51 protein-coding genes, 1 tRNA gene, 1 pseudogene and 1 riboswitch (1 of these 54 only partly in view) are annotated in these 56,573 nt (G+C 63.6%); of the genes and pseudogenes, 31 read left to right on the forward strand and 22 right to left on the reverse strand.

Annotation, left to right across the window (positions count from 1 at the left end):
* The 3 genes in view from DES43_RS01635 to DES43_RS01645 are tightly spaced (at most 31 nt apart) and all read left to right on the forward strand, a layout consistent with a single transcriptional unit that may run on beyond the window.
* Window positions 1-762: the 3' portion of a carbohydrate ABC transporter permease gene (locus tag DES43_RS01635; protein ID WP_035026421.1), read on the forward strand. It extends 78 nt beyond the left edge of the window; the window shows 762 of its 840 coding nt (coding positions 79-840); its start codon lies off the left edge, out of view; its stop codon occupies window positions 760-762.
* Window positions 759-1,820, forward strand: coding sequence for a Gfo/Idh/MocA family protein (locus DES43_RS01640; protein WP_035026418.1), 1,062 nt, complete (start codon window positions 759-761; stop codon window positions 1,818-1,820). Before DES43_RS01635 ends, DES43_RS01640 begins: the two co-directional genes overlap by 4 nt.
* Window positions 1,821-1,851: 31 nt before the next feature.
* Window positions 1,852-2,847: an ABC transporter ATP-binding protein gene (locus tag DES43_RS01645; RefSeq protein ID WP_035026415.1), complete on the forward strand. Its 996-nt coding sequence runs from the start codon at window positions 1,852-1,854 to the stop codon at window positions 2,845-2,847.
* Between the two features lie 56 nt (window positions 2,848-2,903).
* On the opposite strand, the gene DES43_RS01650 is transcribed toward DES43_RS01645, so the two are convergent.
* On the reverse strand, window positions 2,904-3,728 hold the full coding sequence (locus DES43_RS01650) for a ferredoxin--NADP reductase (protein ID WP_035026414.1): 825 nt from the start codon (window positions 3,726-3,728) through the stop codon (window positions 2,904-2,906).
* 449 nt (window positions 3,729-4,177) lie between these two features.
* On the opposite strand from DES43_RS01650, the gene DES43_RS01655 reads away from it, so the two are divergent.
* From DES43_RS01655 to DES43_RS01665, 3 genes are all read left to right on the forward strand, one after another.
* Window positions 4,178-4,432: an acyl carrier protein gene (locus DES43_RS01655; protein WP_035026411.1), complete on the forward strand. Its 255-nt coding sequence runs from the start codon at window positions 4,178-4,180 to the stop codon at window positions 4,430-4,432.
* An 11-nt stretch (window positions 4,433-4,443) separates the two neighbouring features.
* Window positions 4,444-5,652, forward strand: coding sequence for a beta-ketoacyl-[acyl-carrier-protein] synthase family protein (locus DES43_RS01660; protein WP_035026408.1), 1,209 nt, complete (start codon window positions 4,444-4,446; stop codon window positions 5,650-5,652).
* Window positions 5,653-5,738: 86 nt separating this feature from the next.
* A complete protein-coding gene (locus DES43_RS01665; RefSeq protein WP_035026403.1) occupies window positions 5,739-6,443 on the forward strand; it encodes a glutathione S-transferase family protein in 705 nt (234 codons plus the stop codon).
* A gap of 13 nt (window positions 6,444-6,456) precedes the next feature.
* On the opposite strand, the gene DES43_RS01670 is transcribed toward DES43_RS01665, so the two are convergent.
* Both DES43_RS01670 and DES43_RS01675 read right to left on the reverse strand, forming a co-directional pair.
* Window positions 6,457-7,083, reverse strand: coding sequence for a nucleoside triphosphate hydrolase (locus DES43_RS01670; protein ID WP_035026400.1), 627 nt, complete (start codon window positions 7,081-7,083; stop codon window positions 6,457-6,459).
* 37 nt (window positions 7,084-7,120) lie between these two features.
* Entirely contained in the window at window positions 7,121-8,233 is a 1,113-nt protein-coding gene (locus tag DES43_RS01675; protein ID WP_035026399.1) for a hypothetical protein, read from the reverse strand.
* A 167-nt stretch (window positions 8,234-8,400) separates the two neighbouring features.
* Between DES43_RS01675 and DES43_RS01680 the strand changes: the two genes are divergently transcribed.
* Complete coding sequence (locus DES43_RS01680) at window positions 8,401-9,273, forward strand: D-alanyl-D-alanine carboxypeptidase family protein (protein ID WP_245264691.1); 873 nt, start codon at window positions 8,401-8,403, stop codon at window positions 9,271-9,273.
* 32 nt (window positions 9,274-9,305) lie between these two features.
* On the opposite strand, the gene phoU is transcribed toward DES43_RS01680, so the two are convergent.
* A complete protein-coding gene (phoU, locus tag DES43_RS01685) occupies window positions 9,306-10,022 on the reverse strand; it encodes a phosphate signaling complex protein PhoU (protein ID WP_035026391.1) in 717 nt (238 codons plus the stop codon).
* A gap of 129 nt (window positions 10,023-10,151) precedes the next feature.
* Complete coding sequence (locus DES43_RS01690) at window positions 10,152-11,414, reverse strand: sensor histidine kinase (RefSeq protein WP_035026581.1); 1,263 nt, start codon at window positions 11,412-11,414, stop codon at window positions 10,152-10,154.
* A 75-nt stretch (window positions 11,415-11,489) separates the two neighbouring features.
* On the opposite strand from DES43_RS01690, the gene ppk2 reads away from it, so the two are divergent.
* The gene (gene ppk2 / locus DES43_RS01695) at window positions 11,490-12,392 is read left to right on the forward strand and encodes a polyphosphate kinase 2 (RefSeq protein ID WP_035026387.1); all 903 of its coding nucleotides are present in this window, start codon (window positions 11,490-11,492) and stop codon (window positions 12,390-12,392) included.
* On the opposite strand, the gene DES43_RS01700 is transcribed toward ppk2, so the two are convergent.
* Together DES43_RS01700 and DES43_RS01705 are read right to left on the reverse strand one after the other, a co-directional pair.
* Window positions 12,358-14,382, reverse strand: a complete 2,025-nt coding sequence (locus tag DES43_RS01700) for a glycosyltransferase family 2 protein (protein WP_133674779.1) — start codon at window positions 14,380-14,382, stop codon at window positions 12,358-12,360. The two genes, ppk2 and DES43_RS01700, sit on opposite strands and share 35 nt — an antisense overlap.
* Before the next feature lie 385 nt (window positions 14,383-14,767).
* Complete coding sequence (locus DES43_RS01705) at window positions 14,768-15,283, reverse strand: GcrA family cell cycle regulator (RefSeq protein WP_035026385.1); 516 nt, start codon at window positions 15,281-15,283, stop codon at window positions 14,768-14,770.
* A gap of 358 nt (window positions 15,284-15,641) precedes the next feature.
* Here DES43_RS01705 and DES43_RS01710 point away from each other — a divergent pair, with 358 nt between their 5' ends.
* The 3 genes from DES43_RS01710 to DES43_RS01720 all read left to right on the forward strand — a co-directional run bounded on the left by DES43_RS01710 (window position 15,642) and on the right by DES43_RS01720 (window position 18,903).
* Complete coding sequence (locus DES43_RS01710; RefSeq protein ID WP_035026380.1) at window positions 15,642-16,844, forward strand: aspartate aminotransferase family protein; 1,203 nt, start codon at window positions 15,642-15,644, stop codon at window positions 16,842-16,844.
* A 13-nt stretch (window positions 16,845-16,857) separates the two neighbouring features.
* Window positions 16,858-17,781, forward strand: a complete 924-nt coding sequence (gene argF, locus DES43_RS01715) for an ornithine carbamoyltransferase (RefSeq protein WP_035026374.1) — start codon at window positions 16,858-16,860, stop codon at window positions 17,779-17,781.
* A 102-nt stretch (window positions 17,782-17,883) separates the two neighbouring features.
* Window positions 17,884-18,903, forward strand: coding sequence for an Hsp33 family molecular chaperone (locus tag DES43_RS01720; protein ID WP_035026371.1), 1,020 nt, complete (start codon window positions 17,884-17,886; stop codon window positions 18,901-18,903).
* Between the two features lie 54 nt (window positions 18,904-18,957).
* On the opposite strand, the gene apaG is transcribed toward DES43_RS01720, so the two are convergent.
* Both apaG and DES43_RS01730 read right to left on the reverse strand, forming a co-directional pair.
* Window positions 18,958-19,350: a Co2+/Mg2+ efflux protein ApaG gene (apaG, locus tag DES43_RS01725; protein WP_035026370.1), complete on the reverse strand. Its 393-nt coding sequence runs from the start codon at window positions 19,348-19,350 to the stop codon at window positions 18,958-18,960.
* 163 nt (window positions 19,351-19,513) lie between these two features.
* The gene (locus DES43_RS01730; RefSeq protein ID WP_035026366.1) at window positions 19,514-20,716 is read right to left on the reverse strand and encodes an O-succinylhomoserine sulfhydrylase; all 1,203 of its coding nucleotides are present in this window, start codon (window positions 20,714-20,716) and stop codon (window positions 19,514-19,516) included.
* A 56-nt stretch (window positions 20,717-20,772) separates the two neighbouring features.
* Window positions 20,773-20,850: riboswitch (SAM riboswitch) on the reverse strand.
* An 89-nt stretch (window positions 20,851-20,939) separates the two neighbouring features.
* Here DES43_RS01730 and DES43_RS01735 point away from each other — a divergent pair.
* The 5 genes from DES43_RS01735 (at window position 20,940) to DES43_RS01750 (ending at window position 24,583) form a co-directional block, all read left to right on the forward strand.
* Window positions 20,940-22,034 carry a 2'-deoxycytidine 5'-triphosphate deaminase gene (locus DES43_RS01735; RefSeq protein WP_035026365.1) on the forward strand — a complete coding sequence of 365 codons (1,095 nt, stop codon included), beginning with the start codon at window positions 20,940-20,942 and terminating at the stop codon, window positions 22,032-22,034.
* A gap of 118 nt (window positions 22,035-22,152) precedes the next feature.
* Window positions 22,153-22,929: an ABC transporter substrate-binding protein gene (locus tag DES43_RS01740; protein ID WP_035026363.1), complete on the forward strand. Its 777-nt coding sequence runs from the start codon at window positions 22,153-22,155 to the stop codon at window positions 22,927-22,929.
* Window positions 22,930-23,320: 391 nt separating this feature from the next.
* Window positions 23,321-23,641, forward strand: coding sequence for a YMGG-like glycine zipper-containing protein (locus tag DES43_RS01745; RefSeq protein WP_035026362.1), 321 nt, complete (start codon window positions 23,321-23,323; stop codon window positions 23,639-23,641).
* A gap of 525 nt (window positions 23,642-24,166) precedes the next feature.
* Window positions 24,167-24,289, forward strand: a complete 123-nt coding sequence (locus DES43_RS23145; RefSeq protein ID WP_280960260.1) for a hypothetical protein — start codon at window positions 24,167-24,169, stop codon at window positions 24,287-24,289.
* A 45-nt stretch (window positions 24,290-24,334) separates the two neighbouring features.
* On the forward strand, window positions 24,335-24,583 hold the full coding sequence (locus tag DES43_RS01750) for an LLM class flavin-dependent oxidoreductase (RefSeq protein WP_051520533.1): 249 nt from the start codon (window positions 24,335-24,337) through the stop codon (window positions 24,581-24,583).
* Window positions 24,584-24,595: 12 nt separating this feature from the next.
* Here the strand turns inward: DES43_RS01750 and DES43_RS01755 are convergent, their stop codons facing one another.
* From DES43_RS01755 to DES43_RS01780, 6 genes are all read right to left on the reverse strand, one after another.
* Window positions 24,596-25,615: an ABC transporter ATP-binding protein gene (locus tag DES43_RS01755; protein ID WP_035026361.1), complete on the reverse strand. Its 1,020-nt coding sequence runs from the start codon at window positions 25,613-25,615 to the stop codon at window positions 24,596-24,598.
* An 11-nt stretch (window positions 25,616-25,626) separates the two neighbouring features.
* Window positions 25,627-26,421 carry a carbohydrate ABC transporter permease gene (locus DES43_RS01760; protein ID WP_425352080.1) on the reverse strand — a complete coding sequence of 265 codons (795 nt, stop codon included), beginning with the start codon at window positions 26,419-26,421 and terminating at the stop codon, window positions 25,627-25,629.
* 47 nt (window positions 26,422-26,468) lie between these two features.
* Window positions 26,469-27,341: a carbohydrate ABC transporter permease gene (locus DES43_RS01765; RefSeq protein ID WP_035026360.1), complete on the reverse strand. Its 873-nt coding sequence runs from the start codon at window positions 27,339-27,341 to the stop codon at window positions 26,469-26,471.
* 104 nt (window positions 27,342-27,445) lie between these two features.
* The gene (locus tag DES43_RS01770; protein WP_084496477.1) at window positions 27,446-28,774 is read right to left on the reverse strand and encodes an ABC transporter substrate-binding protein; all 1,329 of its coding nucleotides are present in this window, start codon (window positions 28,772-28,774) and stop codon (window positions 27,446-27,448) included.
* Between the two features lie 104 nt (window positions 28,775-28,878).
* A complete protein-coding gene (locus DES43_RS01775) occupies window positions 28,879-30,309 on the reverse strand; it encodes an amidase (protein WP_035026358.1) in 1,431 nt (476 codons plus the stop codon).
* Between the two features lie 4 nt (window positions 30,310-30,313).
* A complete protein-coding gene (locus DES43_RS01780; protein ID WP_051520531.1) occupies window positions 30,314-30,868 on the reverse strand; it encodes a gluconokinase in 555 nt (184 codons plus the stop codon).
* A 127-nt stretch (window positions 30,869-30,995) separates the two neighbouring features.
* Here DES43_RS01780 and gntR point away from each other — a divergent pair, with 127 nt between their 5' ends.
* Window positions 30,996-32,015, forward strand: coding sequence for an HTH-type transcriptional regulator GntR (gene gntR, locus DES43_RS01785; RefSeq protein WP_035026571.1), 1,020 nt, complete (start codon window positions 30,996-30,998; stop codon window positions 32,013-32,015).
* A gap of 181 nt (window positions 32,016-32,196) precedes the next feature.
* Here the strand turns inward: gntR and DES43_RS01790 are convergent.
* A tRNA-Gly gene (locus tag DES43_RS01790) sits at window positions 32,197-32,270 on the reverse strand.
* A gap of 123 nt (window positions 32,271-32,393) precedes the next feature.
* Between DES43_RS01790 and DES43_RS01795 the strand changes: the two genes are divergently transcribed.
* Window positions 32,394-32,687 (forward strand): DUF6460 domain-containing protein, encoded by a 294-nt coding sequence (locus tag DES43_RS01795; protein WP_198027498.1) that lies wholly within the window; start codon window positions 32,394-32,396, stop codon window positions 32,685-32,687.
* Window positions 32,688-32,950: 263 nt separating this feature from the next.
* Window positions 32,951-34,240: an MATE family efflux transporter gene (locus DES43_RS01800; RefSeq protein ID WP_084496476.1), complete on the forward strand. Its 1,290-nt coding sequence runs from the start codon at window positions 32,951-32,953 to the stop codon at window positions 34,238-34,240.
* Window positions 34,241-34,273: 33 nt separating this feature from the next.
* Here the strand turns inward: DES43_RS01800 and DES43_RS01805 are convergent, their stop codons facing one another.
* Both DES43_RS01805 and DES43_RS01810 read right to left on the reverse strand, forming a co-directional pair.
* A complete protein-coding gene (locus DES43_RS01805) occupies window positions 34,274-35,350 on the reverse strand; it encodes a quinone-dependent dihydroorotate dehydrogenase (protein ID WP_035026354.1) in 1,077 nt (358 codons plus the stop codon).
* Window positions 35,347-35,745, reverse strand: coding sequence for a DUF952 domain-containing protein (locus tag DES43_RS01810; RefSeq protein WP_245264690.1), 399 nt, complete (start codon window positions 35,743-35,745; stop codon window positions 35,347-35,349). The genes DES43_RS01805 and DES43_RS01810 overlap by 4 nt, the downstream gene beginning before the upstream one ends.
* Before the next feature lie 113 nt (window positions 35,746-35,858).
* Between DES43_RS01810 and DES43_RS01815 the strand changes: the two genes are divergently transcribed.
* Window positions 35,859-36,308 (forward strand): hypothetical protein, encoded by a 450-nt coding sequence (locus tag DES43_RS01815; RefSeq protein ID WP_245264689.1) that lies wholly within the window; start codon window positions 35,859-35,861, stop codon window positions 36,306-36,308.
* 98 nt (window positions 36,309-36,406) lie between these two features.
* On the forward strand, window positions 36,407-37,063 hold the full coding sequence (locus DES43_RS01820) for a response regulator transcription factor (protein WP_035026353.1): 657 nt from the start codon (window positions 36,407-36,409) through the stop codon (window positions 37,061-37,063).
* Between the two features lie 82 nt (window positions 37,064-37,145).
* Here DES43_RS01820 and DES43_RS01825 read toward each other — a convergent pair whose 3' ends face one another.
* Window positions 37,146-40,634, reverse strand: coding sequence for a hybrid sensor histidine kinase/response regulator (locus tag DES43_RS01825; RefSeq protein ID WP_133674780.1), 3,489 nt, complete (start codon window positions 40,632-40,634; stop codon window positions 37,146-37,148).
* A gap of 296 nt (window positions 40,635-40,930) precedes the next feature.
* Here DES43_RS01825 and mscL point away from each other — a divergent pair, with 296 nt between their 5' ends.
* Window positions 40,931-41,353, forward strand: coding sequence for a large conductance mechanosensitive channel protein MscL (mscL, locus tag DES43_RS01830; RefSeq protein WP_035026348.1), 423 nt, complete (start codon window positions 40,931-40,933; stop codon window positions 41,351-41,353).
* A gap of 59 nt (window positions 41,354-41,412) precedes the next feature.
* Here mscL and DES43_RS01835 read toward each other — a convergent pair whose 3' ends face one another.
* Window positions 41,413-42,639 (reverse strand): NAD(P)/FAD-dependent oxidoreductase, encoded by a 1,227-nt coding sequence (locus tag DES43_RS01835; protein WP_035026345.1) that lies wholly within the window; start codon window positions 42,637-42,639, stop codon window positions 41,413-41,415.
* Window positions 42,640-43,187: 548 nt separating this feature from the next.
* Between DES43_RS01835 and DES43_RS01840 the strand changes: the two genes are divergently transcribed.
* From DES43_RS01840 to DES43_RS01865, 6 genes are all read left to right on the forward strand, one after another.
* Window positions 43,188-44,462 (forward strand): imelysin family protein, encoded by a 1,275-nt coding sequence (locus DES43_RS01840; protein WP_035026563.1) that lies wholly within the window; start codon window positions 43,188-43,190, stop codon window positions 44,460-44,462.
* A 68-nt stretch (window positions 44,463-44,530) separates the two neighbouring features.
* On the forward strand, window positions 44,531-44,842 hold the full coding sequence (locus tag DES43_RS01845; protein WP_035026560.1) for a (2Fe-2S)-binding protein: 312 nt from the start codon (window positions 44,531-44,533) through the stop codon (window positions 44,840-44,842).
* Window positions 44,808-45,293 (forward strand): bacterioferritin, encoded by a 486-nt coding sequence (bfr, locus tag DES43_RS01850; RefSeq protein ID WP_035026342.1) that lies wholly within the window; start codon window positions 44,808-44,810, stop codon window positions 45,291-45,293. The genes DES43_RS01845 and bfr overlap by 35 nt, the downstream gene beginning before the upstream one ends.
* An 11-nt stretch (window positions 45,294-45,304) precedes the next feature.
* The gene (locus DES43_RS01855; RefSeq protein ID WP_035026339.1) at window positions 45,305-46,900 is read left to right on the forward strand and encodes a di-heme oxidoreductase family protein; all 1,596 of its coding nucleotides are present in this window, start codon (window positions 45,305-45,307) and stop codon (window positions 46,898-46,900) included.
* Complete coding sequence (locus DES43_RS01860; RefSeq protein ID WP_035026336.1) at window positions 46,901-47,971, forward strand: imelysin family protein; 1,071 nt, start codon at window positions 46,901-46,903, stop codon at window positions 47,969-47,971.
* A gap of 1 nt (window position 47,972) precedes the next feature.
* Window positions 47,973-49,076, forward strand: a complete 1,104-nt coding sequence (locus DES43_RS01865) for a DUF1513 domain-containing protein (RefSeq protein ID WP_035026335.1) — start codon at window positions 47,973-47,975, stop codon at window positions 49,074-49,076.
* Between the two features lie 290 nt (window positions 49,077-49,366).
* Here the strand turns inward: DES43_RS01865 and DES43_RS01870 are convergent.
* Window positions 49,367-50,269, reverse strand: a pseudogene (locus DES43_RS01870) (YifB family Mg chelatase-like AAA ATPase); the annotation flags it as partial.
* Between the two features lie 33 nt (window positions 50,270-50,302).
* Here DES43_RS01870 and DES43_RS01875 point away from each other — a divergent pair.
* Window positions 50,303-51,889, forward strand: a complete 1,587-nt coding sequence (locus tag DES43_RS01875) for a recombinase family protein (RefSeq protein WP_133674782.1) — start codon at window positions 50,303-50,305, stop codon at window positions 51,887-51,889.
* Between the two features lie 229 nt (window positions 51,890-52,118).
* Window positions 52,119-52,322 carry a hypothetical protein gene (locus DES43_RS01880; RefSeq protein ID WP_133674783.1) on the forward strand — a complete coding sequence of 68 codons (204 nt, stop codon included), beginning with the start codon at window positions 52,119-52,121 and terminating at the stop codon, window positions 52,320-52,322.
* Window positions 52,323-52,447: 125 nt separating this feature from the next.
* Here DES43_RS01880 and DES43_RS22800 read toward each other — a convergent pair whose 3' ends face one another.
* Window positions 52,448-55,324 carry a class I SAM-dependent DNA methyltransferase gene (locus DES43_RS22800; RefSeq protein ID WP_245514519.1) on the reverse strand — a complete coding sequence of 959 codons (2,877 nt, stop codon included), beginning with the start codon at window positions 55,322-55,324 and terminating at the stop codon, window positions 52,448-52,450.
* A 558-nt stretch (window positions 55,325-55,882) separates the two neighbouring features.
* Here DES43_RS22800 and DES43_RS01890 point away from each other — a divergent pair.
* Window positions 55,883-56,224 (forward strand): hypothetical protein, encoded by a 342-nt coding sequence (locus DES43_RS01890; protein ID WP_133674784.1) that lies wholly within the window; start codon window positions 55,883-55,885, stop codon window positions 56,222-56,224.
* Window positions 56,225-56,573: the final 349 nt, after the last annotated feature.

Raw genomic sequence — 56,573 nt, forward strand, 5'->3', positions numbered from 1 at the left:
TTTCCGGTGTTCGTGATCCTCATCAACTCGTTCAAGAGCCGCAGATCGATCTTCGGCGCGCCGATGATGCCGCCAACACCGGAAACCTTCGACCTCGTCGGCTATCGCATGGTGCTGACGCAGGGCGATTTCCTCACCTATTTCCAGAACAGCTTCATCGTCACGGTGGCGTCGCTGTTCTTCGTTCTGCTGTTCGGGGCCATGGCCGCTTTCGCGCTGTCGGAGTACCGCTTCCGCGGCAACCGGCTGATGGGGCTTTATCTGGCGCTCGGCATCATGATCCCGATCCGCCTCGGAACCGTCGCCATATTGCAGATGATGGTGGCCTCCGGACTGGTGAACACGCTGACGGCGCTGATCCTCGTCTACACGGCGCAGGGCCTGCCGCTCGCCGTTTTCATCCTGACGGAGTTCATGAGCGGCGTTTCCGACGACCTCAAGAATGCCGGGCGCATCGACGGGCTTTCTGAATACCGCATCTTCTTCAGGCTTGTGCTGCCGCTGGTGCGGCCGGCCATGGCCACGGTCGCGGTGTTCACCATGATCCCGATCTGGAACGATCTGTGGTTCCCGCTGATCCTCGCGCCGTCCGAGGCGACCAAGACCGTCACGCTCGGCGCGCAGATGTTCATCGGCCAGTACGTCACCAACTGGAACGCGGTGCTGGCAGCCCTTTCGCTGGCGATCCTGCCGGTGCTCGTCCTCTACCTCATCTTCTCGCGGCAACTGATCCGCGGCATCACTTCCGGAGCCGTCAAGTGAGTTCAGACAAACCGATACGCGTCGTCGTCGCCGGGCTCGGCAATATGGGCCGCAGCCATGCGCTGGCCTACGCGGCCAATCCGGACTTCGAGATCGCCGCGCTCGTCAACCGCTCCGACGTGGAACTGCCCGAACCGCTTGCCGGCCGCCCGATCCGGCGCTCCTTCACGGAAGCGCTGGCCGCGGAAAAGCCGGACCTCGCCTGCATCGCCACCTATTCCGACAGCCATGCCGACTATGCGGTGCAGGCGCTTGAGGCCGGCTGCCATGTGTTCGTGGAAAAGCCGCTGGCCACCACCGTGGCCGATGCGCGGCGCGTGGTGGACGCGGCAAAGGCCAATGGCCGCAAGCTGGTGATCGGCTACATATTGCGCTACCATCCTTCATGGATGCGGCTGATCGCGGAAGCGCGCAAGCTCGGCGGCCCTTACGTGTTCCGCATGAACCTGAACCAGCAGTCTTCCGGCCCGACATGGGAAACGCACAGGCAGCTGATGAAGACGACCTCGCCCATCGTCGATTGCGGCGTGCATTATCTGGACGTGATGTGCCAGATCACCGACGCGAGACCGGTGGAAGTGCGCGGCATGGGCCTGCGCCTTTCCGGCGAGATCGATCCGGCCATGTACAATTACGGCCATCTCCAGGTGCTGTTCGAAGACGGTTCGGTCGGCTGGTACGAGGCCGGCTGGGGGCCGATGATTTCCGAGACCGCCTTCTTCGTGAAGGACGTGATCTCGCCCAATGGCTGCGTGTCGATCGTCATGGCCGAGGGTGCGAAATCGGATGACATCGACACCCACACCAAGACCTCGACCATCCGCCTGCACAGCGCCGCCACCGGCCCGGACGGACGCTTCGCGCAGGAGGACCGGATGCTGTCCATGCAGGGCGAGCCCGGTCATCAGGACCTGTGCGACCTCGAGCAGGCGTTCGTGCTGAAGGCGATACGCGAGGACATCGACCTCACCCGCCACATGGACGACGCCGTGAAATCGCTGGCCGTCTGCCTCGCCGCCGACGAAAGCGTGCGCACTGGCAAGGCAGTTCGGCTGTAAGGCGGATCGCGACATTCAACAAGGACTGCACATGGGTTCGCTGAACATCGAGAACGTGAAAAAATCCTTCGGACAGGTCGATGTGCTGAAGGGCATCGACCTCGATGTCGCGGATGGCGAATTCGTCGTGTTCGTCGGCCCCTCGGGGTGCGGCAAATCCACGCTGCTCAGGGTCATCGCCGGGCTGGAGGACGCCACATCGGGCCGCGTCGTCATCGACGGCAGGGATGTGAGCTCGACGCCGCCGGCAAAAAGGGGCATCGCCATGGTGTTCCAGACCTATGCGCTCTATCCGCACCTGACGGTGAAGAACAACATGGGCCTCGGCCTGAAGCAGGCGGGCACACCGGCCGCCGAGATCGACAAACGCGTGGCGGAAGCCTCCGCCATGCTGTCGCTGGAACCCTATCTGCAACGCCGGCCGGCGGAACTGTCGGGCGGGCAGCGCCAGCGCGTCGCCATCGGGCGCGCTGTGGTGCGCGAGCCCAGCCTGTTCCTGTTCGACGAGCCGCTGTCCAATCTGGATGCGGCGCTGCGCGTCAACACGCGGCTGGAAATCGCCCAGCTTCATCGCCGCCTCAGGGCGACGATGATCTATGTGACCCACGACCAGGTGGAAGCCATGACGCTGGCCGACCGCATCGTGGTGCTCAACGGCGGCCGCATCGAGCAGATCGGGGCGCCGATGGAGCTTTACAACTCACCCGCCAACGAATTCGTCGCCGGCTTCATAGGATCGCCCAGGATGAATTTCATCGAAGGCGCAAGGCTCGGCGAAAGCGTCAGAACGGTGGGCGTACGGCCCGAGCATATCGCCGTCGATCCGCACAATGGCGACTGGAAAAGCACTGTCATCCATGCCGAGCATCTGGGCGCGGACACAAATCTCTATCTCGATTGCGAAAAGGCCGGGCTGATCACCGTTCGCCTGTTCGGCGTCTACAATGCCGAGCCGGGGGCGACGCTCTATGCCACGCCCGATCCGGCCCACACCTACCGCTTCGGGCAGGACGGCAGGCGCATCTGACGAAAAAGGCCCCGGCGCTTGCGCAACGGGGCCTTTCGGAAAATCCCGGAACGCTATCAGCCGACGAAAGCGCGCTCGACCACGAAGTCGGCGGGGCTGCTCAGCGAGCCCTCGACGAAACCGCGCTTCTCGACCAGTTCCTTCACGTCGTGCAGCATGTGCATCGATCCGCAGATCATGACGCGGTCGGTTTCGCGATTCAGCGGCTCGATTCCAAGATCGCTGTAAAACTTGCCGCTCTCGATCAGCGTGGTGATGCGGCCCATGACCGGCGTTTCCTCACGCGTCGTGGAATTATAGAGCGTCACGCGGTCGGCATATTCGCCGATCAGCGGATCGTCCCGCAACGCGGCCACCAGCTCCTGGCCATAGGTGAGCTCGGCACGGTCGCGGCAGGTGTGCGTAAGGACGACCTTCTCGAAGCGCTCATAGGTGTCGGGGTCGCGCAGCAGGCTGGCGAAAGGCGCGATGCCGGTGCCGGTGGAGATCATGAACAGCCGTCTGGCCGGGGTGAGCGCATCGAGCACCAGCGTGCCCGTTGCCTTCTGGCGCAACAGGATGGTGTCGCCCGGCTGGATCTTCTGCAAGTGCTGTGTCAGGGGACCGTCCGGCACCTTGATGGAGAAGAACTCGAGTTCCTCGTCCCAGGCGGGGCTGGCAACGGAATAGGCGCGGAACACCGGCTTCTCGGCATTGGGCAGGCCGATCATGACGAACTCGCCCGAGCGGAAGCGCAGCGATTTCGGGCGTGTGACACGGAAGGCGAACAGCCTGTCCGTGTAATGTTTCACGGACACCACGGTCTCCGCATAGACATTTGCCGGAATCGGGAACGGGACCGGCCTGGCCTCGGATGAATTCAACGTGGGAACCGTGTTCATCAAGAAAACTTTCTGCAAATGCAGCGCATCGAAAGCTGCGCGAGCGACCCCTGCGGGTCCAGCGCGCTGAGGCGCGGTGCTGTCTGGCAAGCCCTTCCCTGCCGGGAGACTAGATATATAGAGGCGAGTTTAGCGTCAAGGAGCGGGGGCGGAACGCCTTTTCAATCTGGAACGTTTCCATGGCCGCAGCGTTGCGGCTTCAGGCAAAATCGCGCAAACCCGGCCCATCAGATGAAATACGGCTTTCCATTCGCTCTTCAGGCGCCATCCCGCGCCGGTAGACAACGCGGATAACGTTGTTGCCTCTGCGCGTGCGGGTTCCTATAGAGAGAAGAGCCTGCTCCGGGACCGGGAACATGGCAGCTAAACGATGATCTGCCGGGGACAAAGCAGGTGCAGCAGCATCCTGAAGCTGCTGCACCGGAACGGAACAACAGGAAAGGAACCGGATGGCCGACCAGCTCGCAACCGAAATCATCGACAAGATCAAGGAACATGCCGAGCCCGGCAATGAGGAAATCACCGTCGGTACGGAACTGACCTCGCTCGGCATCCACTCGCTGGAACTGACCGAGATCATCTTCGATCTCGAGGAGAAGTACGGCATCGAGATCGAGATGAATACGGTCGACGCCTGGGCCAACCTGAAGAATGTCGGCGACATGATCGAGGCGGTCCGCGGCCTGATCGCGCAGAAGGGCTGATCCGTCACCGCATGCGCAAGCGCGTCGTCATCACCGGCATAGGCGGTCTTTGCGGCCTCGGCACCAGTGCGCCGGCGATCTGGGACGCCATGCGCGCGGGACGGTCTGCTATCGGGCCGATTTCCAATCCCGCGCTGCATGACGTCAAGGTCGCAACCGGCTGCGAGATCAGGGAACTGCCCGAACACGGCGTCGAGCGCAAGCAGCTCGTGGCCATGGACCGCTTCAGCCTGCTGGCCGTGATCGCCGCGCGCGAGGCCGCGCACCATGCCGGCCTGAGCATCGGCGAGGCCAACACGCACAGGATCGGGGCCACGGTCGGCGTTGGCGTGTGCGGCTGGGAAGTCATCGAGGAGAACTATCGGGCGATCCTGCTCGAAGGAAAATCGCGGGCGGGCATCTTCTCGGTGCCGAAGGCCATGCCCGGTGCGCCGGCCGGCCATGTCAGCATGAATCTGGGGCTGAGGGGCCCGGTCTTCGGCGTGACCTCGGCCTGCTCCTCCTCCAATCATGCCATCGCTTCCGCGGTCGACCAGATCAGGCTGGGGCGGGCCGACGCCATGCTGGCCGGCGGCACGGATGCGCCGATGGTCTGGGGCATCCTGAAGGGCTGGGAGGCGCTTCGCGTGCTTTCACCCGACACCTGCCGCCCGTTCTCCGCCGACCGGCAGGGGCTGGTGCTGGGCGAAGGCGCGGGCATGGTCGTGCTGGAAAGCTACGATCACGCCATTGCGCGTGGCGCGGACATTCTGGCCGAAATCGCCGGCGCCGGATTTTCAGGCGATGCCTCCGACATCGTCGCGCCCACCATCGACGGGCCGGAGCGCGCCATGCGCGCATGCCTTGCGGATGCGGGCCTCAGGGCGGAAGAGATCGACTATCTCAATGCCCACGGCACCGGCACAAAGGCCAACGACCAGATCGAAACCGCGGCGATCAGGCGCGTGTTCGGCGATCATGCCTACAAGCTGTCCGTGTCCTCGACGAAATCCATGCACGCGCATTGCCTCGGCGCGTCCGGGGCGCTGGAGCTGATCGCCTGCGTCATGGCGATCCGCGAAGGCATCGTCCCGCCAACCGCCAACTACCGCGAGCCGGACCCGGAGTGCGACCTCGACATCACGCCCAACACGGCGCGTGAACGCAAGGTGCGCACGGCGATTTCCAACGCCTTCGCCTTCGGCGGCACCAATGCCGTGCTGGCGATCAGGGCGGTGTGAATTTTCGACGATGACGACAGCGGCGGGCGTCATCCTGCGTCTGCCGCTGCCGCATTCCCGGCAATCTTTCCCGCAGGAGTTCTTGCATGGCCGATCTGTCAGCTTTCCCCGTCACCACGCGCTGGCCCGCGCAGCACCCCGACCGCATCCAGCTCTACTCGGCGCCGACGCCGAACGGCGTGAAGGTTTCGATCGCGCTGGAGGAGCTCGGCCTGCCTTACGAGGCGCACTATGTCGATATCGGCAAGGATGAAACCTGGGGGCCGGAATTCCTTTCGCTCAACCCCAACGGCAAGATTCCGTCCATCATCGACCCGAAGGGGCCGAGCGGCGAGCCGATGGCGCTGTTCGAATCCGGCGCCATCCTGCTCTATCTCGCCGAAAAGACGGGCAAGCTGCTGCCTTCCGACCCGGCGAAGCGCTATGAGACCATCCAGTGGGTGTTCTTCCAGATGGCCGCCATCGGCCCGATCTTCGGCCAGCTCGGCTTCTTCCACAAGTTCGCCGGCCGCGAGATCGCCGACAAGCGGCCGCTGGAGCGCTACCGCGCGGAGTCGCGCCGCCTCGTCGGCGTGCTTGAAGGCCGTCTCAGGGACCGCAAGTGGATCATGGGCAACGACTACACCATCGCCGACATTTCCATGCTGGGCTGGGTGCGCAACCTGATCGGCTTCTACGAGGCGCGCGAACTGGTGGGGTTCGACGATTTCCCGGCGGTCGCCGCGTGGCTGGAGCGCGGCCTGGCGCGGCCGGCCGTGCAGGCCGGGCTGGAAATCCCACAGCGTCCCTGACGTTTCAGCCGCCTTACAATTCCTCCCCGTCGCCGACGATCATGTCGGCGGCCCGGCGTCGCGCCAACACGCGCCCGGCATTGGGCATATCGTTGGCGGCGACCTTTGCGCGCGCCTCCTCATCGGCCAGGCCATGGTCGTGCCAGCGGGCCAGCAACCGGCGCTCGAGCACCGTGGCCGGCACGTCGAGAAAGACGGAGAAGTCGAACAGGTCCGCGAGTCGCGACCACGGCTCCTCGTCCAGCAGCAGATAGTTGCCCTCGACCAGCACGAAGCGCACTTCCTTGTCCAGTATGGCCGCTGCCGCGCGCGACAGTTCCATGCTGCGGTCGAACACCGGGATAGCAATGTCGGGCTCGCCCGCCCTGATACGCTTCAGCAGGGCCTCGAAACCGGCGAAGTCGAAGCTTTCGGGACTGCCCTTGCGCGCTCTCATCCCGCGCCGCTCCAGCACGATATCGTCAAGGTGGAAGCCGTCCATCGGCACCACTTCCACGGCACCTTCCGGCAACAGCTCCCTGAGCTTTTCCGAAAGCGTGGATTTGCCGGCTCCCGGCGGCCCGGCAATGGCCACGATGAACCGCTCGGATTTGCCGGCGCGCTTGAAGATCGCCGAGGCTATGGACGCGATTGCGGACATGAAACCCTCCCTCTTCCGCTACGGAACGCCGCAACCTTTACACAGGTTCCATTCCGGCAGGCTGCATACCGGCACGCAGGAACCCGCCATCGAACGGCACCTCGGCCGTGCCGCCACCGGCCATGACCAGGCGCAGCGTTTCAGCCTCCGCCGCAAGCTGGCGGGGCAGTTGCAGGGCACCCAGCGGCAAGGCCCCGAGCACCTGCCGGAAGGCCACGCGCCCGCCCAGATCGAAGGCCGTGTCGACGCCCTCGCGCCGGAGCCAGTTGTCACCGAGCGAGGCGGCGTGCCCCACCGCCGTCCTGCCATCCTCGATGCCCAGAACGCCCGTGTGACGCCCGCTCCACGGCGCATAATCGCGCCCGCCATTGCTGATCCACAGCATGGTGACGGGCAGTTCGGCGGGGTTCTTCAGGACAAGGACGAGATCGTCCTCGGCCCTGCGCGCCACTGCCGTCCAGCCTATCCGGGTGTTTTCGGCTTCGACCAGCGTGACGAAATCCTCCTGCCGGCGCCCGGGCCGGTACTCCGTGAGATCGATCGCTCCGCCGTCGGCTGCCGGAAAACGGGTAATGTCCGCCGTTCGCGCCGGATAGGCCAGAAGCGAGCGGCCGCGCGCCGGATCGGGTTCAAGCGCCTCGTCACCGGTCCCGGCAAGGCGCTTCGGCGAAAAAGCGAGACGCCCGCCGTCCGCCATCGCCGTCATGGCGTGATGCGCAACGGAAATCGCGCCTTCTCCACCGGTAAAGACATGCTCCTGATAAAGGAATGGGTGACCGTTGCGCACGGTCAGGATCTTGTCCACCGTCGCGCCCATGACCTTGCGCTTCAGTCGCAACGAGGCCCGCCAGCCGTCCTCAAGCGCGCTGCTGTCGACCACTTCCCAGGTGCTGTTGGCCGTCCAGCCATGCAGCGGTGCTTCCTCCACGTCGGCGCGCGAGAACGGGGCGCACAGGAAATCGCCGGACAGGCGCACGACGCCTTCGGGCAGATGTTCGGGCAATGTCTCGCGCGGCTCCTCGACCCACGGCGCGCGATGCAGGGGTTTCAGCGTTCTCCCGTCCCGCCCGATGATCAGACCGGCGATATGCCCGACGGCAGGATCGACGGACACCGAAATCCCGTCAGCGCCGAAAGTGAAGATTTCCATGGCGGTCCTTTCCGAAGCTGCTGCACGCGGGCCACAATGCGCAAGCCGCGTGCGACTGGCAATGGGCCGGCCAGGCGAAGCGAATGGACGCGCACAGCGGCTTGGGCTAGGGTCCGCGCAATTTACGCCTTTGCCATCCAGCCAGCACCATTTCTCACGGCAAGCTCTTGTCCCGACTGCTCCACAAACTCGTCGTTCTCTTCACCCTGACCGCGCTGATCGGCGGCTGCACGACAGCCATGCCGCCCGAAGCGGTGCTTTCCGTGCCTGCCGCACCGCAGAAATACGCCTCCATCGTTGTCGATGCCCGCACCGGCAAGCAGCTTTTCGAGATGAACTCGACATCTGCGCGCTACCCCGCCTCGCTGACCAAGATGATGACGCTCTACATGCTGTTCGAGGCGCTGACGGCGGGACGCGTGGAAAAGGACGCCGAAATCCCCGTTTCCGCCTATGCCGCTTCGCGACCGCCCAGCAAGCTTGGCCTGCGGCCCGGCGAGCGGATCGATGTGGACACAGCCATTCGCGCGCTGACGGTGAAGTCGGCCAACGACGTTGCCGCCGCCGTGGGAGAATATCTCGCCGACAGCGAGGACGCCTTCGCCGCCGCAATGACCGCGAAGGCCCGGCAGCTCGGCATGCGCAACACCACCTTCCGAAACGCCTCCGGCCTGCCGGACGAGGGCCAGTTCACCACGGCGCGCGACATGGCGGTTCTGGGCATCGCCCTGCGCAACCGCTTCCCGCAATACTACCACTATTTCTCGGCCAAGGACTTCATGTTCAGGGGCAAGCTTGTGCGGGGCCATAACGACATGCTGGGCCGCGTCCACGGCGTCGATGGCATCAAGACCGGCTATATCCGCGCTTCCGGCTTCAACATCGTCACCTCCTACAGCGCGGACGGGCGCCGCTACGTTGTGGTGGTGATGGGCGCCAACACCGCCCGTGAGCGCAACGCCCATGCGGAATCGCTGCTCGAACGGGCGCTGGGCGCTTCGCCCGACAAGACTCGGGTGGTGTTCCAGGAGAGCCGGTAGGCCCGACCTGTTCGCGGGCCCCGGTTGCGAAGCTACCTGGCGGGAATGACGATCCGGTCGGTCTTGTCGCCCTTGGGACGCTCCACCGGCATCTGTTCGCCCGTGACGATGAAGTAGATCGTCTCGGCGATGTTGGTGGCATGGTCGCCGATGCGCTCGATGTTCTTGGCGCAGAACAGCAGATGCGTACAGGGCGTGATGTTGCGCGGATCTTCCATCATGTAGGTGAGAAGCTCGCGGAACAGCGACGTGTACATGGCGTCGATCTGGTCGTCGCGGTCGCGCACGAAACCGATGGTCTCGACCGAACGCGAGGCGTAGACGTCGAGCACCTCCTTGAGCTGGGTGAGCGCCAGATCGGCAAGCGCCTCCAGCCCCCGATAGAGCGAGGCCGGCTGCATGCTGTTGTCGCCCACCGAGGCGACGCGCTTGGCGACGTTCTTGGCGAGATCGCCGACTCGCTCGAGATCGGCCGAGATGCGGATGACGCCGATGACTTCGCGCAGGTCCGTGGCCATGGGCTGACGCTTGCCGATGAGCAGGATCGCCTTGTCGTCCACCTCGCGCTGGCCCTGATCCAGGATTGCATCATCCTCCACCACCTTGCGAGCAAGGTCGGGATCGGCATTGACAAGCGCCAGAACCGACTGTTCGACCATGCGTTCGGCATGGCCGCCCATGGCGGCGATACGCTTCGACAGATATTTCAGCTCCTCGTCATAGGCGCTGACAATATGCAAGGACTGCATGGACGGAACCTCCGCGGCCGCTGTGATTCGGCCCTGCCTGTTTCCCCTTCCGTTACGCCACTCACATGACAATTGCGCGAAAGCGAAACGATTTCCGCCTTTCACCCTAAAACGATAGGTCCGGCATTTCTAGTTGGCCGGCAAATAAACCGTGAAGGCCGATCCTTTGCCGAGTTCGGACTGGATGGACAGCCGGCCATGGTGGCGGGTGAGGATGTGCTTGACGATGGCGAGCCCCAGTCCCGTTCCCTTGCGCGACTGGGCGGTCTCGGAATCGATGCGGTAGAAGCGCTCCGTCACGCGCGGAATGTGTTCCTCGGGAATGCCGGGGCCGAAATCGCGCACCGTCACCTCGATGCCCGGCTGCGGAGCCTTGTCGGTGCGGGCGATGGAAACGACGACGCGATCGCCGTCCTGCCCGTATTTGCAGGCGTTCTCAAGAAGGTTCTCGAACACCTGATAAAGCTCGTCACGGTCGCCCGGCACCTCCATGGGACCATCGGCGAAATCGCGCTCGATGACGAGGTTGTTCTCCTTCGCCAGCGGACCGAGGGAATCGACGACGCTTTCGACGACCTGCTTCACATCCACCCGCGCGCCGGGTTTCAGGTAGGGCTTCATCTCCAGCCGCGACAGCGACAGCATGTCGTCGATCAGGCGCGCCATGCGTCCGGTCTGGTTTTGCATGATGTGCAGGAACTGCTCGCGCGCGGCCGGGTCGTTGCGGGCCGGGCCACGCAGGGTCTCGATAAATCCTGCGATCGAGGCCAGCGGCGTGCGCATTTCGTGGCTGGCGTTGGCGATGAAGTCTGCCCGCATGCGGTCGATGCGGCGCGCCTCGCTCTGGTCCTTGAACAGGAGAACATGCAGGCGCGAGCCATGACCGACCGCGGAGGCGGTGACGCGGTAGACGCGCTCGACAGGCAGCTTGTCGATGAAATCGGCGGATGGCGAGCCGCCGCCGGCCAGGGCCGCGTCGATCAGGACCTGCATTTCCGGCGCGCGGAACTTGAGCTGCAACGACATGCCCGCGCGAAGATCGCCGAAGGCGGCAATCGCCGCCGCATTGGCATGGATGATGGACGCGTTGTCGTCGAAGACGATCAGGGGATCGGTCACCGCAGCGGCGAGATTCTCGGCCGAAAGGCTCTGCAGTTCCCCGGCCTCTGCGGCCGCCCTGCTCTGCTCGCCGTCACCCGTTGCGTCCCCGGAAATCCCGGCGGCCAGCAGCAGGGCGACAATGGCGGCCGGCAGGACCATGAAAGGCATGCCCGCAAAAAACTGCACGCAAAACAGGGCAGCGACGGCGACAGCCAGAAGCCAGCGTGCCTGCCACAGGTTGCGCATGAAGCGCCGTGCACCATACTTCTGTCGGTCACTCAAATCGGCCATGATGTCCGGCAGATAGCTCCTGTATGTCCGCATCTTGTCCTAGCATGAACTTCAATACACGAAAGGTCAGCCTGCATGAAAAACTCCGATGACAGCCCTGTGACAGCCGGCACCGATCAGCTCAGGATAAAGATTGGCGGGAAGGAACGCCTGTTCGACGTCGACGATCCGAAGCTGCCGGACTGGATTGAGGAAAACAAGATGACGGCAGGCGGCTATCCCTACAACAAGAAGATGAAAAAGGAAGAATACGAGCCCACGCTCGAAGCGCTCCAGATCGAGCTTGTAAAGGCGCAGGCGTGGATGCAGAAGACCGGACACCGCGTCATCTGCCTGTTCGAGGGACGCGACGCCGCCGGCAAGGGCGGCACCATCTTCGTCCTGCACCAGTACATGAACCCGCGTTCCGCCCACACGGTGGCGCTTACCAAGCCGACGGAGACCGAGCAGGGCCAGTGGTATTTCCAGCGCTATGTCGAGCATTTCCCGACCGCAGGCGAACTCGTCTCGTTCGACCGCTCCTGGTACAACCGGGCCGGCGTCGAGCCGGTGATGGGCTTCTGCACACCGGAGCAGCACAGGCATTTCCTGGAGGAAGCTCCGCGCTTCGAGAGGATGATCCGCTCCGAAGGCATCCATTTCTTCAAGTTCTGGCTCGACATCGGTCAGGAAACGCAGCTCGAACGGTTCCATGACAGGCGTCACAGCGCGCTCAAGAGCTGGAAGTTCTCGCCGATGGATATTGCCGGCATCACCCGCTGGGACGACTATACCAGGGCCCGCGACCTGATGATCGAAACGACCCACAGCAAGGCGGGACCATGGACGGTGGTGCGGGCCAACGACAAGCGCCGCGCGCGCCTTGCCGTCATCCGTCGCCTGCTGCTGTCCCTGCCCTATGACGGTCGCGACACAGGCGTCATAGGCAAGGAGGACGACAAGATCATCGGCGAGGGGCGATCGCTGCTGCTCGCATAGGCCACAACGCCGCCGCCCCTGCAATCTGCTGCGTTGCCGAGCCGCCCGCCGGCGGGCTGGCCAGCGATGTCATCATGTTTTCATGCGGCGTCTTTTCCCACCGGAACGGCTGGCGCCAGAGCTGCCAGATCGCGCGCCAGCCGGCCCAGGACATCATTGCCCAATAGACCGGAGTCAATGCCACGACTTTCCAGAAACCACGCTTGTGGCCTGGCCCCAGCGTACGCCAGCCAAGCAGCAGAAAGGCAAGATAGCCGAACGTGACGTTGACCATATCGACAGCCAGAAGGGCGGGAAAAGGCCGCTCGCCTGTCATGCCGAGCTGGAGACGTATGGTAACGACAAGGAAGGTCGCCAGCAGCACCGGATGCAGCAGGGCCGATGCCAGCATGCCGCCGAACAGGACCTGCGCCATCAGGAAAGAGCGGAACCCGAGATCGCCGGCGAGGCGTATGGGGTGGCGCATATGCACCAGCCAGGTCTGCGCCCAGCCCTTGAACCAGCGGGTTCGCTGGGGAATCCAGATGCCGACGGTGCGGGGCGCCTTTTCGTAGGTGGGCGATGACAGGACATCCGCCCTGTAGCCGAAGCGGGCGAGCCTCAGCCCCAGATCGGCATCTTCGGTGACGTTGAACGGATCCCAGCCACCCACCTCTTCCAGCGCCTCGCGCCGGAAATGGTTGGATGTCCCGCCCAGGGGCAGCAGGAACCCGTTACGCGCCAGAAAAGGCAGAAGACCGTGGAAAAGCGCCCGGTATTCGAAAGCGAACATGCGCGCAACCTTGCTTTCCGGGGCATTGGAAATCTCCAGCGGCGCCTGAAGAACGGCAACCTCGCGCCCGCACTCCCGAAACTTTGCCCATGCTTCCGCAAGCTGCATCGGGTCCGGCCAGTCCTCGGCATCGTAGAGCACCACGAAATCGCCGCTCGTCAGCGGCAGCGCATAGGAAAGCGCCTTCGGCTTGGTGCGCGGACCGATAGCCGGCACCTCCACCACCTCAATGTGGGACGGCAGCGGACAGGCGCGGATGGCCGTCAGCGTTTCATGGTCGTCCGCCTCGCAGACCAGCTTGATCTCCAGCTTCTCACGCGGCCAGACGATCCAGTCCAGCGCCGTCAGCAGGTCCGGAACGACGTTGGCCTCCTTGTAGAGGGCAATCAGCACCGAATATGTGGGCACATTGCCTTCGGGAACAGGAGGTGCGGCACGATGCTTCACCGGGCCGGACGCCATGGCGGCAAGAAACCTCAGGATCACGCAGGCGAAGAAGAATACGGTTGCCAGCGCATGCACGAGCGTCAGCACGACCATGGGTGCGAGCACGATTCCCACAGGCAGCAGAGACATGAGGATGCCCACCATGTAACCCTGCCATGCATTGGCGACGATATGGGCGGACATGTCGGGATGCTTTTCCGAAAGACCGTTCACCGCAATGCGTGACAGAAGCGGGCGCGCCCGCTCGATCAGGGCCGCGCGCAGCGTCCGGTCGTCGACGATGCGCATGCGCGGCGCCAGACGCGGGCGGGTACGCAGACAGGCTTGCAGGCGTCCGGGACGTATCGCCCGGGTTGAAAGAAGATAATAAACGTTGCCGTCCCGATGCAGATACTTGACGGGCAGATGGCTGCCATTGCCGCGCAGGAGCATGAGAAGCTGGTCGTCGCTCAGCAGCATGCGAGGCGGATCGATGGTGTCCAGCCGTTGCAGTCCCAGTTCGTCCGACAGGGCCTGGAGAATCCCGCCTCTTTCGCAGCCCCCGCACGACGCCAGCACGGATATGATGTCATTGTGCGCACCTTGCGCGCGGGCAAGCTGCCCGAGCTGTTCACGAGAACAGCCAAGCCGGCACAATACCGGCCCCCACTCCTCAATGAAATCAGTGTGCTCCGGCACCGTTCCGGTACTGGCGGCGCGGCTTTCATCGCCACGTCGACGCCCCGCAGGAAGGTCGGCGGTTTCCCCGATTTCGTACACCGTCCTATGCATGACACCCCCATGTCATCCATGACCGGGCGGACTACGCGCCCCAATGCTTGCTGACGACAAGCCAACCCCCGCCCCGGGCAACAACCCAAGACTTCCTAACACCATCATCTGGTTCGGATCAGCCGTTCAGAATATCTATATTTGTATAGACAAAAATCCGTCAGTAATTTTGAGGTTTATTCATAGGAAGTATCCCGGAACATATAAGATATATTCCCGCTCGCATCCTTGCGTGAAATCCAGAAATCAATTTTCTTCCCCCAATCTTCCCCGACCGGCATGGATGCTAGCATGGTTTTTCAAATATGCCAGTTTTTGATCAGGCAATAAAAAAACCCCGCCTCGCGGCGGGGTCAACCGGATAACTGGTCTTGCTGCGTACGGATCAACGCACGCGGCGACGCTCCGATGCCGGCTGGAAGGCCAGCCGGGCGTGATAGGCGCAGTAAGGACCGTTTTCGCCGGCCTCGTTGCCGCAGAAATGGAAGTCCTCGGACAGGGGGTCGCCATTCGGCCACTTGCAGGTCCGCTCGGTAAGCTGCGTCAGGTCGAGGCGGCGCGAGATGGGCACAACGACATTGTTGTCGACCGCACGCAGATGCTGGCGCGCGGCCGGCTCTGCGTCGAATTGCACCTGCAAGGCCGTTGCGCCGACCGTGGGAGCTGTCGCGCGGGCCGGGCTTGCGGCACGCGCGGGCCTGGAAGCCGGCGCCGAGGACGCCTTCTTCTGACGTGCCGGGGCGGCGGTGGTCCGGCCGCGGCCGGACAGCTTCAGACGGTGCACCTTGCCAATGACGGCATTGCGGCTGACCCCGCCGAGCTGCGCAGCGATCTGGCTGGCGCTCAGGCCCTCCGCCCACAATTTCCGCAAGAGTTCAACACGCTCGTCAGTCCAGTTCATAAGACTGCACTCCTTTGAACGCACGGCTTCCGGAATCCATTCCCGTTCCGACAAAAGCCGGTCGGGCACCACATCTATGTGGAGGATTGGATAAGCCGCACGAAATCTGGTTATTTCCGGCCCATGATTACAATATGCATGGACTCGGTGACAAGAGTCGGAGCCGAAACCCGAATCAGTTTTTGTGGTTTTCCCCAACTTGACCCGCTTTTCAAGCCCGTTTGACGCCACGAAACATGCTTCCGGGCCGGGGTCCCGAACAGAGAGCTTTCCATTGACAGAAAGCGGCAAAACCCTGATAAGCGCAGGGGCCGCCAATTGGGCGGCTTTTTAATTTCCGGTCCCGGAGACGCATATAATGAGCGGTTCGGCGCTTTACGATACCTTCGCACGCATCCCCCTGGTGTTCGAGCGCGGCGAGGGCTCGTGGCTGGTAACCGACAAGGGCGAGCGATATCTCGATTTCGCCGCGGGCATCGCCGTCAACTCTCTGGGCCACAGCCATCCGCATCTGGTCTCGGCGCTGACAGAGCAGGCCGGCAAGCTCTGGCACCTGTCCAATCTCTACGAGATTCCGGAGCAGGCGCGGCTGGCCGAACGCCTTGTGGCCGCCAGCTTCGCCGACAAGGTGTTTTTCGCCAATTCCGGCGCCGAGGCGCTCGAATGCGCGATCAAGACCGCCCGCCGCTATCACTATGCGAACGGGCAGCCGGATCGCTATCGCACGATCACCTTCGAAGGCGCCTTCCATGGCCGCACGCTCGCCACCATCGCGGCCGGCGGGCAGCAGAAATATCTGGAGGGCTTCGGTCCCAAGGCCGACGGTTTCGATCAGGTTCCGTTCGATGACATGGAAGCGCTCGAAAAAGCCATCGGGCCTGAAACCGCCGCCATTCTGGTCGAGCCGGTTCAGGGCGAAGGCGGCATCCGGCTGCTCTCCGGCCAGTCGCTGAAGCGGCTGCGCGACCTGTGCGACAAACACGGCCTGCTGCTGATCTTCGATGAAGTGCAATGCGGCATCGGCCGGACCGGCAAGCTGTTCGCCTACGAATGGAGCGGCGTTGCCCCCGACATCATGGCAATCGCCAAGGGCATCGGCGGCGGCTTCCCGCTGGCCGCCTGCCTTGCCACGGAAGAAGCGGCCAGGGGCATGACCGCCGGCGTGCACGGCACCACCTTCGGCGGCAATCCGCTCGCCATGGCGGTCGGCAATGCGGTGCTGGACGTCGTGCTGGCCGATGGTTTCCTCGACGAGGTTCAGCGCAAGGCGCTCCTGTTCAAGCAGGGTCTCGCGGCGATCGCGGACGAATTCCCCGGGGTGATCGAGGGTATTCGCGGCACCGGGCTGATGCTGGGCCTGAAATGCGTCCTGCCGGCCGCCGAGGTCAACGCAGCCCTGCGCGGGGAGAAGCTGCTCGCCGTTCCGGCCGGCGACAACGTCATTCGTCTGCTGCCGCCGCTCACCCTGACCGATGAGGAAATCCAGCAGGGCCTCGCCCGGATCCGCGCCGCGGCGGCCAGCCTTGCCCCCGCAGAAGCAGCCCCAGCAGAAGCAAAGTGATTGGAAGTCCCAGATGAGCCTGCGCCATTTCACCGATCTGTCCACCATCCCGGCGCAGGACCTGCGCTCCATGCTGGACGACGCGGCACGGCGAAAGGCGCGCCTCAAGGCCGGTGAACGAACCCGCCCCCTCGAGGGCAAGGTTCTGGCGATGATCTTCGACAAGCCCTCGACCCGTACCCGCGTGTCGTTCGACGTCGGCATGCGCCAGCTCGGCGGCGAGACCATCATGCTCACCGGCGCCGAAATGCAGCTCGGCCGCTCCGAGACCATCGCCGACACCGCCAAGGTGCTGTCGCGCTATGTCGATGCGATCATGATCCGCACCACGGCGCATGAGCGTCTGATCGAGCTGACCGAGAACGCCAGCGTACCGGTCATCAATGCGCTGACCGACGACACGCATCCCTGCCAGATCATGGCCGACCTGCTCACCTTCGAGGAGCATCGCGGCCCGGTGGCGGGGCGCACCTTCGCCTGGACCGGCGACGGCAACAACGTGCTGCACTCGCTGATGGAGGCAGCCGCACGCTTCTCCTTCAACGTCAATGTCGCCGTGCCGCAGGGCAGCGAGCCGATGCAGAGATATGTCGACTGGGCCCGCAGCAACGGTGCAAAAGTGACGTTTTTCCCCAGCGCCGAGGAAGCGGTCAGCGGCGTCGATTGCGTGGTGACCGACGCGTGGGTGTCGATGAACCAGGAACACAGGGCCCGTGGGCACAACGTATTCCTCCCCTATCAGGTCAATGCCGGACTGATGGCAAGGGCGAAGCCGGATGCGCTGTTCATGCATTGCCTGCCGGCGCACCGGGGCGAGGAAGTGACCGACGAGGTGATCGACGGCCCGAACTCGGTGGTGTTCGACGAGGCCGAAAACCGGCTGCATGCGCAAAAGGCCGTGCTGGCCTGGTGCCTCGGGGCCGGGAACGCGGCTTGAAACCGTCAGGGGCGGTGCCTATCTCCGGCGCACCACCCTACAACAGGACGATGCCCGGCCGGCCTTTCGTGAAAAGGCAGGGCCTGCGGCCGGAGACAAGCCATGCTGGAATCCAGGCAAGTGACCGGATACGAACCCAAACTCCACGAGCCGAAGCTCGGTGAATTCGGCCATGCGGGCGACGACCATGTCGTTCCCTTCGAAGTTTCGGCGCTCGACGTGCGCGGCCGCGCCGTCCAGCTTGGCCCGATGCTCGACGCCATCCTGTCGCGCCATGCCTATCCGGAACCGGTCGCCCGGCTTCTGGCGCAGGCATGCGTGCTGACCGTGCTGCTCGGCACCTCGCTGAAATTCCAGGGCAAGTTCATCCTCCAGACCCGCACCGATGGCCCGGTCGACATGCTGGTGGCCGACTTCACCACCCCGGATGCGCTGCGCGCCTACGCCCGGTTCGACACGGACAAGCTGGCCGCGCTTGAGGCGACAGGCAAGGTTGACGAGATCAGCCTGCTGGGGTCCGGCGTGCTGGCGCTGACCATCGATCAGGGCGTTCACATGCAGCGCTATCAGGGCATCGTGCAGCTCGACGGCATCACGCTCGAGGAAGCCGCGCGCGTCTACTTCCGCCAGTCGGAGCAGATACCCACGGACCTGAGGCTCGCCGTCGCCAAGCAGGTTCTGGCCGGCGGGGACGAGCAGTGGCGCGCCGGCGGCATGTTCGCGCAGTTCCTGCCGCAGGCCCCCGAGCGCATGCGCATGCCCGACCTGAACGGCGGCGACGGCGACGAAAGCGATGCAGGCGTTCATCCGCAGGACGATGCCTGGCAGGAGCTTCTGATGCTGCTTTCCACCGTCGAGCCAGCCGAGCTGATCGACCCGACCGTAGGTGCCGAGCGCCTGCTTTATCGCCTGTTCCACGAGCATGGCGTTCGGGTGTTCGACAATGTTCAGGTGGCGGACCGCTGCTCCTGCTCGCAGGAGCGGATCGAGGGCATGCTGCGCGGCTTCACCGCCGAGGAGGTCCGCGACAGCATCGAGAACGGCCGCATCCGTGTCGAGTGCCAGTTCTGCTCGAAGGGCTACGAGTTCGATCCGGCGGATTTCCTGCCGGCGGGCAACTGACGATCCTGTGAAAGAGGCCGGTCAGGCTGCGGGCCGGCCTCTTTCATTCCTGCCTCAGTTCACCGTCCGGCGCTCGTCGGGAAGGTCGAGCGAGAAGGCCGGAATCTCGATGTCGAAGGTTTCACCCCCGGCCGTGCGCATGGTGTAGCTTCCGGCCATGAAGCCGGACGGCGTCGCAAGCGGGCAGCCGGATGTATATTCGTAGCTGTCGCCCGGATTCAGTTCGGGCTGATCGCCGACGACGCCCGCGCCACGCACCTCCTCCACGCGCCCCGCCCCGTCGGTAATGCGCCAATGGCGCGACATGAGCTGGACGAACTGTGTCGAGTGGTTCCAGATCGTCACGCGATAACCCCACACATAGCGGTTCCCCGCAGGGTCCGACCGTTCCTCCAGATAGAACGGCCTGACCCGGACCTCTATGTCGCGTGTCGTGGCACTGTACATGATCCGCATCTCCTGCGCGGGAGAATTGGCCCGTAAAACGGTTCGGTCAAGCCTTGCCCGGCCAAACCCGTTGCGCACGCAAAAGGCCGCTTGCGGCGATGTGGAGGCAGGCGAAGGCAGCAGCCGGAACAAGACCGTTCCGGCCGCTTTCCCCGCGGCTGCGTCAGCCAGCCTTACCGACGGCGGCCAGCGCCTGCCCGATGTCCTCCAGAAGGTCGTCTGTGTCCTCGAGACCGATGGAGAGGCGCAAGGTGCCGGAGCCGATGCCGCCTTCGGCCCGCGCCTCATCGCTGAGGTTCTTGTGGGTGGTGGTCTCGGGATGGGTGATCAGGCTCTTGGCGTCGCCCAGATTGTTGGAAATCAGCACGATATCCAGAGCGTTCTGGAAGGCGAAGGCGCCGGCCTTTCCGCCCTTCACATCGAAGCACACAAGGGTCGAGCCGCCGGACATCTGACGGGCGATGACGTCGGCCTGCGGATGGTCGGGACGCCCGGGATAGACGACGCGCTCGATCTGCGGCGATTGCGCCAGGAAATCGGCGATGCGGGCAGCCGAGCGCATCTGCTGGTCGACACGCACGGGAAGCGTTTCCAGTCCCTTCAGCAGGGTCCAGGCATTGAACGGCGACATGCAGGGGCCGGTATGGCGGAAATAGTCGTGCAGGTTCTCGTCGATCCACGCCTTGTCGGAAAGGATGATGCCGCCGAGGCAGCGGCCCTGTCCGTCGATATGCTTGGTGGCCGAATAGACGACGACATGCGCTCCGAGGTCCAGCGGGCGCTGCAACAGGGGCGTGGCAAATACATTGTCGACCACCAGGCGCGCGCCGATCGAGTTGGCAAGCCCCGCAACGGCGGCGATGTCGATGACCTCCAGCGTCGGATTGGTGGGGCTTTCGAGGAAGAAGAGCCTGGTGTTCGGGCGCACCGCCTGTTCCCAGTTGGCGATGTCCTTGCCGTCGACCAGCGTGGCCTCGATGCCGTAGCGCGGCGCCAGCGTATCGATGACCCAGCGACAGGAGCCGAACAGGGCGCGCGCCGCGACGATATGGTCGCCCGCCTTCAGGCTGCACAGGATGGCGTTGGCGACGGCAGCCATGCCTGAAGCCGTGGCGCGGGCATCTTCGGCGCCCTCCAGAGCGCACATGCGCTTCTCGAACATGTCCACCGTGGGGTTGGCGTAGCGCGAGTAGATGAAACCGGGGCTTTCCCCCTTGAAACGGGCCTCCGCCGCCTCGGCGCTCTCGTACACATAGCCCTGCGTCAGGAAGATCGATTCCGACATCTCGCCGAACTGGGACCTGAGTGTCGCTCCGTGCACCAGCGTGGTGCGGGGTCTCCAATTGCGTGTCTTGTCCGATGTCATGGCTCTCTTCCAACAACAAAAAAACCGGTCGCGAAAGTCGCAACCGGCACGGACGGCCTTGAGGCCAGACGGTCCTTTAGCGACTTGTTTAACGTGGCTGCAAGCCGACCGGCCAAATCACCACGGGATAAGCCCCCTTTAAACCTGATGCCGTCTTGCGTCAATTGGCCGTATGTTTAAGACATTCGCGATTGTGGCCCGATCATCGGCCGGGAGCGTACCCTTGCGTCAGACAGGCATTCTACCCGATCAGGACATCGCCGCGCTGTTCGAGAGCGGCGCGCTCGTTTCTCCGCGGGCGCTCGACGCGGACCAGATCCAGCCGGCCAGCCTCGATCTGCGGCTCGGCGAAAAAGCCTTCCGGGTGCGCGCCTCCTTCCTGCCCGGCCCCGGCCATTCGGTCGCGGAAAAGCTCAATCGGCTGCAACTGCACGAGATCGACCTCACCGCCGGAGCCGTGCTGGAAACGGGCTGCGTCTATATCGTGCCGCTGCTGGAGAGGCTTGCATTGCCGGCGGAAATCTCCGCCTCGGCCAACCCCAAGAGCTCGACCGGGCGGCTCGACATCTTCACGCGCGTGATGACCGACCACGGCGCCGAGTTCGACAAGATCGCCGCCGGCTATCGCGGCCCGCTCTATCTGGAAGTCAGTCCGCGCACTTTCCCGATCATCGCCCGGACCGGTTCACGGCTGTCGCAGATCCGCTTCCGCATCGGCAATGCGCTGCTTTCCGAAGCTGAACTCAACGCGCTCCATCGCTCGCAGACGCTGGTGGCCACAGAGCCGCCCGACATTTCAGGCGGCGGCATCGCACTGTCGATCGATCTGGAGGGCGGCGCCAACGGGCTGATCGGCTACCGCGCCAAGCACCATACGGGCCTCATCGACGTGGACCGCCGGGCCGCCCATGACGTTCTGGATTTCTGGGAGCCGCTCTACAATCGCGGCGCGGCCGAGCTGGTGCTGGACCCCGATGAATTCTACATTCTGGTGAGCCGCGAGGCGGTGCACGTGCCGCCGCTCCATGCCGCCGAGATGACACCCTTCGACCCGCTGGTGGGGGAGTTCCGCGTTCACTATGCCGGCTTCTTCGATCCCGGCTTCGGCCATTCGGCCGCCGGCGGCACCGGCAGCCGCGCCGTGCTGGAGGTGCGCAGCCACGAGGTGCCCTTCATCCTCGATCATGGCCAGATCGTCGGCCGGCTGGTCTATGAGCACATGCTCAGGCGCCCCAGGGCGCTTTACGGCACCGACCTCGGCTCCAACTACCAGGCGCAGGGCCTGAAACTGTCCAAGCATTTCCGCAACGCTTCCTGACGCAAGGTCATCTCACTCTACTTTGAACCTAAAGCTTTCGGCTTGTGTCCTTGCTGTGGCTGTGCTTGGCTGGGCGCAGGCCAAAGGGGGCCTGAGATTTTTTGGGAAGAGGTTCACTATGCGTATTTCCGGATGGCTCGCAGGCGTCGCCACGGCAGCGGTGGTCGCCCTCGTTGCCGGGCAGGCAGCGGCGCAGGAGGGCGGCAAGCTCAAGATCGGCACCGAAGGCGCCTACCCTCCCTTCAACACACTGACCGCCGACGGCAAACTCGAAGGCTTCGACGTCGACATCGCCAAGGCGCTGTGCGCACAGATGAAGGCCGAATGCGAATTTGTCGTGCAGGACTGGGACGGCATCATCCCCGCTCTGCAGGCCGGCAAGTTCGACGCCATCGTCGCGTCGATGTCGATCACCGACGAGCGCAAGGAACAGGTCGACTTCACCAACAAGTATTATGTGACGCCGCTGGCGGTGGCTGCCGTCAAGGACAGCGAACTCAAGGGCACCACGCCGGAAGACCTCGCCGGCAAGACTGTCGGCGCGCAGGCGGCGACCACGCAGGCGATCTACGCCCAGGACCACTACGCCAAGGCCGGCGCCGACGTGAAGCTTTATCCGACGCAGGAAGAAGCGGTGCAGGACCTCATCAACGGTCGCCTTGACGCCGTCGTCTCCGACAAGTTCGTGATGGTCGACTGGCTGAAGAACTCGGCCGATGCCGATTGCTGCAAGATGATCGGCGACGTTGCCGGCACCGAGCTTGAAACGGGCATCGCCATCCGCAAGGGCGAGAACGAGCTGCGCGAGAAGCTCAACGCGGCCATCGACGCCATTGTCGCCGACGGCACCTACAAGCAGATCCAGGCAAAGTATTTCGACTTCGACATCTATTGATGTCCGAAACCGCCGTCGGGGCAGCCGGCGTTCCGACGAACGCTGCTGCCCCGGCTTCTTTTCCTGGCCGCATCCACGCGACGTCAGGCGATTTCGCCTGACTGCAAAATACTTAAAAAATGTTCGATCCCGTAACGGCCGGGACAACCCTACCCGCTGATCCCGGATTACACGATCAACGCCCCGCCGGAATGGCAAGCCTCCGGAAAGCCGGCCTCCTGCTGTCGGCGACCCGCGGCGGGGAAAGCAGGATCGTATGCACGTCCGCGCATGGCGCGGATATTTCGCCGGCGTCACCGGCATCGGGAAAGCGGAACCCGGCGCAGTCAGGTTGCGTTCATCTTTAATGTGCATTGTGCGATGCCGGCTTGGCAGACAAGGAGATGGAAAGATGAACGTTTTTAGATTCGCCGCCATGGGCGCCGTGGCCCTGACGATCGGCCTTGCCGGCTGCTCGCAGACGCCACAGCAGCAGCGCGCAACCACCGGTGCGGCACTGGGCGGTGCAGGTGGCGCGCTTGTCGGTCAGGCCATAGGCCGCGACACCAAGAGCACGCTGATCGGCGCCGGCGCCGGCGCGCTGCTCGGAGCCGTTGTGGCCACCTCGGGCGGCCCGCAGCCGGGCGACCAGCAGATGTGCCGTTACCGCGCGCCGGACGGACGCATCTACGTTGCCGAATGCGACGAGCGCTATTATCGCGGCCAGTACTAAAACACTGGATGGAAAGCAGGATCGGGCTTCGGATCGCTTCGATGCCCGATCGAATCATCTGGGCATTCCTGGTGCGTCCGGGTGATGGCAATCCGGCGGGCGCCGGCCTGATTCACCAATCCCTTCCCGAACTTCAATTGCAGGCGTGGTCCTTACCCCGGACCGGAATCCATTGCTTGCCAGACCTGCAACCAGCGGTTCAGATCTTGCCGCCGGGCATACCGGCAGCGAACGCCTGCCGAGCCACGGACGACGCCCGTCGATCATCCGTCTGTCACCACGGTGCGGCTGAACCGTCGCCGCCAAAAAAACTTCTGTTCATTTCTTGCGCGCCATATCCGGCCAGTGCAGGCGCTCCGACAGACGCCAGTGGCTGACCTTCACCAGTTCCCGATTCCAACATAGAAAATCGCCGGGGCGGATTCTCCCTCAAGGAAGCGATTTCGCGGCCGCCAGAGCTCCGGATATTCGCGCAGGGTTCATCCCTTAGATTCCCCGGCGAAGCTGTTCGGCAGATGGAGGAAGATGACATTGAAACTGTCGGAGCCTCCGGCTTCCCACCACTCCTTCATCATGTCCGCGATCGTTGCTGGCGCGCCGAAAAAGGCGAGGCCCGATCAGCACCAGGCGCTGCGCGGCGGTTCGTAGAGCGCCCGGTGGAACGGGTCTCTGGATATAATCCTCACTCACTGGGTGGACGTCACCACCCCGCCGATCGCCGCCTCGGACATTGCGGCGCTCGACCGCATGGCCGGCGGGAGGCTCTCGCTGCGCATCATCGGCGCATCGCCCGATGCGCCGGGCTCCCGCGGATCGACCGTGGGCTGGCAGAAAACCGACGAATATCTGACGCTGCTCAAGCGCCTGTGGTCGAACGATCTTCCCTTCGACCATGAAGGCAGGTTCTATGCGCTCCACGCAGCCATTGTGCCGGCCGGATGACCGGGCAGCCTGTCAGGGATTCCGCTTCGGGCCGGGGATCGCACGCCCCTCGCCGTCGAAGCGATAGATGCTGTCCTCGCGCGGCGATACGTGAATGGTCCGGCCGGCAACGAGGCGTTCGTCCAGCGGCGTCCTGAATGTGAGGATATCAGCCGTGTCGAGCGAAAGATGCACGACCGTCTCGGCACCCAGATGCTCGACCCGTTCCACCCGGCCTCTCCATTTTCCGCTGTCGATCGACCAGTCGATGGCCTCCGGCCTGATTCCGATGGTGCGGGCGTCATATTCGCGCGCCCTGGCGCCTTCGATGAAGTTCATCTTCGGAGAGCCGATGAAACCGGCGACGAACATGTTTGCCGGCCGCCGGTAAAGTTCCAGCGGGGTGTCGAACTGCTCGATGCGGCCCGCATTCATCACCGCGATCCTGTCGGCCATGGTCATCGCCTCGACCTGATCGTGGGTGACATATATCATGGTGCTGCGCAGCCGCCGGTGCAGTTCCGATATCTCCGTGCGCATGCTGACCCGCAGCGCCGCATCCAGATTGGACAGCGGCTCGTCGAACAGGAAGCCGGCCGGCTGGCGGATGATTGCCCGGCCGATGGCCACGCGCTGGCGCTGGCCGCCCGAAAGGGCGCGCGGGCGGCGCTCCAGATAGGGCAGAAGGTCGAGGCTGGTCGCCACCTCCTGCACCCGCACCCTGATGACGTCGGCCTTCTCCCCCGCCATCTTCAGCGGAAAGGCGATGTTCTGGTAGACGCTCATATGCGGATAGAGCGCATAGGACTGGAACACCATCGCCAGCTTGCGCCGGGCAGGTGCGGCATGGGTCACGTCGCGGCCGTCGATCAGGATGCGGCCGTCCGTCGGCTCCTCCAGCCCCGCGATCAGCCGCAGCAGGGTGGACTTGCCGCAGCCCGAGGGACCGACAAAGACCACGAACTCGCCGTCCGCGATTTCCAGATTGGCGTCGGGGATAACGGTCTGGCTGCCGAAAGCTTTCTTCAGCCCGTCGAGCTTGATCGAGCCCATTTGTCTTCCTCCTACTTGACGGCGCCGAAGGTGAGGCCGCGGACGAGTTGCTTCTGGCTTATCCAGCCGATGATGAGGATCGGCACGATTGCCAGCGTCGAGGCCGCCGAAAGCTTCGCCCAGAACAGGCCCTGAGGGCTGGAATAGGAGGCGATGAAGGCAGACAGGGGGGCGGCCTTCACCGCTGTCAGGCTGAGCGTCCAGAAAGCCTCGTTCCAGGCCAGGATGATGTTGAGCAGCATGGTTGAGGCAACGCCCGGAAGGCTCATCGGCAGCAGCACATGGACAAGCTCCTTCCAGACGGTCGCCCCGTCCATCCTGCATGCCTCAAGTATGTCGGCCGGGATTTCCTTGAAATAGGTGTAGAGCATCCACACCATGATCGGCAGGTTGCCAACCAGAACGATAAGGGTGATGCCGGGCAGCGTGTCCAGAAGACCGGCGCTCTTGAAGATCAGGAATACCGGCACCAGCGCCCCCACCGCCGGCATCATCTTGGTCGACAGCATCCACATCAGGACATGACGCGTCGAGGCGGCGGGCTGGAACGCCATCGACCAGGCGGCCGGGATGGCGATCAGCATGCCGATCACCGTCGATCCCAGCGACAATGCGACGGAGTTGAGGAAATGGCCGAAATATTCCGACCTTTCCTGAACCTCGAAGTAGTTCTCCAGCGTCCAGCCGGACGGCCAGAACGCGGGCGGAAAGGCGATCGCCTCGACCTCGGACTTGAAGCTGGTCAACACCGTCCACAGGATCGGGAAGAACAGCAGCAGGGCCACCGCCCAGCCGAGAAAGGTCATGGCAGCCTTGAACAGGGTGGGACGCAGCGATCTCATCCGGGGGGTCCTCACGCAGTCAGGTTGCGGCCGGCAAGCCGGATGGCGAAAATGGCCACGATGTTGGCAAGCACCACCGCGATGATCGCTCCCGCCGAAGCGGCGCCGACATCGAACTGCATCAGGGCCTGAACGTAGATCAGGTAGGGAAGATTGGTGGAAGCGTAGCCCGGCCCGCCGCTGGTGGTGACGAAAATCTCGGCGAAGATGGCGAGGATGAAGATCGTCTCCATCAGGATAACGACGGTGATGGCGCGGCCCAGATGCGGCAGGATGATGTAGACAAGGCGATCGAGGGGGCCTGCGCCATCCATGCGCGCCGCCTCCTGCTGCTCGTGATCGAGCGACTGGAGGGCGGTCAGGAAGATCAGCGTCGCGAAGGGCAGCCATTGCCAGGCAACGATCAGGATAATTGAAAGCAGCGGATGATTGCTCAGCCACTCGACCGGCGACAGGCCGAGCTTCATCGCCACCCAGGCGAAGATGCCGTAGCCGGGATGCATGAGCATGTTCTTCCACACCAGCGCCGACACGGTCGGCATCACGAAGAACGGAGCGATGACCAGAAGGCGCGCCATGCCCCTGCCCCACATGGGCTGGTCGAACAGGAGCCCGAGCAGGATGCCGCCGGCAACCGTGATGGCCAGAACGCCTCCGACCAGAAGAATGGTGTTGACGATGGCCTGCGCGAACGCCGGATCGGTCAGGAAGAATTCATAGTTGCTCAGGCCGGCAAAGCCGCCGAGCGCCGGATTCATGAGGTTGTAGTAGCGGAACGACAACCACAGCGTCGTTGCCAGCGGCACGATCATGCCAACGATCAGCAACGCCACCGATGGCGCCAAAGCGAGCCGCGCCGCTCTTTTCATCCGATAGCCAGACATAGCCTATCCACTTCCAGTCCCACGCCCAGACCGCCTGTCGAGGCAACCTGAAGCCGGCGAATATCGCGGCCGGCGGAACCGGCCGCGATACTGAGACAAGACAACTACTTCTTGTAGTAGCCTGCGCGCTCCATGGTGCGCTCCACATAAATCTGCGATTCCTCCAGAACCTCATCGAGCGTCCTGGCGCCGGTCAGTGCGGCCGCGATGTTCTGGCCGACCGTGGTGCCAAGCGCCTGGAACTCCGGGATATCGATGAAGCCGGCGCCTGTATAGGGCACTTCGTTGACCGTCGGTTTGGTCGGGTTCACCGCCGAGATCGCGGCAAGAACCTTGTCCGCGAACGGCTCGGCCACCTGCTGGTATTCAGCTGCGGCATAGGTCGACTTGCGGGTGCCCGACGGCGCCAGCAGCCAGCCCTCCCGCTCACCGACGAGGCGCGCATATTCCTTGGAGGTCGCCCATTCGATGAACTTCTTGGCGGCGGTTGCATTGTCGGTCACGCTGGTCGGAATGGCGAGCGCCCACGCTCCGCTCCAGCCGGCCGCATCCGGATTCTTGTCGGTGATCGGGAACGGTGCGAAGCCTGTGGTTTCGGAGACTTGCGATTCCTTCGGATCGAGCAGGTAGCCGGCGGTCACGGTGGCGTCGATCCACATGCCGCACTTGCCGCTGCTGAACAGCACCCGGTTTTCATTATAGCCGTTGGTCGCGGCGCCGGCCGGACCGGCCTTCTTCATCACGTCGAGATACCAGGTCAGCGCCTCGCGCCATGGCTCGCTGGTCAGGCGCGGCTTCCATTCCATGTCGAACCATTCGCCACCCAGCGCCGAGACGAAGGTGGTGATCAGCGGCGTGTTCTCGCCCCAGCCCGGCTTGCCGCGCAGGCAGATACCATTGATGCCGTTCTCACGGTCGGTGATCTTCTCGGCAAAGCCGGCGATGTCGTCCATCGTCGGCTTCGCCGGCATCTCGATGCCCGCCTTCTCGAACAGATCCTTGCGATAGAAGGTGATCAGGCTTTCGCCATAGAACGGCGCCCCGTACATGACGCCATCCACGCTTAGACTGTCGCGGGTCGCGGTGATGAAGTCGTCGTAGTCGTAGTCGGCGCTGAAATCGTCCAGCTTCGTCAGCCAGCCCATCTTCGCCCAGAGCAGGGTCTGGTAGGAGTTGACCGAGATCACGTCGTACTGGCCGGCCTTGGTGGCGATGTCGGCCGCCAGCCTCTCGCGCAGCGTGTTTTCTTCCAGAACCACCCAGCGCAGCTTGATGCCGGTCTTCTCCTCGAACTCCTTCGACAGCTTCTGCATGATGATCATGTCGCCGTTGTTGACGGTGGCGATCACAATCTCCTCGGCCGAAGCTGCTGGAGCGACAGTGCCAAGTGCCAGCGCCACGCCGAGTGCCATTATGGATTTACGCATTTTCATTCCCTCTCTTTTTTCGGCCATCGGGGCCGGTTTCAATCGAACGATGCGGCCGGTCCGGTCCGGCCATTGGCTGCGGACCTGTCGGTCCGCATGAAATCCTGAAGTCAGCGGGCGGGCCCGCCCGCACTCCCGGCGGGTCCGATCGGCGTCATCGCGCCTGCGCGCAGTTCGATTGCCTCGGCAGCGACCAGAAGGCGCTCTTCCTCGAACTGCGAGGCCATCAGCTGTATGCCCATCGGCGCACCTGCGGCGAGCCCGGTCGGAACGGCCATCGAAGGCAGCCCGAGCAGTGGCGGAACGTGAAGCGGCGACAATTCGAGCACCACCGCCTCGGTCAACGAGACCGGACCTGCATAGAGATTCGCCGGCTGCGGCTTGCGCCAGGCGGTCGGCGTCAGCACGAGCGGATAGGACTGCATGAACAGGAGCCAGTCGCGGATTATGGAGGTGCGCCTTGCCAGCCCCTCGCAGAACTCATCGAAGTCGACATGCGGGGTGGCGTCGAGCAGCGCATGAGCCTCGTTGACCTCGGCAGACGGCGCATGCGCTTCGATCTGCTCCAGCATGTGTCGGCGAATTTCGTGGATCAGCAGCCGGTCGCGCAGCATCGAGGTCTCCGCGAAACGCGGCGGCGCGACCTCTTCGACCGTATAGCCGGCATCGGCCAGCCAACCGGCGGCCTGCCGCACCGCCGCCGCCGTTTCCTCATCCCGGGCAACGCCGTCGAGTCCCGTCAGCACCGCCACCTTGCAGGGACCCGGCCGGGCCGGCCGTGCCACCGGCTCATGAACGGACCATGGATCGAGCGGATCATGGCCGGACATCGCCCACATCGCCGCGCGCAGATCCGCCACCGATCTGGCGAAGGGTCCATTAACCACGGCAAGCTGCGACATGATCGGCAGATCGGCCGGCGCAGTGCCGCTGTAGTGAGGGACGCGACCGAATGTCGGGCGCATGCCGAAAATGCCGCAGCAATAGGCGGGGTAACGGATAGAGCCGCCGCTGTCGTTGCCGTGGGCGAGCGGCACCATGCCGGTGGCGACCGAAACCGCCGCCCCGCCGCTCGATCCGCCCGGCGACAGGGCCGCATCCCAGGGATTGAGCGTGGGGCCGTAAAGCTTGTTGTCCGTAAACAGCCCGAACGACAGGGCCGGCGTGTTGGTGCGGCCGAGGATGACGGCGCCCGCCTCGCGCCACTTGCGCACGAGCGGCGAATCCTCTGTCGCGATCCGGTCGCGGAAGGCCGCGACGCCATTGGTCGTAGCCCGCCCGGCGACGTCGATGTTGACCTTGATCGTGACCGGAACGCCATGCAGGGGGCCGAGAATGTCGCCCCGGGCGACCGCCTTGTCCGCCTCGACGGCGGCCGAGCGCGCCTGAGCATCCATCAGGTCCACAATCGCGTTGACAGCCGGATTGACCGCGCCGATCCGCCCGAGGCAGCTCTCCACCACTTCGAGGCAGGAAACCCGCTTCTCGCGCACCGCCCCGGCTATCTCCATCGCGCTCCAGCGCCAGATATCGCCGTTCATCGGATCATGCCTCCCTTACGCCACGGTGCGGGAGACCGATCGCCTGCAAGGCTCCCGCCACGATATGCGCCTCGCTGTCCTCGATGGAAAAGGAAACGCCTTCGTGTTCGTCCGGCGCCTCGAGCGTCTCGATCTGGCTGTCCAGCAATTCGATGGGCATGAAATGGGTGGGCCGTTCCTCAAGCCTGGCGCGGATCAGATCGACCGGCCCCGACAGGTGAACAATCGACAGCGGCGACAGCGCCTGGCGCAACACGTCCCGGTAGCTGCGCTTCAGCGCCGAGCAGGCGATGATCACCGGCCCCCCGCTCTCCTTCATCTCAGCCAGCGCAGATTCTGAAATCGCTTTCAGCCATGGCCATCTGTCCGCATCCGTCAACGGCTCCCGCTCCGACATCCTGCGGATGTTCTCGGCCGGATGGAGATCGTCAGCCTCAATGAAGCTGCCGCCCGTCCTTACGGCCAGAGCCCTTCCAATCGTTGACTTTCCGGCACCGCTGACACCCATGACAAGAACGTATCCGGCCCGGCCATCGGTATTGGCAGCTGGTGTCGGCATGAAGCCCACAAATTCCTCCCTCGGCTAGCGTTGTCGGATTTGTGAATGAAAGCGCTTTCATTGTCAATACAGCTTTTCAAACATGAGAATCGATGACACAACCGATCCAGAGGCTGGAGCAGGATCGATGGAAGCACGCGTCAGGCTTTCGGATGTGGCCAAGGCGGCAGGGGTCAGCGCCGCCACCGTTTCGCGTGTGCTGCGCCGGCCGGAGCTGGTGTCGCCCGGCGTCCGCGAGCGCATCCTCGGCGTGATCGAGGAACTGGGCTACTTCGCCAATCCGGCGGCGCGGGCGCTGGCCTCGGCGCGCACCAACGTCATCGGCATTCTCATTCCCTCGCTCACCAACAATGTGTTCGCCGACGTCCTGCGCGGCATCTATTCGGTCGCACAGGACAGCCCCTACGACCTCCAGTTCGCCAATACCCGCTATTCGAACCTGGAAGAGGAGAACCTGCTGCGCGTCTTCCTCAGCCAGAAGCCGGCGGGGCTGATCGTCACCGGCACCGACCAGTCGCCCGCTTCGCGCACGCTGCTGAAGCAGGCTTCCTGCCCGGTCGTCCAGATCATGGAGACTGGCGACGATCCCGTCGACATGATGGTGGGGTTCTCGCATGTGCGCAGCGCCCATGCCGCCACCGCCCATCTGGTCGGGCAGGGCTACCGGAGCATCGCCTTCCTCGGAGCCCGCATGGACCCGCGAACCCGGCGGCGCATGCAGGGTTACAGCCGCGCGCTGGAAGAGGCCGGCCTGTTCGACGAACGGCTGATCGTCACCACACCACGCTCCTCGACGGTAACGCTGGGTTGCGAATTGCTGGGCCTGCTGCTGGAGAAGGAACTCAATGCCGACGCCGTGTTCTGCAACAATGACGACCTGGCGCTCGGCGTACTGTTCGAGTGCCAGCGCCGGCGCATCGCAGTGCCGTCACAAATGGGCATTTGCGGCTTCAACGACCTTGAGATGATGGCGGTTGCCAACCCTCCGGTGAGCAGCATAAGGACATTCCGGCAGGAGATGGGCGAACAGGCGATCAGGATGCTGATCGACCGGATCGAAGGCAGAGCCGTAACAACACCCCTGCTCGATCTCGGTTTCGAGCTGATGGTCCGCCAAAGCAGCCAGCGTCAGCTTCCGCCCCTGTAAGAAACGGCATCTCCCGCCCCGCACCCGCGCTGCCGGTGTCTTACGCGTGTTTCGGGCGACATGTCCTGTCCGGCTGGCGTGAAACCCGTCCAACGGGCGGCAGGCCAGCCCATCCTTATGCGGCTCAGAAACCGCCCGTCCGAAGACCTTTCGGGCCTTGCCGCCATTCAAGAAAACTAACTGGAGCGGGTAGCGGGAATCGAACCCGCGCGTTCAGCTTGGGAAGCTGACAGGCTACCATTACATCATACCCGCGCAGCGCTTCGTTAGCATGCGCGGGCCGCACGCCGCAACGGGCAAAGCGCAGCGATTTCGCCCGCCCCTCGCAGCAGGCATGGGGCGGTTTTTCTTGCCTATGGGGTGAGGGTTGCCTATTTCATGACCGGAACGGATTTTCAGGAGAACGCCTTGTCCGCCCTCACCCGCTTCCTCGGCGATTCGCCGCTGCGCATTCTGGTCAAGCTGCTGATCGTCTCCTTCCTCGTCGGACTGGTGATGAGCGCTTTCGGCTGGTCGCCATATGACGTCGTGATGGGGATCCGCAACTTCTTCGTCGACATCTGGAACCTTGGTTTCCGGGCCATCGACCGCGTGCTTGGCTATGTGCTGCTCGGCGCCGCGATCGTGATCCCCGCCTTCCTCCTCATCCGCATCGCCAACTATCGCAAATAGCCGGCTTCGGCGCGAGTTTACCGGCGCGCCGGTCTGCGTTATCGATCCGGAGCGATTGCAGCCAGGCGGGAACGTCCGGCCTGCATCGTGTCGCCAACACTCGGGCAGGGGGAGCGGATGGCGCTCATCGGAACGTCCGCCATCCCGGCAGGGAGCACCGGCATCATGCCGCATCAGGGGGCGAAGACAGCGTGACCACCCAGCCTCGGCCGGTGCAGACCTTCACCGTAACCAATCGCACGGTTCTGGCCATCGCCGTGCCGATGACGCTTGCCTATCTGACCACGCCGCTGCTTGGGCTCACCGACACGGCGATCATCGGCCAGTATGGCGATGCGGCCCTGCTGGGCGGATTGGCGGCGGGCGCACTGGTGTTCGATTTCGTGTTCTCGACACTGAACTTCCTGCGCTCCGGCACCACGGGTCTGGTGGCGCAGGCATACGGAGCCGGAGACACGAGCGAGGAACAGGCCGTGTTCTGGCGAGCCTTCATGATCGCGCTGGTGCTGGGGCTTGCCGTTGCCGCACTCGCGCCATTGATCGCGACAGGCGGCATACGCTTTCTCGGTGCGGAAGAGGAGGTCAATCGCGCGCTCGACACCTATGTCCGCATCCGCCTGCTGGGCGCGCCCTTCACGCTCATCAACTATGCCATGCTTGGCTATATGCTCGGGCGCGGCGAGGGGCGGACGGCTCTGGGCCTGCAAATCCTGCTCAACGGCACCAACATCCTCTTTTCACTCTATCTCGGCCTCTATCTGGGCTGGAATGTCGCCGGCGTCGCCTGGGGCACGGTCTGTGGCGAACTCATCGCAATGCTGGCCGGCATGACGATCGTGCTGTCACGGTTGCGCGCCGGCCAGCGTATCGGCATGGCCCGGATCGCGGACATGCCGGCCATCGGGCGCATGATGACGCTGAACCGGGACATCATGATCCGTTCCTTCGCGCTTCTCGCAACCTTTGCCCTTTTCGCCCGGCAGGGCGCGCAATTCGGCACGGTGACACTGGCGGCCAACGCCGTTCTCATGAACTTCTTCATGGCGGCCGCCTTCTTCCTCGATGGATTCGCCACGGCGGCCGAGCAGCTTGCCGGCCGGGCCGTGGGCGCAGGCGACCGCATCGCCTTTCGCCGTGCCGTGCGTCTGTGTGCGCTGTGGGGCTTCGTTCTCTCCGGCATCGCCACCGCCGCGCTGCTGATCTGGGGCGGCGGCCTGATCGCCTTTCTCACCACTGCCGAGGACGTGCGGGAGCTCGCGGCCGCTTTCCTGCCGTGGGCGGCCTTCACCGCGATGAGCGCCGTGCTTGCCTTCGAGATGGACGGCGTCTTCATCGGCGCCACATGGTCCGGCGACATGCGCAACACCATGCTGCTGTCGCTGGCCACCTTCGCGGCGACCATGGTTGCGCTGACGCCGCTGTTCGGCAATCACGGCCTCTGGGCATCGCTGCACATATTCCTGCTGATGCGCGGGCTCGGCCTTGCAGCCATGCTGCCGCGGCGCGAGCGCGCGACCTTCGCACCCGGACCTGCCGCTTCCGGAACGGCCTGAACCGGGGCACATCGCCCGACAGCGGTAACCGGGTCAGAGCGGCTTTGCTGCCCACTCTTCAAGGCTGCTGTCACGCAGTTCGCGCACCGATGCATGAGCGCCCGCCTGCAACGCCTCGACCATGCCGCCCAGAATACGGGCGGGAAGCGACGGTCCGGCGAAGATCATGCCCGTGTAAAGCTGGACGAGGTCGGCGCCTGCGCGGATCTTTTCGAGCGCCGCTTCAGCCGAATCGACGCCGCCCACACCGACGATGGCGATCCCGGGGCCGAGCAGCTTGCGCATCTTCGCCAGCACGGTCGTCGACCGCTCGAACAGCACCCTGCCGGACAGACCGCCCGTCTCGCCGGCCAGCGCAGCGCTTTTCAGCGGCGGACGCGAGATGGTGGTGTTGGAGACGATGACGCCGTCGATGCCGCTGGCCAGCACCTCGGCGGCGATATCCTCCAGTTCGGCCTCGACCAGATCGGGAGCGATCTTGAGGAAGATCGGCGGTCGTGCGGAAGCCGCCGCACGCGCGGCCACCAGCTGCGAGAGAAGCTCGGCAAGCTGCTCGCGGGCCTGCATGTTGCGCAGGCCCGGCGTATTCGGCGAGGAGATGTTGGCGGTGAGATAGGAGGCGAGAGGCGCAAAGCGCGTCACCCCGCGCTCGTAGTCGGCGATGCGGTCGGCGCTGTCCTTGTTCGCGCCGATATTGACGCCGACGATGCCGCCTCTGCCCTTGCGCGCCAGAAGCCGGCGCTCGGCCGCTTCATGCCCCTCATTGTTGAAGCCCAGCCGGTTGATGACCGCATCGTCCTCGACCAGCCGGAAGATGCGCGGACGCGGATTGCCGGGCTGCGCCAGCGGCGTGACCGTGCCGACCTCGGCGAAGCCGAAACCCAGGCCGAGCAGCCCGTCCGGCACCTCGGCGTTCTTGTCGTAACCCGCCGCCATGCCGAGCGGGTTGGGAAAATCGAGACCGCACAGCCGTACGTGAAGCCGCGCGTCGCGCGGCGGGCGCGGACCGGCCGGCAAGCCGCAGCGCAACGCGGCGATGGAGAGCCCGTGCGCGGTTTCCGGATCGAGGGAAAACAGCAGCTTCCTGCCGATCGTATCCAGTACGGTCATGATCGCTCCGATTCAGGAAAAGGGCCCAGTTCGGGAAACCTGTGCTGTCCGTCCGCACCCACAGGCAGGGGGCGCACCCACAGGGCGGCGGCAACGGGAAGCGCCGCATAAAGATGCGGAAACAGCGCGCCGCCGCGCGAAGGCTCCCAGCGCAGGGCTTCGCCCAGAGCGGCGCCATCCACTGCCACGAGCAGCAGGTCCTGCTGCCCGGCGAAATGCTTCGCGGCCGTCTCGCGCAGCTGCGCGGCGGTCGAGAAATGGATATAGCCGTCGGCAAGGTCCACCGGCGCACCGGCGAAGCTGCCGCCGTCTTCGGCCTCCCGCCAAAGCGGGCGCGGCACGATCTTGTAGATGAGGTTCGACATGAGCGGGCTATAGACCCAAGCTTGGGCCATGGAAAGTGCGGCTGTCCGGCCATCCCCATTTCGGGCACAATGAACCTTATGCTTATACCGGCGTTAAGTTGCCTGCCGGATGTTTTGGCCCTGTCGGCCGGAAGGAGCCCCTCATGCGTGGTCGCGCCCTGATCGCCCTGCCTCTGCTCACCCTGCCCCTGCTCACCCTGATGGCCGCCCTGGCCTCCGCCGCGGACGACGCCGAACGCTACCGGCTGGAGAAAACCGAAGACGGCTATGTGCGCATGGACACCGCCACGGGCGCCATGTCTGCCTGCCGCGAACAGTCCGGCCGGCTCGTCTGCCGCATGGCGGCTGACGAGCGCACGGTGGTTCAGGACGAGATGGATCGCCTCCAGGATCAGGTCAGGTCCCTGGAAGAACGCGTGGCCAGACTTGAGAACTCGCTGACTGCAAAACTGGAATCCAGCCTGCCCACGGAAGAGGAATTCAACAGGACCATGGGCTACATGGAGCGCTTCTTCCGCTCCTTCATGGGCATCGTGAAGGATCTGGAAAAGCAGGATTCCCCCGAGGCCAAACCCGCGCCGGACCGGACGTGATCGCAAGATACGCAGTTTGCGCTTGAAATCAGCGCCCCTCGACGCATAATTTGGCAACTGTCCCCGGCACAGCTGACCGACGGACAGGGAGGAAGACATTGCCGGCAGGCTACACCTTCGTCATCGCTGACGACCACCCGCTGTTTCGAGGGGCTTTACGAGAAGCGATCGCCGGCATCGGTGACGCGCCATCGATCCTTGAAGCGGGCGATTTCGCAAGCGCCAGGGCCGCGTTGCACGCCAACGAGGAAACCGACCTTCTTCTGCTCGACCTCGCCATGCCCGGAGCAAGCGGGCTTTCCGGCCTGATCTCGCTGCGCGGCACCCATCCCTCGTTGCCGATCATCGTGATTTCCGCCCATGACGACCCCGTCACTGTGCGGCGCGCGCTCGACCTTGGCGCCTCCGGCTTCATTTCCAAGTCGGCCAGCATGGAAGAAATCCGCAACGCCGTGCGTACGGTGCTGGATGGCGGCATCGCCGCCCCGGCCGCCCTCGATCTCGGCAAGGAAAGCGATCCGGAAATCTCCGGTCTCATCCGCCGCCTGCAAACGCTGACGCCGCAACAGACGCGCGTCCTGTCCATGCTGGGCGAGGGGCTGCTCAACAAGCAGATCGCCTACGAACTCGGCGTCTCGGAGGCCACCGTCAAGGCGCATGTGTCCGCGATCCTGCAAAAGCTCGGCGTCGACAGCCGCACCCAGGCCGTCATCCTGCTTTCCAAGATCGGCCCGGATCCCATCGCGGCCGCCTGAGAGCCCGGAGCACAGCACCGGAAATAGAATCGGCTGCCGGAGCGCCCCTTGCAGCGGGATCACGCACGGCGTTCCAAATCCCTTACTCGGCCGCCAGCGGCCGCACGCGCGATAGCAATGTGCGCAATACCGCCGGCCGCACCGGCTTGTTGATGACGGAGACGCCGCGCGCCTCCGCCGCCGCGCGCACTTCCGTGGACCGGTCGGCCGTGACCAGCACCGCCGGGGTATCCGCTCCATAGATCTGGCGCAGCCGGTCGATGGCGTCGAGACCGTTCTCTCCGTCGAGATGATAGTCGGCAAGGACGATGTCGGGCGCCGAGCGTCGCTCGCGGGCTTCGAGGAAAGCACGCATGCCCGACCAGGCGGCAACCTCACAGCCCCAGCCCTCCAGCAGCAGGCGCATGCCTTCCAGAATGCGGGGGTCGTTGTCGATGCACAGGATTTCGAGCCCGGACAGCGTCGAAAACGGTCGTGGCAGCGTCACTTCGCGCCGGACAGGCTGCTCCACCTCGCCCGTCGCCGTGGGCATGAGGACGGAGAACCGGGTGCCCTTTCCGGCTTCGGAAAAGATGCGGATTTCCAGATGCAGAACGCGGGCGATGCGATCCACGATGGACAGGCCGAGCCCCAGCCCTTCCGCTTCCCGGGCGCCTTCGTCAAGGCGCGTGAATTCGCGAAACACCATGTTGAGCTTGTCGGCCTCGATGCCGATGCCGGTATCGATCACCTGGATTTCCACGAGATCGCCGCGGCGGCGCACGCCGACCAGCACCGTGCCCCTGCGCGTGTACTTGATGGCGTTGGAGACGAGGTTCTGGATCAGCCGCCGGAACAGATTGCGGTCGGTGCGTACACGCATGGCCGAGGGCACGATGCGCAGCCGCAACCCCTTCGCGGAAGCCATGGGCTGGAAGTCGGTGGCGATCTGCTGGAGCAACCCGTCGAGGGCGAAAACGGTCTCCTCGGGCTTCATGGCACCGGCATCGAGGCGCGATATGTCGAGCACGGCGCCGAGAATCGTCTCGACCGATTCCAGCGAGGATTCGATGTTGACCGCCGCTTCCCCGAGCGGCCCGCCGGTCGCCTTCTCGATCAGCGACGAGCAATAGAGGCGGGCGGCATTGAGGGGTTGCAGGATATCGTGGCCGACTGCCGCCAGAAAGCGCGTCTTGCCGAGATTCGCTTCCTCGGCAATCTTCTGCGCCTGCGCCAGCTCCTCGTTGACCTGCGTCAGCTCGGCCGTGCGCCGGGCCACGCGCTGCTCCAGCGTCTCGTTCACCCGTTTCAGGGCAAGGTCGGCCTGCATGCGCTGGGTGATGTCGGCATAGGTGGCGACGATGCCGCCATCGGGCATGGGATTTGAGCGCAGTTCCAGTATGCGCCCGCTGGTTCTCAGCTCGAGCTGCCACGGCTCGCCGAAACGGGTCAGCCGGTCGAGCGCGGCGATCTCCTCCGCCCCGGTTATGTCGCCGCGCTCGCCGAGATGGCTGAGAATCTGCGCCAGCGTGACACCGACCTGCCCCATGTCATCCGGCAGATCGAACAGCAGGCGGTATTGCCGGTTCCAGCAGGTCAGGCGCAGGTCCTTGTCGAAGACGGTGATGCCCTGCTCCATCTGGTCGAGCGCGATCTGGAGAAGGTCGCGGTTCTGCTGGAGCGCGTCCGAGGCGTCGTCGAGAAGGCGGAAGGCGTGCCTGGCCGAGCGGTCGTGGCGCTGCACCAGCAAGGACAGGATCAGGCGCGCCGACGACGAGCCGACGGCGCTCGCCAGAAGCTGCTCGCCGAAGCGCAGCGTCTCGGCCGTTGCCGGCGCATGGCCGGGAAACTTGCGCCCTTCGCGCTGCTCGAGGGACTGGAAGGAGCGTTCGGTGCGTTCGACGCCGAGGTAGCGCGCGATGGTGTCCTTTATCTCGTTGACTGTCACGCCGGTTCGCATGCGCCGCAGGCTGGGCATCGGGCTCGCCTCGCGCGGCACGAAGATCGAAGCCTGGATGCGTTCGCGCGGATAGGCCGCCCGCGACAGCGAGCCCAGTATGTAGAACACGATGTTGATGGCGACGCTCCACAGCACGCCATGGGTGAGCGGCTCGCCGCTGGTGCCGAACAGCGCCTGCGGCTTGAGGGCGGCGATGCCGAGCGGCCCTTCCAGCAGGAACGGAGTGTCTGGCGGCAGCACCGAGGGCACGAACAGCGTGTAGGCCCACATGAGGATGCCGGCGATCATGCCCAGCACGGCGCCGCGCGCATTGGCCCCGCGCCAGATCAGCCCGCCGACGAAAGCCGGCGCGAACTGGGCGATGGCGGCGAAGGAAATGAGACCGAAGGCCACGAGGCGCACATTGTCGGCCATCTCCAGATAGTAGAGGAACGACACGAACAGGATGCAGAAGATCGCCGCACGGCGGATGACGATGATGACCTTCGACCAGTCCTCGCGCTCGCTGGAAGCCGAGCGCAGCAGGCGGCGCAGCACAAGCGGGATGACGAGGTCGTTGGAGATCATGATCGACAGCGCCACGCTCTCCACGATCACCATGGCCGTCGCGGCCGAGAGCCCGCCGACAAAGGCGATCATCGCCATGGCGTTATAGCCGTTGAACAGGGGAACGGCCAGAACGTAGAGGTCGGCGCTCGCCTGCCCGCCGATCACGGTGAGGCCGCCGAAGGCGATCACCAGCACGAACAGGTTGATGAGCACGAGATAGAGCGGGAACAGCCAGCCCGACGTCTTCAGCTCCTGCTCGCTGCGGTTTTCCACGATGGTCATGTAGAACTGGCGCGGCAGCATGATGATGGCGCCGGCCGCAAGCAGGGTCATGACGATCCAGCTCGCCAGCGGCGTCTCGAAGCCGATCGCGGCCTGCACCATCTCGTTGGCCCGCATCGCCTCGACCAGATTGCCGGGGCTGCCGAACAGGAACAGCGTGACCGCAATGCCGACCGCGAGAAAAGCCGCCAGCTTGATGACGGACTCCACCGCCATCGCCAGCACAAGGCCGTCCTGATGCTCGGTCGCATCGGCATGGCGGGTTCCGAACAGCACGGCGAAGACGGCCAGCAGGAAAGCCACGACGAACGCAACGTCGCGGTAGACGAAATCATCCGAGATCACATCGGGCGAATAGAACGCCGCCATCAGGCCGATGGAGCCGGCTATGGAGCGCAGTTGCAGCGCGATATAGGGGATGACGCCCACGGTGGCGATGATCGTGGCGATGGAGGCCACGGCGAAGCTCTTGCCGTAGCGGGCCGCCAGAAAATCGGCGATGGAAGTGATCTTCTCCGCCTTGCTCAGCCTGATGATGCGCCGCAGGAACGGGTAGCCGAAAACGAAGATCAGGATGGGACCGACATAGATGGTCAGGAACTCGAGCCCGCGCTCCGAGGCGAGGCCGACAGAGCCGAAGAACGTCCAGGACGTGCAGTAGACCGCAAGGCTGAGCGAATAGATGTAGGGGCGCGAGGCGATGGGTCCCCGCCGCGCCGCATGGCGATCGCCGAAAGCGGCGACGGCGAACAGCATCGTCACGTATAAAATGGCGGCGATGACGATCAACCAGCCCAGCACGTCCCAGATTCCATGGCTTCCTCATCCGGAAGGCAAGCACAGCCGGCCATGCCTGTCCACTGCGACCTTCGGTGCGTATCGCACGGAATGCCCATGACTTCGCCTTGCTCCGGCATTGCAGGCAAACGCCGGAGATGGGCGCCGGAAGCGGATTCCGGTTTTGCGTCGACGCCCGGCGCGAGGCCGGCCCGCGATTTCCACGTTCTTCAACCCACGGTTTCTGCTATTGTCCGTCGGGCTCCGGCCAAGCGGAGCTGCAACATCGGCGGCGCATGCCGCAACTATTGGAGAGGCAAATGCTGAAGGAATTTCAGGAGTTTATTTCCAGAGGCAATGTGATGGATCTGGCTGTCGGCGTGATCATCGGCGGTGCCTTCGGCAAGATCGTCGATTCGCTGGTCAACGACATCATCATGCCAATCGTCGGCGCCATCTTCGGTGGCCTCGACTTCAACAACTACTTCCTGCCGCTGTCTTCGGCGGTCACAGCAACCTCTCTCGAGGCAGCCAAACAGCAGGGCGCAGTGTTCGCCTACGGCTCGTTCATCACCGTCCTGCTCAACTTCGTGATCCTGGCCTGGATCATCTTCCTGATGGTCAAGGCGGTAAACAATGTGCGCCGGCGCGTCGAGGGCCAGCCCGCCGCCGCAGCTGACGCACCGCCGCCCGCCGACGTCGCGCTGCTGACCGAAATCCGCGATCTGCTGGCGCGCAAGTAAGCCGTCACGGATATCGTTTCGCAAAGCCCCGGCTGCAACGCGGCCGGGGCTTTTTCCGTTCATCCCGCGGCTGCGAGCGCCGCCTTCAGTGCATCGGCACCTTGAAGGACAGTTTCCCGAGAGGGCGAGAAGCCGGCACCCAGCATCTTGCGGCCAAGCATATGGTCGGCGGGGCGGTTGACCGACTCGATGGCAACCAGCCTGCCGCCCGCGAAGTGGTAGACGCAGAAGCGGTTCTCCTGCGGCTCGCCGACGACCAGATGGCTGTCTGCCCCTGCCGTCAGCCCCACCATCTGCAGCTTCATGTCGCCGATGTCGGACCAGAACCACGGCACGGCCGCATAGGCGTCCGAACCGCCGGCAATGGTGCGCGCGGCCAGCCGCGCCTGATCGGTGGCGTTCTGCACCGATTCCAGGCGCACATCGCCGCCTGTGAACCAGTGCCGGTAGGAGGCCACGTCGCCAACCGAAAGCACCTCCGGCACGGATGTGCGCATCTGCGCATCGACGCGAATGCCGTTCGAGATGGCGATGCCGGCGCGCCCGGCCAATTCGGCATTCGGCACGACGCCGACCCCGACGATGACGAGCTGCGCCGGGAGACGCTCGCCGGCGGACGTGACCGCCGCGGACACATGCCCGTTCTCGTCCTCAAGCCGGCTGACGGTCATGCCGGTGAGAATGCGCACGCCGAGATCGGCGAGACGCTGGCGCACATGCGCACCGATCGGCGGGGCAACCACACGGCCGAGCAGCCTGTCGGCCGCCTCCACCACGGTAACGTTGCGGCCTGCGGCGCGCAGGGTCGCGGCGATCTCCAGCCCGATGAACCCGCCGCCCAGCACCACCACGTCTGTGCAGGTTCCGCTCAGCTCGCGAATGAGGCGCGCATCCGCCACGTCCCGCAGAGAAACCACGCCGGCCAGACCGGCACCCTCGATGGGCAGCCTGCGCGGGCGCGACCCGGTGGCAAGGATCAGCCGGTCGAAAACCATCGGCGCGCCGCCTGCAAACTCAAGACGGCGGCCGGCAAGGTCGATATCGGCAACATGCAGGCCGGGGCGATAGTCGATGTTGTTGGCCGCGTAGAAGCTTTCGCCGCGCAGCAACTGTGGCTTCGCCTGCGTGTCCTTGATGAAGGTCTTGGAAAGAGGCGGCTTGTGGTAGGGCAGCTCTGTTTCCTCGCCAATCAGCACGACCGGCCCGTCATAGCCCTCCTCGCGCAGGCTGGCCGCAGCCTGAACGCCGGCATGTCCGGCTCCAACAATGATCGTACCGTTCTTCATCGCACAAACTCTCGGGATTTCGGGTTTTCCGGTTTCGAGCCTTCGCGGCGGAATTGGTCGACAGATGGCGATTGCGGCGCCCCGCGCCAAGAGGGGCGCGCCAGCAGGCCCCAACCGGGGTGGCACCGGCAGGCCCGCGGTGTCAATCGTCAATGGCGGCCGTTAATGCGGCGCAAGCGGCCTCAAAACATGACATGTTCAGTTTAGAATAATTCTAAACTATTGTTTTGATTGTTCTTTTTTAAATTTCCGATTGACTTTCAACGCTTGTGGAGCTTTATGCAAAGGCGTTTTGCGCATTCCTTTGATGTAAGGGCCTTTAACCCTTTCGATTGGAGGCTTCGATGTTGTTTCGTGCCGGCAAGGTCCGTCGTGGATTTGTCCTGCCCCGTCCGCGGCGAGATGCCGTGCCGACCGTGACTTCATCTCCTTCCGTCGAAGCAGTCCGTCCCGCCGGTTCCGGCCGCCTCCCCGGTGCCGCCAGACGGCTTACCTGACTTTTTGAGGAGATGAGACCGATGATCAGAAGCTGGGTCTCGACCCGCTACATGGCCAGAATGGCGGCGATTGGCGCCACTGCGGCGTTGACTGCGGCCATTTTCGTGCTTCCGGCCAAGGCGGAGACGGACGCGAAAGCCGTCATCGCGACCTATGCCGACATCGCCCTTGCAAAATACAAGGACTCGCTGGGCACGGCCAGGGCTCTCGATGCCGCTGTCGACGCGCTGATCGCCGATCCTTCCGCCGAGACGCTCGCCGCCGCCAGGGCGGCATGGAAAGCCTCGCGCATTCCCTACCAGCAGACCGAAGTCTACCGTTTCGGCAACGCCATCGTCGACGACTGGGAGGGCCGCGTGAATGCCTGGCCGCTGGACGAGGGCCTGATCGACTATGTCGACGCCGGCTACGGGACCGAATCCGACGAGAACAGACTGTATACGGCCAATGTCATCGCCAACCAGAAGATCGAGATCGACGGTCAGGAGGTCGACGCCTCCAGCCTGACGCCCGGGTTTCTGTCCGGCACCCTGCAGGAGGCCGGCGACATCGAGGCCAATGTGGCCACCGGTTATCATGCCATCGAATTCCTGCTGTGGGGCCAGGACCTCAACGGCACGGGCCCGGGCGCCGGCGTGCGCCCCCACACCGACTACGACAAGGCCAACTGCACCGGCGGCAATTGCGAGCGCCGCGCCGAATATCTGAAGTCGGCGTCCACGCTGCTGGTCGCCGACCTCCAGGAAATGGCCGACAACTGGAAGGAAGGCGGAGAGGCGCGCAAGGCGCTGGAAGACGGCGACGCCAACAGCGGCCTGTCGGTCATCCTCACCGGCATGGGTTCCCTCTCCTATGGCGAGCTCGCCGGCGAGCGCATGAAGCTCGGCCTGCTGCTGCACGACCCGGAAGAGGAGCACGACTGCTTCTCCGACAACACCCATATCTCGCATCTCTACGATGCGGCCGGCATCCGCGAAGCCTATCTGGGCAGCTACAAGCGCATCGACGGCTCGACCGTGGAAGGCCCGTCGCTGTCCGATCTGGTCAAGGAAACCGATCCGGCCCTCGACACCGAACTGACCGGCAAGCTGGACGCCACCGTCGCGAAGATGGAAGCCATCGCCGCCCGGGCCGAAGCCGGAGAGGCTTATGACCAGCAGATCGGCGAAGGCAATGCGGAAGGCAACGCCACCGTGCAGGCCGCCATCGATGCGCTGGTCGACCAGACGAAGTCGATCGAGCGTGTGGTCGCGGCACTGAAGCTCGATGCCATCGCCTTCGAAGGCTCCGACAGCCTCGACGCGCCGGACAAGGTCTTCCAGTAGAGATAGACAACCCCTTCCTTCCAGCCATGGCGGCGCGGAAAGCGCCGCGCAGCCAGACCGAAAAAGACATGTTGATCTGCCACTGCAACATCATCACCGAAAAGGAAATCGAAAGGGCGATCATCGATTTGCTGGACAGCGATCCGTGGCAACTGATCGTGCCGGCTAAGGTCTATCATTATATGAAGAAGCGCGGTCGCTGTTGCGGCTGCTTCCCAAATGTGGTCGAAACGATCATTCGGGTAACCGAGGAATACCACGTTCGCTCGGAGGCGGGCGGCGTGGACATCGTTTCACACTTGGATCGCGTGAGAGAATTGCGTGTCCAATACGGGAGCAGGACCTATGAAAGGCGACCCACAAATCATCGAGCGGCTTAACGAAGCCCTTTTTCTGGAGCTCGGCGCGGTCAACCAGTACTGGCTGCACTATCGTCTTCTCGAAGACTGGGGCTATCAGAAGCTCGCAAAGAAGGAACGAGAGGAATCCATCGAGGAGATGCATCATGCCGACAAGCTGGTGGCGCGCATCATCTTCCTGGAAGGTCATCCGAACCTGCAGTCCGTGGCGCCCTTGCGCATCGGCCAGAACGTCAAGGAAGTGCTGGAATCGGATCTGGCCGGCGAATACGACGCGCGCACGTCCTACAAGCGGTCACGCGAGATCTGTAACGAACTTGGCGATTACGTCACCATGAAGCTGTTCGAGGAACTGCTCGCCGATGAGGAAGGCCATATCGACTTCCTCGAAACGCAGCTCGACCTGCTGGCTTCGCTCGGCGAGGAGAAATACGGCCTTCTCAACGCCGCCCCGGCAAACGAGGCCGAATAGGACATGCGGGAATGCGGCGCATCATAGATTTTTTGCGCCGCCCGCGGTCCGGCACGGACACGCCACGTCCATACTCCGCCGCACGCCGCCTCGGCGCGTGTGCGGCGGTCCTTTCGCTTTTCACGATTCTCACGCCCGCTGCAGCACAGGACCTGCCCGGCGTTCCCGCCATACGCGACGATCTCACGCCGAAGGACCTCGCCAGGGTCCGGGCGATCACCAGGCCGGCCACGGATTTCTCGAAGCCCGAACAGTTCGAGCTGATGCAGGGGGGCGCCGGCACCACGAAGAAGCGCGTGAATGCCGATTCCTTCTCGCATTCCAGCGCCAACATCACTTTCGAGGAAGAAGGCACCTTCAAGCTCGGCAACGCCATCTTCCGCAAGAACTGGGTTTCTTCTCCGTCCTCCACGCAGGCATCCGACGGGCTGGGGCCGCTCTTCAATGCCCGCGCCTGCCAGAGCTGCCACCTGAAGGACGGGCGCGGCCATCCGCCCGAAGGCAGCGCCGATGCCACTTCCATGTTCCTGCGGCTGGCGCGGGAGGCCGGGACGGAGGAGGAAAAGCAGGCGGTCGCGTCGCATCAGGTGCTGAATTTTCCCGATCCCGTCTATGGCACGCAGTTGCAGGACCTTGCGGTGCCGGGGCTGGCCAGCGAAGGGCGCATGCGTATCGACTATGAGGAAATGCCGGTCACGCTGGACGACGGCACCGTCGTTTCACTGCGCAAGCCGGCCTATTCGGTGGAGAATCCCGGCTACGGCCCGCTCGACAAGCGCACGACGCTGTCGCCGCGCATCGCCAATCCGATGATCGGCCTCGGCCTCGTTGAACAGATCCACCCCGCCGACATCCTCGCCAATGCCGACCCGGACGATGCAGACGGGGATGGCATTTCCGGCAGGGCGTCGATCGTGCGCGACACGCTGAGCGGCGAACTGGCGCTTGGCCGCTTCGGCTGGAAGGCCCAAACCGCCACGATCCGCCAGCAGTCTTCGGACGCGCTGGCCGGCGACATCGGCATCTCCTCCCCGGAGGTGCCGCACCACTGGGGCGATTGCACGCCGGCGCAGAAAGCCTGTCTCGACATGCCAACCGGCGTGCAGCCGCGCCTCGGCGACACCGAAGCGCCCGAGCCGATCATGGAACTGGTGACCTTCTACTCGCAGAACCTGGCCGTTCCGGCACGGCGCAACATCGACAAGCCGCAGGTTCTGGCCGGCAAGCGGGCCTTCTACGACATGGGCTGCACTTCGTGCCACACGCCCAAATTCGTCACCCGCCGCGATGCGCCCAACAAGGCGCATGCCTTCCAGCTCATCTGGCCCTATTCCGATTTCCTGCTGCACGACATGGGCGAAGGGCTCGCCGATGGCCAGCAGGTGGGCGTTGCCGACGGCTATGAATGGCGCACGCCGCCGCTGTGGGGCATCGGACTGACGCAACGGGTCAACAACCACACCTTTTTCCTGCACGATGGCCGTGCCCGCAATCTGACCGAGGCCATATTGTGGCATGGTGGCGAGGCGCAGAGCGCGCGCGACAAGTTCGCGGCCGCCAGCGCCGAAGAACGCGAAGCCCTTATCGGGTTTCTGGAGTCGCTTTAGATGAAAGCACCGGCGCTCGCATTCACCTTGTCCCTTTTCATGCCGGTCGCGGCGCACGCAGCCATGCCGGCCTCCGATGTGATCGGGCAGGCGATCGACGGCTTCATCCGCCCGGCCTATGGCGATCTCGCCGAGCGCACCGCCGCGCTTGAAAAATCGGTCGAAGCCCTGTGCGCCACGCCATCGCAGGCATCGCTTGACGCCGCGCGCGCCGGCTTCGCGCAGGCGGCGCAAGGCTGGGCGAAGGTGGAACTGATCATGTTCGGCCCGATCCGCGAGGACAACCGGCTGGAGCGGATGCTGTTCTGGCCGGACCGCAAGAGCATTGGACTCAAACAGGTTCAGGCGGCGCTTGCCAGCAAGGACCCTGACGCCGCCGACGCGGAGAAGATCGCCCGAAAGAGCGTCGCCATGCAGGGTTTCGGCGCGCTGGAATATGTTCTGTTCGGCACGGACGCAGACGAGCTGGCGACGCCGGAGGGAGCCTGGCGCTGCACCTTCGGGGCTGCCGTTGCCGGCAATATCGCGACCATCAGCGCCGATGTGCGCGACGGCTGGAACAAACCGGACGGCTTTGCCGCGATCTGGTCGAACCCCGGCCCGGACAACCTCACCTACCGCAACGGCGCCGAGGCCGTGACCGAACTGATGGGCGTGTTCATCAACGGGCTGGAGATGGTGCGCGACGTACGGCTCAAAGGTTTTCTCGGCCTGCGTCCGGAGAAGGACAAGCCGAAGCAGGCACTCTACTGGCGCTCGCAGGGCACCACGGCATCGCTGGCCGCCAATCTCGAAGGGCTGGGCGGGCTGTTCCGGGCCTCGCATCTGGCCGATGCCCTGTCGCCCGAGTCCCGATGGATTTCCGAATCCATCGAAATCCAGTTCGCCAACGGCGCCGAAGCCGCCCGCTCGGTGAAGGGACCGATGGAAGAGGCGCTTGCCGACCCGGCCCGGCGCGAAAAGCTCGATTATCTGGGTACCGTCACATCCAGCCTCTCCAACCTGTTCGGGGTTCGGTTGAGCGGCGAATTCGGGCTGACCGCCGGCTTCTCCTCTCTCGACGGAGACTGACATGCGCACCCCGCTGATCGACCGCCGCGACTTCCTGCGCGCCGCAGGCGCGGGCTTTGCCGCTGCCATGACCCCTTCCGCCTGGGCGCGCACGATGACGGCGGACGCCGTGTTCGCCACCGCCTTCGTGCGCCGCAATGGCAGTTATGGAGCGGCGGTGCTTTCCGAGGACGGCAAGGTGCTGCACACCGTCGATCTGCCGGATCGAGGCCACGACGTGACGTTCGATCCGGTTTCCGGGCGTTCTGTCGTGTTTGCCCGCCAGCCCGGCACCTTCGCAATGGTGTTCGACCACAGGGGGCGCGAGGAACCGCTGACCATCACCAGCCTGCCCGACCGCCACTTCTTCGGCCATGGCGTCTTCTCGCATGACGGCGCGCTGCTCTACGCAACCGAGAACGATTTCGACAATGCCGAGGGCATGGTCGGCGTCTACGGTGCCAGTTCCGGCTTTCAGCGCATCGGCGAGTTTCCAACCTATGGCATGGGCCCGCACGAGCTTCTTCTGCTCGGTGACGGGCGCACGCTGGCCATCGCCAATGGCGGCATCGAAACCCATCCCGATTTCGGCCGCGCCGAGCTCAACATCGCCACCATGCAGCCCTCCTATGTGCTGGTCGACCGTATCAGTGGCGATCTCATTGAAAAACACGAGCTGCCGGCCGAACTCCACAAACTGTCGATCCGGCACATGGATGCGGATGCCGAAGGCCATGTGTGGTTCGGCTGCCAGTATCGCGGCGCGGCGACGGACCTGCCGCCCCTCGTCGGCAAGGCCACCCGCGACAAGGGCATTTCGCTGATCGACATGCCACAGGACGTTCTGGCCAGCCTGCGCAACTATGTCGGCTCGGTCGCGGCCAATCCGGAAACGGGCCTGGTTGCCGTCACCTCGCCGCAGGGCAACTCGCTGGCCGTGATCGAGGCGGCGAGCGGCAAAGTGCTTTCAAGGCAGGACATGACCGAAGTGTGCGGGATCGCGCCCGATGGCAAGGGGTTTCTGGCCACCACGGGCGGCGGCGTCATCGTTGGCCCGGACGGCAAATCGCTCGACGATCCGGATCATGTCTGGGACAACCACATGCTGCGCATCGAAGAGGCGTGAAAGCCGGAAACCGGCGGCTCCGCGGCAGGCAACCGTCTTGCCGCCTGCGCAAGCACCCCGATCTTCAGGGAACCCTGTGTTGTTTTCAGCTCCCTGTGCTGTTTTCAGCTACGGGACCCGCCCGGAGGCATGGATGCGACAAAACAGACGCCTGGAGCATGCCATCCGGATTTATCCGGGTTCGGCGCTCTGCGGCCGGGCGTTTCCCTCATCCGGCGCAGTTCCTTCATGGAAACCGGACTTCGCCCCCGCTGTTCTGCCTGCATCCCTTGTGCTGCCGACCATGTGCTTCACGCGGCATTCGCCATGCGCTGGCTGTCCATGCGGTAGGAAATGGCTTCCGCCAGATGGATGCGCGACACGGTTTCGCTGCCGTCGAGATCGGCCAGCGTACGCGCCACCTTCAGCACCCGGTGATAGGCACGCCCGGAAAAGCCGAGCTTCTCGCTGGCATCCTGCAAAAGGGCCAGCCCCGCCTGATCGGGCGCGGCGACCGTCTCGATCAGGGACGGTGGGCACTGGGCATTGGTGAGCGCGCCATCGGCGCCGGCGCTCTCGAACCTGTCGCGCTGGATTTCTCGCGCGCGCGCCACGCGAATGGCGACGGACGCGCTGGTTTCCGACTTTGCGGGCCGGATCAGATCTGTGGCCGAAACGGCCGGCACCTCGACCCGCAGGTCGATGCGATCCAGCAGGGGGCCGGAGATGCGCGCCTGATATTCGGTACGGCAGCGCTCGCCGCGCGCGCAGCGATAGCCCGGCTCGCCGGCCATGCCGCAACGGCACGGGTTCATGGCCGCGACCAGCTGGATACGCGCCGGATAGCTGACCCGGTGATTGGCGCGCGCGATCATGCAGGAGCCGGTTTCCAGCGGCTGCCTTAAAGCGTCCAGCGTCTGCGGCGAGAACTCGGGCAATTCATCGAGGAACAGCACACCATGATGGGCAAGCGATATCTCCCCGGGCCGTGCGCGGAACCCGCCGCCAACCAGCGCCGCCATCGAGGCGGAGTGATGCGGGGCGCGGAACGGACGCCGGTCGGTAAGCCGCCCTCCGGCCAGTTCGCCGGCGACGGAGGCGATCATCGACACTTCAAGCAGTTCGCGCGGCGACAGCGGCGGAAGAATGGAAGGCAGGCGCTGGGCGAGCATCGACTTGCCCGAGCCGGGCGGACCCACCATGAGCATGATATGGACAAAAGACCCCTATCGAACTAGATAACCATCATGTCGAATCGGCCCATCGCCAAACCGAAGGCATATTCTTACATCCGGTTCTCGACCCCGGAACAAATGCGGGGCGACAGCTTGCGGCGTCAGACGGAAGCCGCAGAACGCTACGCTGCACTCCATGGGCTAGAGCTAGACGACAAGCTGACATTCCAAGACCTTGGTGTATCCGCTTTTCGGGGACGAAATAGGGCGGAAGGGATGCTAGGCGAGTTCCTAGAGTTGGTCCGATCAGGCGACATAGCCATAGGGTCCTATCTTCTAGTCGAGAACCTTGATCGTGTATCCCGAGAGAACGCGCTGGATGCCCTTGATGCCCTTAAAGACATAGCGAAAGAGGGGATTACGGTAGTAACTCTCAACGATGGGCGAGCGTACACCCATGAGAGCCTGCGTCAAAACCCTGTTGACCTCATGGTCGCGGTGATGGTGTTCATGAGGGCGAACGAGGAAAGCGCAACGAAGGCCAAGCGGCTTCGGGAGGCATGGGGAGCAAAGCGCGCGAAGGCGGAAAAGCAACCGCTAACGAAGCTAAGTCCGGGATGGGTACGCCTTCGAGATGATCGTAGCGGGTTCGATCTGATACCGGAACGGGCAGCTATCGTTCGGCGCATATTCGAGATGGCAATTGCCGGCAAGGGGCAGCAGTCCATTGCCGAGACGCTAAATCGCGAAGGGGTTCCGGTTTTCGGTCGGGGGAAGCACTGGCACCGTTCCTACGTCAAAAAGATGCTGGGCAATCCCGCTGTCATCGGACAGTTCACGCCTCACCGCATGGAAATTATCAATGGCAAGCGAGTCCGTGTCCCCGCCGAGCCAGTAGAAGACTACTTCCCGCAGGCCGTCAGCCGCGAGGTTTTTGAACAGGTGGCAGCCCTCGCGAGCGGGCGCAGTGCGCCGTCGAAAACCGAAGGGGCGATGGCTAACATACTGGCAGGGCTTGCGAAGTGTCCGAGGTGTGGTTCCACCATGACGCGCGTCAACAAGGGCGGGAAGAAGGGCGGCCACCCCTATCTCATTTGCACGAGGGCCAAAGCAGGCGCGGGCTGCACATACCGCAAGGTCCGCCTAGACCACGTAACAAGGGCGATCATTGATAATGCGGGTTATCTCATTGGGGAACTTCCCTCCCCCGAGGCAGACCTGCAAGCGCAATGGGACCAGCTATCTCTAGCCCATGACGTGATGGGCGATGAGATCGAGCGGGTCGTTCAGGCCATAGCAGAGGCCGGACACTCGCCTGCATTGCTCAACCGCCTACGGGCAACAGAGGCCGAGCGTGATCGGATAGCGAACGAACTATCCTCCGTCGCAACAAGAATGGCCGACACCATCACAAACCGCATCGCCAATACGGGCACCGCTCTGTTGGACGCCGTGGGCGAGCAGCCACACGATATTCCGAAGGTCAATGCGGTTCTCCGTCAGCTATTTGGGAAAGTCGTGGTGGACTATCGGAGCGGAAGCCTTGTCTTCCACTGGAATCACGTCCCCGATGCAGCCACGAGCATTGTCTATGGATGGCCCACGGAAACGGACGACGATGACGGGATAATCCCAGCGACATCTTTGCCCCCCTCGTAGCTCCTTAGTGGACGCATTGGACAGAACCATCCGGCTCCCCCTATCGGTCTGGTGCTTCTAGCAATCCCCATGCGTCCCCTTGGGAGCTTCCCCCTGCCGCCCATCGCGGGCGGTTCCCTCATCATCACTACGAACACCATGGAGGTATTCAACGGGTGATGTTCATCATCGTCTTGTCCCCTCGGCTCTGGTCAAGGTGGCCCACCTTGGCCGAGACATTCGGGACGCCATGGCGGAAGCTGTCAGCCGCCATGTCGATTTCTTCCATGACGGATGGAAGCCAAGGGGTCTGTTCCTGCGCCTGCCGTTCACCAGTATCAGCATGTGGCTAGAATGGTCGCCAGTCTCGGTAGGCTGGGGCTATGCGGCCAATCCGCCGAGTGACCGGGAGGTTTACCTTGGGCGTGTCAGGGGCGTGGTTTCGGTCGGGTAGATAGATGGTTTCCCTGCAATAGGTTTTTCGTGCTGCGGTGATAACCGTAGAAAGGCGTTGACGGGGATGGGTAGTAATCCCTCGCCTTGTCACAATCACGCGCCCACGGTCGCCACCGCAGCACGCTATGGCTGTTTTGCCGCGCGCTCTTGGTTCAACTCGAACAAGCGCGCCAAGATTTCGTCATCTGACAGATCGGCAGGCCAGCCATAGGCTGCCGCTACTGCCTCATCCAGCGTCTTGTGGGCATTTTGGAGCCACGCAGGGCGTTCATTGTAGAGATTTGTCAGGGTCCGCTTCTTGAGCTTCTGCGCTGCTTCCTCGTTGATCGGCAGGATACGGTCGGGAAAGCCGGGGACGACCTCGGGTTCACGTCGGACAAGATCGGGCGGGTTCAGCCAGTTTTCCCGAAGCTCGTTAAGACGCGCTGCTGCGGTGGCGATGGCAATGGCCCGAGGGTCTTGGGCATAGGCTTCGGCTGGAATGTCCGGGGTCAGCCCTTCGGGGAACGGGAAGGTTTCGAAGGTCGTGGTGGGCGTGTAGCGGGGGTCGTTACCTACCCCAAGCCATGTCCCCATCCGCAGCGCCCAGAGTTCGTGGAACCGGGAATGGAGAATGCCGAAGGTCGTATCGTCATCACGGGCGATAGCGACCACGGCACTATCAGGCAGTAGCATCGGCTGTTCCCATATGAACAGTCGCCACTTCGATACTCTTGGAGTGATAATGACACGGCTAACCTTTGACGTTGCCTCTTTTACATCGGCCCCGCTTCGCCCGAGGCGCCACCAGTTGCGGCGACGTTGTTCATCACGATTGTTCGCCCTTACTGGGTAGATGTTAAGCCTGACATATTCGAAAGGCCCTTCGTAGAGAGCGGCTTCGTGTTCATTCAATTCCCCGAAGTCAATAATCCATTTTCCCGCAGGCCGTCGCGTAATATCCATGCCATTTGCCCATGGCCTGAGTACGTCTGAATTTGGGCGGCCATTCGGGTTAAGGCCGCTTGTCAGCCATCTGCGGATTTGCTGCCCATCTATGTCGAATGCCCCGACTTTTACGGGGCCTTGGAATGCCACGCCGCAATTTCTGGAAAGGCGACTGGCCTTCGTCAAATCTACAGCGCTGGCAGTCAGGTCCGGGTTCACCTTTTCCACTGGCTGCCCGTTGAGATGAGGAACCTCGCCATCCTGTAGTTCCCCGAAGACGACCATCGAAACGCGCACAGCAGCGCCTTCAACCGTCCAAGGCTCATCAGACCATGCGGCGATTATGGCCATGCTGTCCGTGATGCGGTCCATCACACGCCGGTTAGCACCACCGCGTATGGAGTTTGTGGTGACGAGACCCGCACGTCTAGCAAGGCCGTTTCGCATCGCCGTTGATGCTTTCTCGACCCAGTAGATTACGAGATCGGCCTCGGGAGGAACGCGGTCACGGTAAAGGGTGAACAGGGTTTCGATTGTCACATCACCCAATTGCGACCGCATTAACTTTCCGCCCAAGAACGGCGGGTTCCCGATGATGGCGTCAGCCTTGGGCCACACGGCTTCCACCCAGCGACCACCTTCCCCATTTTCTCCTGGCTCCCATGTCATCAGGGCGTCCCGGCATTCGATGGTCTCCAGCGGTTTCAGGATAGGATTGGTACTGGCTCCGAAGCCGTTGCCGATCATCCACTGAATTTCGCCTATCCAGACCGACACGCGGGCGAGTTCGGCAGCGTAGGGGTTGATCTCGATACCCTTGACCACCTCCGGGCCAATCCTCGGAAACCCCCTCGGCAGCCCCAAGGCTTCTGCTTCGACCTGCGCCCGGTGCTCCAAGTCTTTCAACGCCCGGAGCGCGAGATACAGGAAATTGCCGGAGCCGCAGGCTGGGTCGAGGACGCGGAAATCTGCGAGCCGTTTCAGATGCGCGTCGAGAATACCTTGCGCTTGGTTTCGGGCCTTGGTTGCGGTTCCCCCCTTCGATGACGCAGCCTTATCCATGAGCGCCGTTATCTCGGCCTTGGCCTTCTCCCATTCCGCCGTCAGCGGCTCCACGATGACCGGGTTGATAATCATCATGATCTTGTCCCGGTCGGTATAGTGCGCGCCAAGCTGGCTGCGCTTGTCCGGGTCTAGGCCGCGCTCGAAGAGCGTTCCGAGAATGGACGGGTCTACATCGCCCCAAAAGTGCTTGGCCGCCCGATGGACGATGGCGATTTCCTTCTTGTCCAACGCGAACACGAGGTCATCGTTGAAGAGGCCGCCGTTGAACCACGCCACCTTCTCGAAGCCGATATGGCCCCCCGATTTCATCGCGGTGAACAGGCTGCGGGCGAAGCCCTCGAACTGGCTGGGATCGTCCAGCGCTCGCTCCAACATGCGCGAGAAAATGTTTTCGGGCAGCAACTTCACGTCTTCCGCGAACATGCAGAACACGAGCCGGTTGATAAAATGAGCCACCTGTTCGGGATGGTGGCCACGCCCGCGAAGGGAACGGGCAAGCTCGGCAAACTCCCCAGCGACCTCTTCGGTTAACTCCTGTCGGGTCTTTGTGGGGCGCAGCGCCTCGGGGTCAGACAGGGCAGCTTTGAGCCAGCCGCGCTTTGTCGGGTCGCCAAGATCGGCAATCGCTATCTCGTAGACCTTGGAGACAGAATTGGTCCAGTTGGTATGGATGCGGATGGTCGTGCCTATGTCGGAGACGATCAGCAGCGGTGGGTTGTCGAGGGCGATGGCATAGCGTTGAAGCTGCGCAAACGCCGTGTCGAGGTTTGCCTTGGTGCCCTTGTATTCCCACGCGAAATGACCACGCTTGAACACGTCCGCGAAGCCGTTTCCGCCCGTGGTCTTCGATGCACCTACCTCGAAACCGTAGTCCTTTCCGGTCGGGTCAACATCGGCTGGGGTCGGTTCGCCCAGCATCCGGCATAGATCAAGGAAATGCTCTTGTGCCGCAGCGCGTTCTTTGAGCGCCGAGTTCAGCCATTTGGATATAAACTGTTGTGGCGTCATATATTATCAGCGCCCCCTCACGCAGAAACTTGCCGACACCATAGGCCAAGCGATTGATTCGCGACAAGGATAGTGGGGGGCAGATCAAGCCGGTCTCAACGATGTAAGTCTGTTCTCTTCGCTGCGGTTGAGACCGTAGAGCCTCAGTCGCCCGTCTCTAGGTGGTTCCTCCCTGTTTATACCAGTTCGCTCCTACGGTCCCTACGGGTGCGAAAAGATCGAAGCTCAATTACCCCCCACAATAGGAGGGAGGCCCCCCCTAGGTTTGCATATAGCTTATCTCCATAGGTTAGCTTTAGGCTTCCCTTATGGAAGCCAATAGCTGCGTCCTAGGCCATTCCCTTCATCATCATCTTCCATCAATCCTTTTCTGTAAGGCTTAAACCGAAGCCTTCTGCCAAGCTCTGACCAAGGGGCTTGCAAGATGATGATTGCTGTTCTCGCCCGAAGACTAACCGTTCCGGTTTCTGGTCTTCATTCTCAAACCATCCCAGCCGCTTTGCCCGGTGCCTCTGGCCCGTGGTCGTCGGCATGCGACAACCGCAAGGAACCCACATCATGCTGGTCATCAACATTGCGAACAACGATAGAGGCCGCAGCTTCACCGCCACCTGCGATGGCATCAGCAAAACCCATTCCCGTAAAGACCCGGTACCCCCGTTGTGCCGGAGGCTGATAGATCGTGGTCATTCTCCCCACACGATGGTCATGGTGGTTCGTGGAACAACCCCGATCTTCAAACCCCGGTCGCTTGGCGCATGGGCGGCCTATGATATTGTAGATGACGATAATCGTGGTCTCATCCGCAGGCGCTACAGGCCCTTGCCTGACTTCTCGGGTGATGCTGATATCGCAAGGAAGCCCAATGCGCAGTCGCGCCTCTGCAAGGAAGCGGCCTGAATGTACCCACAGGGTCACGGTGTTAAAGCCGTGGCCCTGTTTTTTCGCGGTCAACACCATCCGTTTCTAGGTTCGGTGAGTACCCAGCAAGAACGTTCATTCTTCCCGCTGCGGTAGGGGCCATGGAGGGGCGTTGTGGGTTCCTTAAGGGAATCTCTATGGACGCCGCATAAAGCCTCTCGTCGGTCGCCACGGGTGCGGGAATGGGTATCCTATGTGAGTTGGAGCCGGCTTGTTTTTTGGGCAAAAATTCGAGCCATTATCTCAATTATAGGATGATGGTGGTCCCCCCTCTACCCCCGATTTTTTGGCGTTTTGCCGGGACCATGTTGCCGGGAGAACATGCCCC

This window comes from Aquamicrobium defluvii (assembly GCF_004363725.1).
Classification (GTDB): domain Bacteria; phylum Pseudomonadota; class Alphaproteobacteria; order Rhizobiales; family Rhizobiaceae; genus Mesorhizobium; species Mesorhizobium defluvii.

Excerpts from the sequence above, each read along its gene's own strand:
- phoU (WP_035026391.1), bottom strand. The coding sequence starts at position 10,022 with ATGCAGTCCTTGCATATTGTCAGCGCCTATGACGAGGAGCTGAAATAT.
- DES43_RS01670 (WP_035026400.1), bottom strand. The coding sequence starts at position 7,083 with ATGTCCGCAATCGCGTCCATAGCCTCGGCGATCTTCAAGCGCGCCGGC.
- DES43_RS01770 (WP_084496477.1), bottom strand. The coding sequence starts at position 28,774 with ATGAAAATGCGTAAATCCATAATGGCACTCGGCGTGGCGCTGGCACTT.
- DES43_RS01845 (WP_035026560.1), top strand. The coding sequence starts at position 44,531 with ATGTTGATCTGCCACTGCAACATCATCACCGAAAAGGAAATCGAAAGG.
- DES43_RS01840 (WP_035026563.1), top strand. The coding sequence starts at position 43,188 with ATGGCCAGAATGGCGGCGATTGGCGCCACTGCGGCGTTGACTGCGGCC.
- bfr (WP_035026342.1), top strand. The coding sequence starts at position 44,808 with ATGAAAGGCGACCCACAAATCATCGAGCGGCTTAACGAAGCCCTTTTT.
- DES43_RS01650 (WP_035026414.1), bottom strand. The coding sequence starts at position 3,728 with ATGAACACGGTTCCCACGTTGAATTCATCCGAGGCCAGGCCGGTCCCG.
- DES43_RS01645 (WP_035026415.1), top strand. The coding sequence starts at position 1,852 with ATGGGTTCGCTGAACATCGAGAACGTGAAAAAATCCTTCGGACAGGTC.
- DES43_RS01890 (WP_133674784.1), top strand. The coding sequence starts at position 55,883 with ATGCTGGTCATCAACATTGCGAACAACGATAGAGGCCGCAGCTTCACC.
- DES43_RS01665 (WP_035026403.1), top strand. The coding sequence starts at position 5,739 with ATGGCCGATCTGTCAGCTTTCCCCGTCACCACGCGCTGGCCCGCGCAG.
- DES43_RS01705 (WP_035026385.1), bottom strand. The coding sequence starts at position 15,283 with ATGAACTGGACTGACGAGCGTGTTGAACTCTTGCGGAAATTGTGGGCG.
- DES43_RS01810 (WP_245264690.1), bottom strand. The coding sequence starts at position 35,745 with ATGGCCCAAGCTTGGGTCTATAGCCCGCTCATGTCGAACCTCATCTAC.
- DES43_RS22800 (WP_245514519.1), bottom strand. The coding sequence starts at position 55,324 with ATGACGCCACAACAGTTTATATCCAAATGGCTGAACTCGGCGCTCAAA.
- DES43_RS01760 (WP_425352080.1), bottom strand. The coding sequence starts at position 26,421 with ATGACCTTTCTCGGCTGGGCGGTGGCCCTGCTGCTGTTCTTCCCGATC.
- DES43_RS01855 (WP_035026339.1), top strand. The coding sequence starts at position 45,305 with ATGCGGCGCATCATAGATTTTTTGCGCCGCCCGCGGTCCGGCACGGAC.
- DES43_RS01700 (WP_133674779.1), bottom strand. The coding sequence starts at position 14,382 with ATGCATAGGACGGTGTACGAAATCGGGGAAACCGCCGACCTTCCTGCG.
- mscL (WP_035026348.1), top strand. The coding sequence starts at position 40,931 with ATGCTGAAGGAATTTCAGGAGTTTATTTCCAGAGGCAATGTGATGGAT.
- DES43_RS01755 (WP_035026361.1), bottom strand. The coding sequence starts at position 25,615 with ATGGGCTCGATCAAGCTCGACGGGCTGAAGAAAGCTTTCGGCAGCCAG.
- DES43_RS01745 (WP_035026362.1), top strand. The coding sequence starts at position 23,321 with ATGAACGTTTTTAGATTCGCCGCCATGGGCGCCGTGGCCCTGACGATC.
- DES43_RS01710 (WP_035026380.1), top strand. The coding sequence starts at position 15,642 with ATGAGCGGTTCGGCGCTTTACGATACCTTCGCACGCATCCCCCTGGTG.
- DES43_RS01655 (WP_035026411.1), top strand. The coding sequence starts at position 4,178 with ATGGCCGACCAGCTCGCAACCGAAATCATCGACAAGATCAAGGAACAT.
- DES43_RS01740 (WP_035026363.1), top strand. The coding sequence starts at position 22,153 with ATGCGTATTTCCGGATGGCTCGCAGGCGTCGCCACGGCAGCGGTGGTC.
- DES43_RS01730 (WP_035026366.1), bottom strand. The coding sequence starts at position 20,716 with ATGACATCGGACAAGACACGCAATTGGAGACCCCGCACCACGCTGGTG.
- DES43_RS01780 (WP_051520531.1), bottom strand. The coding sequence starts at position 30,868 with ATGCCGACACCAGCTGCCAATACCGATGGCCGGGCCGGATACGTTCTT.
- DES43_RS01675 (WP_035026399.1), bottom strand. The coding sequence starts at position 8,233 with ATGGAAATCTTCACTTTCGGCGCTGACGGGATTTCGGTGTCCGTCGAT.
- DES43_RS01765 (WP_035026360.1), bottom strand. The coding sequence starts at position 27,341 with ATGTCTGGCTATCGGATGAAAAGAGCGGCGCGGCTCGCTTTGGCGCCA.
- DES43_RS01795 (WP_198027498.1), top strand. The coding sequence starts at position 32,394 with ATGACCGGAACGGATTTTCAGGAGAACGCCTTGTCCGCCCTCACCCGC.
- argF (WP_035026374.1), top strand. The coding sequence starts at position 16,858 with ATGAGCCTGCGCCATTTCACCGATCTGTCCACCATCCCGGCGCAGGAC.
- DES43_RS01860 (WP_035026336.1), top strand. The coding sequence starts at position 46,901 with ATGAAAGCACCGGCGCTCGCATTCACCTTGTCCCTTTTCATGCCGGTC.
- ppk2 (WP_035026387.1), top strand. The coding sequence starts at position 11,490 with ATGAAAAACTCCGATGACAGCCCTGTGACAGCCGGCACCGATCAGCTC.
- DES43_RS23145 (WP_280960260.1), top strand. The coding sequence starts at position 24,167 with ATGACATTGAAACTGTCGGAGCCTCCGGCTTCCCACCACTCCTTCATC.
- DES43_RS01660 (WP_035026408.1), top strand. The coding sequence starts at position 4,444 with ATGCGCAAGCGCGTCGTCATCACCGGCATAGGCGGTCTTTGCGGCCTC.
- DES43_RS01865 (WP_035026335.1), top strand. The coding sequence starts at position 47,973 with ATGCGCACCCCGCTGATCGACCGCCGCGACTTCCTGCGCGCCGCAGGC.
- DES43_RS01880 (WP_133674783.1), top strand. The coding sequence starts at position 52,119 with ATGGCGGAAGCTGTCAGCCGCCATGTCGATTTCTTCCATGACGGATGG.
- DES43_RS01775 (WP_035026358.1), bottom strand. The coding sequence starts at position 30,309 with ATGAACGGCGATATCTGGCGCTGGAGCGCGATGGAGATAGCCGGGGCG.
- DES43_RS01875 (WP_133674782.1), top strand. The coding sequence starts at position 50,303 with ATGTCGAATCGGCCCATCGCCAAACCGAAGGCATATTCTTACATCCGG.
- DES43_RS01690 (WP_035026581.1), bottom strand. The coding sequence starts at position 11,414 with ATGGCCGATTTGAGTGACCGACAGAAGTATGGTGCACGGCGCTTCATG.
- apaG (WP_035026370.1), bottom strand. The coding sequence starts at position 19,350 with ATGTACAGTGCCACGACACGCGACATAGAGGTCCGGGTCAGGCCGTTC.
- DES43_RS01815 (WP_245264689.1), top strand. The coding sequence starts at position 35,859 with ATGCGTGGTCGCGCCCTGATCGCCCTGCCTCTGCTCACCCTGCCCCTG.
- DES43_RS01805 (WP_035026354.1), bottom strand. The coding sequence starts at position 35,350 with ATGACCGTACTGGATACGATCGGCAGGAAGCTGCTGTTTTCCCTCGAT.
- DES43_RS01835 (WP_035026345.1), bottom strand. The coding sequence starts at position 42,639 with ATGAAGAACGGTACGATCATTGTTGGAGCCGGACATGCCGGCGTTCAG.
- DES43_RS01800 (WP_084496476.1), top strand. The coding sequence starts at position 32,951 with ATGACGCTTGCCTATCTGACCACGCCGCTGCTTGGGCTCACCGACACG.
- DES43_RS01720 (WP_035026371.1), top strand. The coding sequence starts at position 17,884 with ATGCTGGAATCCAGGCAAGTGACCGGATACGAACCCAAACTCCACGAG.
- gntR (WP_035026571.1), top strand. The coding sequence starts at position 30,996 with ATGGAAGCACGCGTCAGGCTTTCGGATGTGGCCAAGGCGGCAGGGGTC.